General features: G+C 47.4%; 32 protein-coding genes and 1 pseudogene. 16 read left to right on the top strand and 17 right to left on the bottom strand.

The features are described from left to right. From FVR03_RS24400 to FVR03_RS12160, 4 genes and pseudogenes are all read left to right on the top strand, one after another. Nucleotides 1–1,120 (top strand): annotated as a pseudogene (locus FVR03_RS24400) (hypothetical protein); the annotation flags it as partial. 32 nt (nt 1,121–1,152) lie between these two features. Continuing rightward, on the top strand, nt 1,153–3,093 hold the full coding sequence (locus tag FVR03_RS12170) for a c-type cytochrome (protein WP_147922029.1): 1,941 nt from the start codon (nt 1,153–1,155) through the stop codon (nt 3,091–3,093). Nucleotides 3,094–3,689: 596 nt separating this feature from the next. Next, nucleotides 3,690–4,460: a 3-keto-disaccharide hydrolase gene (locus FVR03_RS12165; RefSeq protein ID WP_147922023.1), complete on the top strand. Its 771-nt coding sequence runs from the start codon at nt 3,690–3,692 to the stop codon at nt 4,458–4,460. A 217-nt stretch (nt 4,461–4,677) separates the two neighbouring features. Next, nucleotides 4,678–5,151: a Dps family protein gene (locus tag FVR03_RS12160; RefSeq protein WP_147922022.1), complete on the top strand. Its 474-nt coding sequence runs from the start codon at nt 4,678–4,680 to the stop codon at nt 5,149–5,151. A 185-nt stretch (nt 5,152–5,336) separates the two neighbouring features. Here the strand turns inward: FVR03_RS12160 and FVR03_RS12155 are convergent, their stop codons facing one another. Next, a complete protein-coding gene (locus FVR03_RS12155) occupies nt 5,337–7,088 on the bottom strand; it encodes a M14 family metallopeptidase (RefSeq protein WP_147922021.1) in 1,752 nt (583 codons plus the stop codon). A 275-nt stretch (nt 7,089–7,363) separates the two neighbouring features. Next, nucleotides 7,364–7,804: a DoxX family protein gene (locus FVR03_RS12150; RefSeq protein WP_147922020.1), complete on the bottom strand. Its 441-nt coding sequence runs from the start codon at nt 7,802–7,804 to the stop codon at nt 7,364–7,366. A 706-nt stretch (nt 7,805–8,510) separates the two neighbouring features. Between FVR03_RS12150 and surE the strand changes: the two genes are divergently transcribed. The 3 genes from surE to FVR03_RS12135 all read left to right on the top strand — a co-directional run bounded on the left by surE (nt 8,511) and on the right by FVR03_RS12135 (nt 14,711). Further along, nucleotides 8,511–9,287 (top strand): 5'/3'-nucleotidase SurE, encoded by a 777-nt coding sequence (surE, locus tag FVR03_RS12145; RefSeq protein ID WP_147922019.1) that lies wholly within the window; start codon nt 8,511–8,513, stop codon nt 9,285–9,287. Between the two features lie 918 nt (nt 9,288–10,205). Then, the gene (locus tag FVR03_RS12140) at nt 10,206–13,193 is read left to right on the top strand and encodes a SusC/RagA family TonB-linked outer membrane protein (protein WP_147922018.1); all 2,988 of its coding nucleotides are present in this window, start codon (nt 10,206–10,208) and stop codon (nt 13,191–13,193) included. 12 nt (nt 13,194–13,205) lie between these two features. Then, entirely contained in the window at nt 13,206–14,711 is a 1,506-nt protein-coding gene (locus tag FVR03_RS12135; protein ID WP_147922017.1) for a RagB/SusD family nutrient uptake outer membrane protein, read from the top strand. 343 nt (nt 14,712–15,054) lie between these two features. On the opposite strand, the gene FVR03_RS12130 is transcribed toward FVR03_RS12135, so the two are convergent. The 4 genes from FVR03_RS12130 to FVR03_RS12115 form a co-directional block, all read right to left on the bottom strand. Then, nucleotides 15,055–16,416, bottom strand: a complete 1,362-nt coding sequence (locus FVR03_RS12130) for a RagB/SusD family nutrient uptake outer membrane protein (protein ID WP_147922016.1) — start codon at nt 16,414–16,416, stop codon at nt 15,055–15,057. Between the two features lie 20 nt (nt 16,417–16,436). Beyond that, nucleotides 16,437–19,460: a SusC/RagA family TonB-linked outer membrane protein gene (locus FVR03_RS12125; protein WP_147922015.1), complete on the bottom strand. Its 3,024-nt coding sequence runs from the start codon at nt 19,458–19,460 to the stop codon at nt 16,437–16,439. A gap of 737 nt (nt 19,461–20,197) precedes the next feature. Then, a complete protein-coding gene (locus FVR03_RS12120; RefSeq protein ID WP_255474194.1) occupies nt 20,198–20,776 on the bottom strand; it encodes a histidine phosphatase family protein in 579 nt (192 codons plus the stop codon). Between the two features lie 657 nt (nt 20,777–21,433). Next, nucleotides 21,434–22,021 carry a GNAT family N-acetyltransferase gene (locus FVR03_RS12115; protein ID WP_147922014.1) on the bottom strand — a complete coding sequence of 196 codons (588 nt, stop codon included), beginning with the start codon at nt 22,019–22,021 and terminating at the stop codon, nt 21,434–21,436. 661 nt (nt 22,022–22,682) lie between these two features. Here FVR03_RS12115 and FVR03_RS24735 point away from each other — a divergent pair. The 5 genes from FVR03_RS24735 (at nt 22,683) to FVR03_RS12095 (ending at nt 26,858) form a co-directional block, all read left to right on the top strand. Beyond that, complete coding sequence (locus FVR03_RS24735; protein WP_255474193.1) at nt 22,683–22,850, top strand: GDP-mannose 4,6-dehydratase; 168 nt, start codon at nt 22,683–22,685, stop codon at nt 22,848–22,850. Beyond that, nucleotides 22,831–23,463, top strand: coding sequence for an NAD-dependent epimerase/dehydratase family protein (locus FVR03_RS12110; protein WP_222707219.1), 633 nt, complete (start codon nt 22,831–22,833; stop codon nt 23,461–23,463). The genes FVR03_RS24735 and FVR03_RS12110 overlap by 20 nt, the downstream gene beginning before the upstream one ends. Before the next feature lie 44 nt (nt 23,464–23,507). Beyond that, on the top strand, nt 23,508–24,614 hold the full coding sequence (locus FVR03_RS12105) for a glycosyltransferase family 4 protein (RefSeq protein ID WP_255474192.1): 1,107 nt from the start codon (nt 23,508–23,510) through the stop codon (nt 24,612–24,614). 974 nt (nt 24,615–25,588) lie between these two features. Beyond that, nucleotides 25,589–26,158: an NUDIX hydrolase gene (locus tag FVR03_RS12100; RefSeq protein ID WP_147922013.1), complete on the top strand. Its 570-nt coding sequence runs from the start codon at nt 25,589–25,591 to the stop codon at nt 26,156–26,158. Between the two features lie 244 nt (nt 26,159–26,402). Next, on the top strand, nt 26,403–26,858 hold the full coding sequence (locus FVR03_RS12095; RefSeq protein WP_147922012.1) for a MarR family winged helix-turn-helix transcriptional regulator: 456 nt from the start codon (nt 26,403–26,405) through the stop codon (nt 26,856–26,858). Nucleotides 26,859–26,885: 27 nt separating this feature from the next. Here FVR03_RS12095 and FVR03_RS12090 read toward each other — a convergent pair whose 3' ends face one another. After that, nucleotides 26,886–27,866, bottom strand: a complete 981-nt coding sequence (locus FVR03_RS12090; RefSeq protein ID WP_147922011.1) for an SUMF1/EgtB/PvdO family nonheme iron enzyme — start codon at nt 27,864–27,866, stop codon at nt 26,886–26,888. Nucleotides 27,867–28,660: 794 nt separating this feature from the next. Here FVR03_RS12090 and FVR03_RS12085 point away from each other — a divergent pair. From FVR03_RS12085 to FVR03_RS12075, 3 genes are all read left to right on the top strand, one after another. After that, nucleotides 28,661–29,476: a tellurite resistance TerB family protein gene (locus tag FVR03_RS12085; RefSeq protein ID WP_147922010.1), complete on the top strand. Its 816-nt coding sequence runs from the start codon at nt 28,661–28,663 to the stop codon at nt 29,474–29,476. 142 nt (nt 29,477–29,618) lie between these two features. Then, the gene (locus FVR03_RS12080) at nt 29,619–30,473 is read left to right on the top strand and encodes an aminotransferase class IV (RefSeq protein WP_147922009.1); all 855 of its coding nucleotides are present in this window, start codon (nt 29,619–29,621) and stop codon (nt 30,471–30,473) included. Between the two features lie 133 nt (nt 30,474–30,606). Next, nucleotides 30,607–31,350: a Mut7-C RNAse domain-containing protein gene (locus FVR03_RS12075; protein ID WP_147922008.1), complete on the top strand. Its 744-nt coding sequence runs from the start codon at nt 30,607–30,609 to the stop codon at nt 31,348–31,350. A 48-nt stretch (nt 31,351–31,398) separates the two neighbouring features. Here the strand turns inward: FVR03_RS12075 and FVR03_RS12070 are convergent, their stop codons facing one another. The 5 genes from FVR03_RS12070 to FVR03_RS12050 all read right to left on the bottom strand — a co-directional run bounded on the left by FVR03_RS12070 (nt 31,399) and on the right by FVR03_RS12050 (nt 40,739). Beyond that, nucleotides 31,399–32,163 carry an oxygenase MpaB family protein gene (locus FVR03_RS12070; RefSeq protein ID WP_147922007.1) on the bottom strand — a complete coding sequence of 255 codons (765 nt, stop codon included), beginning with the start codon at nt 32,161–32,163 and terminating at the stop codon, nt 31,399–31,401. A gap of 225 nt (nt 32,164–32,388) precedes the next feature. Beyond that, nucleotides 32,389–33,456 carry a pectate lyase gene (pelA, locus tag FVR03_RS12065; protein ID WP_147922006.1) on the bottom strand — a complete coding sequence of 356 codons (1,068 nt, stop codon included), beginning with the start codon at nt 33,454–33,456 and terminating at the stop codon, nt 32,389–32,391. Between the two features lie 420 nt (nt 33,457–33,876). Next, nucleotides 33,877–34,362, bottom strand: coding sequence for an ankyrin repeat domain-containing protein (locus FVR03_RS12060; protein WP_147922005.1), 486 nt, complete (start codon nt 34,360–34,362; stop codon nt 33,877–33,879). 341 nt (nt 34,363–34,703) lie between these two features. Further along, on the bottom strand, nt 34,704–38,603 hold the full coding sequence (locus tag FVR03_RS12055; protein WP_147922004.1) for a hypothetical protein: 3,900 nt from the start codon (nt 38,601–38,603) through the stop codon (nt 34,704–34,706). A gap of 204 nt (nt 38,604–38,807) precedes the next feature. Then, nucleotides 38,808–40,739: a M13 family metallopeptidase gene (locus FVR03_RS12050; RefSeq protein ID WP_222707220.1), complete on the bottom strand. Its 1,932-nt coding sequence runs from the start codon at nt 40,737–40,739 to the stop codon at nt 38,808–38,810. 1,306 nt (nt 40,740–42,045) lie between these two features. On the opposite strand from FVR03_RS12050, the gene FVR03_RS12045 reads away from it, so the two are divergent. After that, on the top strand, nt 42,046–42,267 hold the full coding sequence (locus FVR03_RS12045; RefSeq protein ID WP_147922002.1) for a hypothetical protein: 222 nt from the start codon (nt 42,046–42,048) through the stop codon (nt 42,265–42,267). A 624-nt stretch (nt 42,268–42,891) separates the two neighbouring features. Here FVR03_RS12045 and pbpC read toward each other — a convergent pair. The 5 genes from pbpC to FVR03_RS12020 all read right to left on the bottom strand — a co-directional run bounded on the left by pbpC (nt 42,892) and on the right by FVR03_RS12020 (nt 49,167). Beyond that, nucleotides 42,892–45,249, bottom strand: coding sequence for a penicillin-binding protein 1C (gene pbpC, locus FVR03_RS12040; RefSeq protein ID WP_255474191.1), 2,358 nt, complete (start codon nt 45,247–45,249; stop codon nt 42,892–42,894). Between the two features lie 634 nt (nt 45,250–45,883). Beyond that, nucleotides 45,884–46,726 carry an anti-sigma factor gene (locus FVR03_RS12035; RefSeq protein ID WP_147922001.1) on the bottom strand — a complete coding sequence of 281 codons (843 nt, stop codon included), beginning with the start codon at nt 46,724–46,726 and terminating at the stop codon, nt 45,884–45,886. Next, the gene (locus tag FVR03_RS12030) at nt 46,719–47,273 is read right to left on the bottom strand and encodes an RNA polymerase sigma factor (RefSeq protein ID WP_255474190.1); all 555 of its coding nucleotides are present in this window, start codon (nt 47,271–47,273) and stop codon (nt 46,719–46,721) included. Before FVR03_RS12030 ends, FVR03_RS12035 begins: the two co-directional genes overlap by 8 nt. 367 nt (nt 47,274–47,640) lie before the next feature. Next, entirely contained in the window at nt 47,641–48,441 is an 801-nt protein-coding gene (locus FVR03_RS12025; protein ID WP_147922000.1) for a ferritin-like domain-containing protein, read from the bottom strand. A gap of 12 nt (nt 48,442–48,453) precedes the next feature. Then, nucleotides 48,454–49,167 (bottom strand): ferritin-like domain-containing protein, encoded by a 714-nt coding sequence (locus FVR03_RS12020; RefSeq protein ID WP_255474189.1) that lies wholly within the window; start codon nt 49,165–49,167, stop codon nt 48,454–48,456. Between the last annotated feature and the right edge of the window lie 417 nt (nt 49,168–49,584).

The raw sequence follows: 49,584 nt of genomic DNA, 5'->3' as shown, positions 1-49,584 counted from the left end.
TATAACGATTACAGAATTTAAGAAGCCACGTCCGGAACTGCACGAAATAGCTTATAAAATCTATAAAGGCCGGTACAACGGAAAGGAAGATTACAGTAAGTTGCCACCAGAGGCAGAAGGTGCTTCCGGTACGCTCACTGCTAACCTAAACTACAATTCGAACCAGTTTCTTGTTAGCTACAAAGGCATTTTAGATGTAAAAGAGGCAGGAGATTACAGTTTCAGTATAAACGTGCCTGGTGGCTCTGGCGCCCTTAAGGTAAACGATCAGCAGGTAATTCCGATGAGGGAGGGAAGAGGCAGGGGCAATACGACCTTACCGCAAGCAAAGGTACCCTTCGAAGTGCTTTATACAAAGTACATGGATTGGGCCACACCAGCCCTGGAAGTTAAAGTAGCCGGCCCTGGCCTGCGGGAGTTCCTGCTCAGCAACCCGGAGGCAAGTCTGGCAAACGTAACCGATCCTATTCTGGTGGCTGCCGAGGAAAAACCTGTGTTACGCAGTTTTATGGATATGCCTGGCAACCATCGTGTAACGCATGCCGTGTCGGTGGGGAGTCCTACACAGTTGCATTATACCTACGACCTGGACCATGGCTCCCTCGTTCAGCTCTGGCGTGGTGGTTTTATAGATGCAACGCCTATGTGGCACGACCGGGGCGATGGCTCGTCACGGCCGCTAGGCTCTGTTATGTATTTCGGCGGAAAACCAACTCTTAGTTTAGGCCGGCTAACCAACAGCCAGGCAGCCTGGGTAACCGATACCACCGGAAGTTCTTATCGCCCGAAAGGGTATAAACTCAGCGCTGATGATCAGCCTACTTTTTTGTACCAGGCCTATGGTGTGGCAGTGCAGGATGCTTTCAGGGTACTGGAGAAGGGGCAGGGCATCCGGCGCGAAATAGCGTTGCAACCTGCAACTGCCGGGTTGTTTCTGCGCGTAGCCGGAGCAGCTAAGATAGAAGACCTTGGCAAAGGCCTCTACCTGATAGATGACAAATCTTACTATATCAGGCTGGAGGACACGGGCGGAGCAAAGCCGATAGTACGCACCATAGCAGGCCAGCAGGAACTACTGCTTCCTGTTCAGCAAAAGGTAGTTTACTCTATATTATATTAAAGTTAGGCACGATGTCGATAAATAAGAACAAAATGTTGAAGCAACTGCTGCGCCAGGTTGTTTTTTCTGTGGTACTTACTGTTGGGTTTTGCTGGTCCGCAGCAGCGCAGGAGTCGCCAAAGGAGGAGGATTTTTATAAAATAATGAAAATCAGTTCGCCGGAAGGTACTTTGCTGGAAGTAGGAGGACTAACCGTTTTACCTAATGGCGACCTGGGGGTTTCTACCAGGAGAGGCGATATTTTTATTGTGGAAAACCCGACCAGCGCCCGTCCGCATTTCAGGAAGTTTGCGTCTGGTTTGCACGAGGTGCTGGGGCTGGCCTATAAAAATGGCTCGCTGTATTGCGCCCAACGCGGCGAACTTACAAAAATGACCGATACCGACCACGATGGTAAGGCAGATCTTTTCGAGACGGTGTTTGCCTGGCCTTTATCCGGAAACTACCACGAGTATAGCTTTGGGCCTAAACTAGCCCCAGACGGATCCTTTTTCGTGTCTACCAATTTAGGGTTCGGCGAGGCCTGGTGGCATGCTATCAGTATGGTGCCGTGGCGTGGCTGGCTGCTGCGCATAACCGATGATGGTGAAATGGAACCCTGGGCCACTGGCCTCCGGTCGCCTGCAGGCCTGGGTATGCTGGACGGCGAAGTTTTCTACTCCGAGAACCAGGGCGACTGGGTTGGCTCCGGAGGAATCTGGCATCTGAAGAAAGGTGTGTTTACAGCGCATCCGGCTGGCCTAAGGTGGAGCAGCCAGGCCAACTCTCCTATAAAAATGACAATCGAGCAGGTGCACGCCAAAGTAGACCCACGGCTAGATGTTGACGAAAATGGCAAATCGGCAAAGCCTGAGAACAGACAGAACGAAGACTTCAGGACCATGTTCGATTTGATGAAGGAGTTCCCGGAAATGCGCCTGCCTGCTGTCTGGTTGCCACATGGCATCATGGGCATATCAAACTCAGAGCTGCTTAAAATTCCGGAAGGCTATTTAGGGCCATTCGGTGGTCAGGTACTGATAGGCGACCAGGGCCAGAGTAAAATTATGCGGGTGATGCTGGAAAAAGTGAAAGGCGAATACCAGGGGGCTGTCATCGATTTCAGGAGTGGTTTCCAGTCGGGGGTGCTGCGCATGGAGTGGGCAAAAGATAAGTCGCTTTTTGTAGGCGAAACGAACCGTGGCTGGGGCTCTGCCGGCGAGGCAAACGAAGGGCTGCAGCGGCTTGTCTGGAACAACCGTGTGCCGTTTGAGATGCGCACCATCAAGGCGATGCCTGATGGGTTCGAAATCGAATTTACACTGCCTGTAGATAAGAAAACCGCTGAGGATTTGGCTTCTTATAGCGTTAAAAGCTTTATTTACAAATACCAGGCAGTTTACGGGAGCCCTCCGGTTAACGAGGAAAAATGTGCCATAAAAGGTGTAAAGGTTTCTGAAGATAGACTAAAGGTGCGGCTGGTAGTTGATAATTTACGGGAATCGTACATCCATACCATTACGTTGGCTGGTGTGCGGGCACACGAAAGTTACAATGAGCTCGTGCACCCAACGGCCTATTACACCCTAAACCATATACCCGATGGCCAGAAGCTGGCTTTACAGGAGGTAAGTACACGTAACTCTTCTAAAGTTGTGGCCAGTAAGCCTGCTGCTCCTGCCAAAGCCAGCAATGCCCTGGCACAAGCTAAGGCAAAACCAGTTGCGAACGCCAAAAAACCGGTGTTTGAAGATATTGAGCCCTTACTTGTAAAAAACACCTGTACCGCTTGTCATGCTCCTGCCAAAAAGCAGGTTGGACCTTCGTTTGCCGAAATTGCCAGGCGCAACTATACAAACAAGCAGATTGTGGAGCTTATTCATAATCCGAAGCCGGAGAATTGGCCCACTTATGCAACACCCATGCCGCCAATGCCACAAGTGGCTACCAGCGAAGCCCTTAAAATTGCCGAGTGGATAAACTCCTTAAAGTAACCGAGAAGGTTTCTGAGTTAAGGAGCTTCGCTAAATTAGAAATGTTGAAAAAGGTACTTCAATGGTCCGTTTAGAAGTATTTTCATCCGTTTTTCATTAGGAGTTGCAGATTTGTTCTGACAGCTTTACTAACTGATGTTACACAATTGCGGTTAAATGAGACTACCTTCCAAAAATTAAAACTATTTGTTGTTCAGGAGGCGCTTTTGCTATAGGTTGAGTTCAACCGGCTGGCAACGGCGTTACACTGTAAGGCCGTTGCCAGCCGGTTGCTTTAAACTCCAACTATGAAATAATATGGATTAACAGCCATAACAGCGAACAGAAAGGCCTTGTTCGTTCTGCAGCCACGGCATTACAGTGTAACGCCGCTACCAGGCTAACGCCGCTCCTACTGCGTAACATCAGTTACTAAGTGAGACGATATAAGATTAATAATTTGATGTTTGGAAAAATCAAATTATTAATTCCGATAAGTAATGACGCTGTTCTTATGCAAGTAATTTTGTTCTCCTACTTATCATGAGGAAATTAAACGAAAGATCCTTTTTAATTGCCCTTTATCAGACTTGGATTCAAGAGAAATATAAATATCTATGGAAGAAAAAAACGTATTTGTACGATATCTGAACTGGCCAGTGTTGGCTGTCGCGCTTTTTGCCTATACCACTGCACAAGCTCAGCAAGTGCCTGTTCCGCCTAAAATGGTACCCGAAATGACGGAGTTCTGGGAGCCTGAGCCACGCGTGGTTACGCCCGGAATGGGAATGGCACCGCCTTCCGATGCCCTTATACTTTTTGATGGAAAAAGTTTAAGCCAATGGAAAGCCAAAGGTGGAGGTGGAGACGCGGGCTGGCAGGTAAAAGATGGTAGTTTTACGGTGGGTAAAGGCGATATTACCACCAAACAAGAATTCGGAGATTTTCAGTTGCACATAGAGTGGAGCGCACCCGATAAAGTAGAAGGAACGAGCCAGGGCAGAGGCAACAGCGGTATTTTTCTGCAGGACCGTTACGAGGTGCAGGTGCTAGACTCTTATAACAACAGAACGTACTCCAACGGCCAGGCAGGTAGTATTTACAAGCAGCACCGCCCGCTGGTGAACGCCATGCGCAAACCCACCGAATGGAATATATACGACATTATTTACACCGCTCCACGGTTTAAAGATGATGGCACTCTTTTTACGCCGGCCCGTGTAACAGTTTTGCATAATGGTGTGCTGGTACAAAACAACGTAGAAATAAAAGGCCCAACTGAATATATAGGCTTGCCAGAATACAAGGCCCATGGCAAGGCACCTATTAGCTTGCAAGACCACGGAAACCCGGTTGCCTACCGCAACATCTGGATCAGGGAATTATAGAGGGAGCGGCGCCTCTAAGTTTAAAAGAGTTTTACAGCCTTATTTTTATTTTAAGGAAACAATATTTGTTATTGACGTACAGAGAAAGTGACACCACAAATACCCTTTGGCTGTTACAGGTAAACCCAAAATTACCTATGACCGATGTCATTGGGTGAGAAGTGATGGCGTTTTACCTTTAAGACTTTACTAACTAAACCTATATTGTTAAAAAACTATGGCAAGTAAAAATTTAATAGGAATCGATGCGGTGCAGGCACAGCAATTAGCTGATAAACTGAACTTGTTGTTATCGAATTACCAGTTGTTTTACATCAATACCAGGGGGTTTCACTGGAACATATCTGGTAACAAATTTTTTGAGCTGCATGCCAAATTCGAAGAACTCTACGACGATGCCATCCTGAAAATAGATGAGATTGCAGAACGAATTCTGACGCTGGAGCATAAGCCGTTCCATACCTTTACCACGTATCTGGCGCACGCTTCTATAAAAGAAGTATCGGATGTATCGGATGGTGATACAGCAGTGCGGGAAGTTTTAAATGGCTTTACCGTACTCCTGGAAATTGAGCGCGAATTGCTGGCCCTGTCTGGCGAGGCAAACGACGAAGGAACAAATGCCCTTATGAGCGACTACATCCGGGAGCAGGAGAAGCTGGTTTGGATGTACTCCGCTTACCTGGCGTAGGAGCGTTGCTTAATTCAAAATTAGAATTATGATGGCGCGAGCGTCTTCGCTCGTGACGACTTCTCCGCGGCCTCTGGCCGCTTTATAGTTCCTTTGCAGGGAGCATACAATTCCAGAAAAAAGTTTGGAAGAGCATTCTTATACATAAAACAGCGCGAGCCACCTTTAAGTGGCTCGCGCTGTTTTTATAGTGGCAGTTTCAGGGGCTGCATGAGCCTGGCCACTGGGTAAAGGTTATGCGTGTATTCATAGTGTGGCGAATTATGATAAACAAACTCTAACTGGGCGCGGGCATTTTTCGCAAATTCGGCATCCTGCTGCTTTTTAGTCTCCAGTTCCTGGCGCAGCTGCGGGTTTTGCTGCAGAATCTCCGCCGCCAGGTCTTCAAACACATACGACGAGAAGTACTCTTTCTGCATGAGCACGGCATCAAAATAATTCCAGTTAAAAAAAGAGTCGGTTGCCTGCGGCTCCAGCGTCTCGACCAGGTAGCGGTTTGTTTCCTGGTTCAGGTACACTACATAATCGCCTTTCATGAATTGGCGTGGCATGGAGCGCGTTTCCAGTTGCACGCCGGAGTGCAGGTAGTGGCCCTCGTAGGGGCGCTGACTCGTTTTATAGTCAGCAATATAATAATTGTCGACCGTAATGGTGGTGTCTTTTTGAAGCCGTTTCAGTTGCACCTGCTCTGTTTTTAGATGTTCTATTACCTGCTGCCAGGCCTGCGGAATGATATAGGCTACCGGTTTTTGCACCTTGGTAGTGGCGCTAAAAGTGTTGTAGTACGGAATGGTGGTGGCGTATGGTGCAGAACGATCGTAGTACAGACGCTGCTGGCCGGTAACCTCGCTTGGTTTGTATTTGGCGACATACCCTAAAAACGGAATTTTTTCAACGTTGCTGGTGTCGAGCTGCCACTGTAACGGGAATTCCTGCTGTACCAGTGCCGCCTGTTTAGCTTTGGCCCGGGCTGCAGCAATTTTATCGGAGTCGCGGTTTATGGTGCTGATCATGTGCTGCATGAGTTGGTAGGTTGCCTTTACGCGCTGCTCGAAGGGCTTGAGCATATGCGTTTCGGGCATAAACCCGATGGTGTGGTAGAGGGCAGCATAGCCGGTAGAGTAGCGCGGCGATTCCAGAAAGGCCACTGTTCCTGACTCTGGCGTGTCGCCTCTCAGGTCCATGTAAGGCACCATCGGGAAGTTGTCTTTTTTCATGCCCTGGTACAACGTTGGCAACATGGTTTGCTGCAGGTAGCTGGCCAGGTGTGGGTTCAGTTTGTTGTGCTGCGTCGGGATGAGCGTCATCACGTGCTGGTAATCGGCTCCGTTGGAGGTGTGGTTATCCATAAACACATCAGGGTCCCAGTCGCGGAAAATATGGTGGAACAGCACCGCATTCCGGGAGTCTGTTTTAATGAAGTCGCGGTTTAGGTCGTAGTTGCGGGCATTGCCCCGGAAACCATAGCTCTCGGGGCCGTTCTGGTTGGTGCGGGTGTGGCTGTTGCGGTTAAGTGCACCACCAATATTATAAACCGGTATTATGGCCAGTACCACCTTGTCGAGTTGCTGGCGCAGTTTTTTTTGCTGCAGGTAGTCGCGGGCCAGCAGCATGGTAGCATCTATGCCTTCGGGCTCGCCAGGGTGTATGCCGTTCTGGATTAGCAGCACCCGCTTGTTTTTCTTTTTCAGCGAAGCAATGTCAAAGTCTTTATCAGCAGAAACGATGACCAGGTGCAGCAGCCTGCCGGAGTCGGTGTAGCCATAAGGCACCATCTTGACCTCCTCGTATGCCTGGTCGAGCCGCCTGTACCAGTCAATTGCCTCCTGGTAGGTGGCGGTTTGGTTGCCATTCCCTTTTTCGAACGGCGTTTTTAGGTCGAGCGTATCGGGAGAGGAACTGAGTAATAAGTTGGAAAGTAGTAAGATAAGAAACATGGTAGATGTAGGTGAAGGTAGAGGTGGCACCAGGTTTTGGCTGTGGCTCCTTAGTTTAGGACAGGTAAGACCTTGAAGCAAATTATGCTAATGAAAACAGCCTTCCGAAGCTTTTTAGACTTAAAACGGCTCAGGCTTTTACATGTGGCAGGTGCTGGAGGTTTTGATGAAATTTTGAATGAGTGAATTATACTTCAATTTAAAAGAATCTGGCATCTAATATCTAGTGTCTAAAATCTACCTGAAATTTGCGGGAGGAGGCACGGCTTCGGGCGCTAAAAAACGCTTCGGTCTTTTCTGGTGGGAAGAATGGTTTCGTCGAGGCTGTATTTGCCGGGGCCGATAAAGTAAAGGGAAGAAAACAGGATGGCTGCTTCCAGGGCATGCGAGTAACCTCCAAAACCGTCGCCGGCAGCTATGTGACGTATGGTGGCTATAACCATTGTAATGGCTAACAAAATGCAAGTGGGGCGGTGCAGCAGACCCAGCATCAGAAAGGCGCCTCCAATGGTTTCGGCAGCACTGGCCATAAAACCCCAGAAGGTAGGTAAAAAACCGATGCCAATCAGTTCCATGTTCTTCCCGATCTGCTCCCACATGTCGGGGCCACCGGCCATTTTAGGCCAGCCGTGCAAAATAAACATAAACCCTATGCCAAGCCGGAGTAGTAATAAACCGGTATCAGTATGATTGTATTGCGCGCGTAGAAAACTCATGAAAGCAATAATAACTATAATAACTGTATATCACAAAAGGCTGATTAACGAATATCTTCTTAACGCTAAACCCAGCCTCCAGATTATCTGGTGCCCCTTACTAGAAGTACAAAGGTGCAGTTGCGAGGGTATCAGCACAATGGTAACGCCACCCAGAGCTATTGCTATTGTAGGTTCTGCTTCTGTAGTGCCTTCAACAGGAATAGTATAAAAGTAATATGCCCTCCACCTGTGCCACTGCCTCAAATAGGTCGGCTACTACAACTGCTGCAAGAACCCTTGGCGGTATTTCCTCTAAAAAGCTTCTGAAGGCCATTTTCATCTGAATAATTTGTTTTGAATAGGTTGACGACAAGCAGCTTTATAACTCTGTTTCTCTTTGCTGGCTGTTTTACTAATTGGCAAGCTTATCCGGAGATTTGAATTAAGAACTTTCGGTATGAGCAGGCAGCAAGGGCTGGTGAGTTGCGTTGTTGGTTGTGCGCCATTTGCTTTTTACTACAGCTGCCTTTGGTTTAAAAGTGTTATATTTAAATTAAACCTTGTTGAGCAGCAACAGGTTGTTGTATATTAGCGCTACTTTAAACAGCAGTGAGGCCACAAATTGAGAAGAAGTGGCAGCTACAGAAATGCAGAAATCCTGGCCAGGTTCACTTTACCTGCAATGCTTTTTTGTTGGCTACTCACACAAAATAAAAGAACAGAGATGTCTAAACCATTAATATTAGTATCTAACGACGATGGCATTACGGCTCCGGGCATACGGATGCTGGTAGAGGTTGCCCTTAAAATTGGGGAGGTTGTAGTGGTGGCGCCAGATAGTCCGCAGTCGGGAATGGGCCACGCCATTACTATTGGCAACACCCTGCGCCTCGATAAATCCATTGCCCTCCTTGACTTGAACGTGGAAGCCTACGAGTGCTCCGGTACCCCGGCCGACTGCGTTAAATTAGCCAAATTTTATGTGCTTAAAGACCGCCGGCCCGATCTGGTGGTAAGTGGCATTAACCATGGCTCCAACTCCAGCATTAGTGTGCTGTATTCGGGTACCATGTCGGCTGCCATAGAGGCCGCTATAGAAGGTTTTCCGGCTATTGGCTTTTCGTTGTGCGACTATGGGCACGATGCTGATTTTTCGCATGCGGCCGAGTCGGTGGAGCAGATTATTAGAGGAGCCCTTCAGCATAAAATTCCGGAGAACACTGCCCTGAACGTGAACATTCCGAAAAAAAGCGACGAAAAAATAAAAGGTATTAAAATATGCCGGCAGGCGCATGCTAAATGGCAGGAGGAGTTCGACGAAAGACTTGATCCGAATAACCGCCGCTACTTCTGGATGACAGGTAACTTTGTGAACTTTGATAAAGGAGAAGATACTGACGAGTGGGCGCTGGTGAACAACTACGTATCGGTGGTGCCATGCCAGTTCGATTTAACGGCACACCATGCCATAGCCCGATTAAATAACGAGTGGTCTTTTTAAACCAGATCCGGAGAGTAAATTTTGCAGGTAGAGCCTCAAGTAAAAAAAGGGCAGTAGTGCTTTTATGAACCTCCAGAAATAACAGAAAGCTGTTTGCCCAGCGGAACAAGTAGCAGCCACCGGGGTACTAGGAATTACCCTGATGGCTGTTGCCTATAACTTTCATTTTATTTTCCTAGTCCTGAACAAGCATGATCGGTTACAGGAATAACAGATGTTTCGCAGCTAACTTTGTTTTTTTGAAGCGAAGCCTGTAGCGTAAAAAACCGCTTTAAAGCATTAACCGGAAATTTTAAGGTTGCCTGTTTAAACTACTATCAAGTTTATGAAAATAGGATTTATATAGGTGAGCTACAAAGACGGTTTCTATAAGTAAATTATAGTTATAAATGGAAGAATTATTCTTTTAATTTACTTCCGAAATAAGGCTAAGCTCAAATTTTTATCTGAAAAACCAACCAGAGCTATTGAAATGCAGTATTCTTGCCGCATATTTGCATTACTTAATAGGACTGTAGCTGTAAACTCAAACTTGATAAATATATTTTTAATTTGTATTTAAATAATTGCTATTGATTAAACACTTTTACACCAATATTTTGTAATTGAACGAATAGTTGCCGCTTTATGGTTTTGCCTCTTGGCAGGCAGTGGTAGCAGGGCGAACTCTGGTAATTATATGCCGGAACTAGCCTTAGTAAATAATTTACATACGTTGCCAGTACATTATATTACCCTTTTGCGTATTGCTGTTGCACCCAAACCTACTAAACCAGTGCCATTGGCGGTAGTAGTTTTTTGCACTCGATTCAGGCCTGATCAGCCGGTCAGCACTTTTCAGTTTCCTGCTCCCTTCTTCCCTCGTTACACCTGCATCATCCTGCTTTATCAACTTCATTATTTTTAAGACTAACTAGAATGAGAAAAGTTTTACTGGTACATCTTGTTCTGATTCTGTGCCTGCTACAACAGGCAATTGCTCAGGACAGAACAGTTACAGGTACAGTTAAAGAAGCGGTAACAGGTAATGCTTTGCCTGGTGTAACCGTTCTTTTGAAAGGCACAGCCAACGGCACCAATACCAACCAAAACGGTCAGTATGCCTTAACAATTCCTGCTGGCCAGGCATCTGAAGAGCTGGCTCTTGTTGTCAGCCTGATCGGGATGGTGAGCCAGGAGATTGCAATAAATGGGCGGTCGACTATCGATGTAACCCTGGAAGCCGATACCAGGCAGCTATCGGAAGTGGTGGTAACCGGCTACAGCACCCAGAACAGACGCGAAGTAACAGGATCTGTCGCCACGGTGGCAGGCCGTGAAGTGGCTTTAACACCTATCGGCTCCTTTGAGCAGGCTTTGCAAGGCCGGGCACCAGGTATGCTCGTACAGGCCAACTCGGGCCAGCCGGGAGCAGCTGCCAGTGTGCTGATAAGAGGCAGAGGGTCTGTGTTTGGAGGTACCCAGCCACTTTTTATTGTAGATGGCATTGAGGTCTCCGCTACCGATTTCTCCACCCTTAACCCTGCCGATTTCGAGACTTATACCGTGCTGAAAGATGCCATTTCTACCTCGCAGTATGGTTCGAGAGGTGCGAATGGTGTGGTGGTTATCACTACCAGAAAAGGAGCTGCCGGACCAACACAACTTAACTACAGTGTGCAGTATGGGTTTTCGACTTTACCGGAAAACAGGCTCAGGCTGATGAACTCGAGTGAGAAACTGGCCTACGAACTGGCAAACGGTAATCCGTATAACTGGTCTGCAGCCGATGTTGAACGTCTATCAGCTATCGATACCGATTGGACAGAGGTTTTATTTAGAACAGCCGTTACCAAAAATCATAGCCTGAGTGCCTCCGGCGGAAACGACAAAACAACTTACCTGCTTTCGGGCTCCATCTTCGACCAGGAGGGTACTGTACGTAAAACCGGCCTGAACCGCTATACGGGTAGGGCTAATGTAGAAAGTAAGGCAGGTGGCTTTGTCTTCGGCCTGAACTCCACTTTCGGCTACTCTGAGTTCGCAAACACGTATGAGGCCACAACTTCTATTAACGTACCGCTCAATGCCATTCGCTGGACGAACTCTTACGAAACACCTTACGATGAAGATGGTAACTACACCCAGACCCGCGCCGGGCAGCCTAATGCTCTGGAACTAATAAACGAAAACACGGCTCTACGGCAGCAACTGAAAGGCCTCGGAAATGTGTATGTAGCTTACGATGTGCCAGCTTTGCCAGGACTTACACTCAGAACCAACTGGGGTGGTGACTATACCTCCAACGAGTCGGCTGTTTTTCTGGACCCTATGACAGGGCCTGGCAGAAGCGTGCCCGGCGGCAAAGGGCAACTTACCAGGGGCTATAACCGCTTCTTCAGGGTAACAGGTACCACCTCCGCCTCCTACACCCACCATTTCGGTGCCGACCATACCCTTAACGTTGCTTTGTTCAACGAGATAGTAAAAGGAAGTGGCCGGGGGTTCGGCTTTACGGGCTATGGCCTGGGAGGGCCTTTCGAAAATGAGGCAGGTATTACGCCAGGTACAGCTACCAATGGCTTTATACCTGCTGTAAATGGCGAAGGCACTAAACACGCCCTTCTTTCTTATTTCAGCATGCTGCATTACGGCTTCAGAAACAAGTATTACCTGAGCCTGACAGGCCGCAGAGACGGATCGTCGCGCTTCGGACTGAATAACCAGTGGGCCAACTATGGATCGGTAGGATTGAGCTGGATTGTGTCGGAAGAAGCCTTTATGGAGTCGATGACCAACGTGATTAATGAGCTGAAGTTTAAGATAAGCTATGGCTCTGCTGGTAACCAGGCCGGTATTGGCGATTTTCAGTCAAGAGAACTCTACAACCAGGCCGTTTATAATGGTGTAAACGGACTTCAGCAGGCGCAACTTGCAAATCCGGACCTGAAGTGGGAGCGAAGAAGCACCTTTAACACAGGTTTTGAACTAGCCACCCTGCAGGGTCGCTTACGCGCTACCGTAGAGTATTATTATGCCCGCACCACCGACCTCTTCCTGAACCGGCAGCTTTCGAGAACAACCGGCTACAGCTCGCTTGTTTCGAACATCGGCTCTTTAGAGAACAGCGGCCTGGAGTATGCGCTTGAAGGGGAACTGATTCGGTCGAATGACTTTACGTGGACTGCTAACCTGAACTTTACTTATAATCAGAACAAAATAAAGAAACTGGTAGGCAGTGGCGATAACGACATTGTGAACGGTGTCTACATAAATAGAGAGGGGGAGGCCTTAAACTCGTTTTACGTAGTGCGCTACGCAGGCGTTAACCCCGACAATGGCAATGCGCAGTACCTGAACCTGAACGACGAAATTACCGAAACGTATAGCCCGGCAGACCGCGTTCTGGTTGGCTCTGCCGAGGTTCCGTTCTTCGGAGGCTTTGGTACTGCCCTGAAGTACAAAGGCTTTGAAGTGAACACACATTTTAGTTTTGTGCAGGGAAACAAAATATACAACGAAGACCGGACCAACGTAGAGAATCCTGCTTTTGTAGGAGATAACCTGGCGGCAGTGCTGCTAAACGAGTGGCGTGAACCGGGCCAGATAACCAGCATACCACGCTCTAGCCAGGCCCTGCGCTCCAGTACCACCCGCTTTATTGAAAACGGTGATTTCCTGAGATGGCGAAACCTGATGGTATCGTACACGCTGCCTCAGAACCTGCTGCAAGCTGCCCGTATTAGAACTGTTACTGTTTTTGCGCAAGGCCAGAACCTGGCCACCTGGACTAAATTCCTTGGTTTCGACCCTGAAATTTCGACTCCTGAATTAACCGGGGCAAGATCGCGGGTGCCGGGGCAGCTGGCAGGAGCGCAGTATCCTGCTCTTCGCACCATTATGTTTGGCTTATCGGTTGGTCTGTAAATTAGAATTAAGATGAAATTACATACAGTAGCAGTGGGTTTGAGTTTAGGTTGTGTACTTGCCTTTTCAGCCTGTAAAGATATAATTGAGATTGAGCCGGATTTACAAAGGGCCGGCTCGCCACAAGGCTTTTCTTCTTTAGATGAGCATGAGTTCGCATTAACGGGAGCATACGCGCTATTCAGGGCGCCAGCCTATTATGGCAATGGCAGCCACACCACCGGTTCGTGGGCCTCGCTGCCCGATATGATGGCCGATGACCTGGTGCAGACTACGGAGGACTTTGGTAACTGGGGCACCCAGGCCAACTGGACCTATGCCACCGATGAAGCCGATATCGAAATGGCCTGGGTAGCAGCTTATTCCGTTATCGGGCAGGCCAACCTGACCTTACGGAACATCGACCAGTTTGCTGCCACAGATGCGAAGCGGGTTAACCGGATACAAGGCCAGGCGCTTGCAATCAGGGCCATGGCGCACTTCGACCTGCTCCGGTTCTGGGGCGAAAGCTTAGACCGTAATTCAGCGGCTAAAGGCGTGCCCTATAAAACAACGGTAGCAGTTGAAGACCTGCCAGCGCGCCTGACTGTAAAAGAAACCTACGACAACATTTTAAAAGATTTAGAAGCCGCAGAAGCGCTTCTCAGCGATGTAGACAAGGTTCTTAACACGCCAACAAACAGGGCTTACCTCGACCAGGTGGCCACGCAAGCTTTGCTGGCGCGTGTAAACCTGTATACGAAAGAGTACGAAGCTGCCGAACGTTATGCTACTTCCGTTATTACGGCCTTACCTTTAGCAGATCAGGCTGCGTTTCCGGGCATCTGGAAAGATACCTACCCGGCCAATTCAGAAGTAATCTGGAAAGTGACGTATAGCCCGGGAGAGGGGAATGTGGGTCTTGGTATCCATATTGGTAGTGTTAACCGAAACCTGTTCAGGCCGGCAACGCACTTGGAGGGGCTGTTTAACCAGGCAAACGATGTTAGGTTTGCTGCCTACTTCGGGAGCAGAGCCACAGGTAATAATACGCCCATTTACGCAGGTAATAGTACACCAGCCTCTGGCGGACCCATAGCCCGTAGAATTGTAACCAAGTTTATTGGCCGCGCAAACGTAGTCGATAACCTCCTGGACTGGAAGGTGCTCAGAACAGGCGAAATGTACCTGATTCGTGCTGAAGCCAGAGCTACACAAGGAGGTACTAAACTGGTAACCGCACTCGCTGATTTGAATGCTTTACGAGCTGCCCGCATCAGAAATTATGAGCCAGTTGTTATAGTTGGAGAACAAGCATTGTTAAATGCCATTGCTCTGGAACGCCGCAAAGAACTCTTCGCTGAAGGCCACCGCTGGTTCGATTTAAAGCGCACAAGCCGCACCATTACCCGAACCGATAAGGAAGTACTCTCTGCCAACACTTCCCTTGCTCCAGCCGCCCGCGAGTGGGCCTGGCCAATTCCGCAAGGCGAAATAGATGCCAACCACAACATCGAACAGACAACAGGCTACAACTAACACCCTTGGCCTTCCAATGACCTTAAAGCCTTTGGAAGGCCATTTTCATTAGAATAATTGGTTGTTTGTTGTTGAATTGTTAAATTGTTGATTTGAGAATTGGGAGGTATAAAACAGTCCTTACTTCTTCTCAACTTTTCACTCTTAACTCCCAACAATTCTTGTATTCAGAAAAAGCCGACGGAAAGGCATTTTCATTTGAATAATTGGCTAATAATAGGGAAGGAATGAGGAGTAAAGAAACTTATAACAATTAATTACAGACTATTTATTGCCTGCTATCAACAAAAAAGAGGCTGCCCTAATAGGGCAGCCTCTTTTTTGTTCGGTATCTAAACCTGTATTACAGGTTTGGGTTAGCATTTTTCTCTCTAAGCGGAATAGGAAGCACCAGGTTCGGAGAGTCGTAAGGGAGTTGGCCTACAGACTGCTGCAGACGCTTGGCATCGTGCAGGGCAAAGCCTTCAAAAGCAAGTTCTCTTTTTCTTTCCTGTAGAATCTGCTCCAGCGTTACATTGTTCAGCTGGCTCGCCTTAGCTCTGCTTCGAACAGCATTAATATCGGCAAGAGGAGTAGTGCCAACAGTGGTACCATTCCGGAAGTTAACTTCGGCCCTGATCAGGTGCATCTCCGGAAGTCTTACAACTGCAATGTTAGCATAATGATCTCTGAATTTGCCGTTTCTCAGAATACCACGACCATCTGCATAAAAAGCATCACGACGCTCGTCAGCTGCTTCATAATTGTTCAGGAAGGCAGCATTAATGGTTACATCACCACGGCCTACGCCATTGTCGTTCGCATAAAAAGTTGTTAAACCATCGTTAGCAGTACCGGCGTTGCTTTGGTTGTTCTGCTGAATCGCAAAAATGTACTCCGGCACGTTTGCGCTGTTGTTAAAGGCATCTATGTAGGTAGGAGTCAACGTAAAACGCTCCGATGCTATAACACGATCAGCTTCAGTGGCTGCACTTGCCCAGTTGGCAGTACCACCCTGCTGCAGATAAACTCTTGCTAAAAACGCGCTGGCCGTATAAGTAGTGGCCCTGGTACCGTTAGCCTCAGGCAACAAGCTTTTAGCCTGGTTAAGGTCTTCGAACACCTGCTCATAAACAGCTGCCACAGATGCTCTGCTCACCAGGCTGGCTTCTGTAATGCTTGTTGTAGGCGTTAACACCAACGGTACAGCCGGGTTGTTGGCTGGGTTGCCAGCCTGCCACGGAAGACCGTAAAAACGAACCAGCTCAAAGTATAGAATTCCTCTGATGAATAGTGCTTCACCTAAGATTCTGTTTCTGTCGGCCTCAACTTGCACAACATCTACGTTTTCGATGATGTTGTTCACCATGTTGATGGCTTGGTATGCTCTCACCCAGGTTCTTTCTGCCTCTGTGTTGGTGTCGTCAGCGTTCTTACCGAAAAGCTGACGGTAGCCTAAGAATGTACCTGTCCAGGTTAAGTCGCCGGAAGCTGCCAGTAACTCGCTTGCCAGGTTAATGTTAGTGCCGTACAACTGGCCACCCTGCATCCGCTCATACGCTCCGATCAGGGCTGTTTGTACACCTTGTGGAGTCGATAAGGCTACATCGGCCCCGATGGATTGCTGTGGCAGAATTTCAAGTTGTTTGTCGCAGGCGGAAAAGGCAATTAAGCTGCCCAACGCCAGGACACTTACTTTTTTACTTATATTAAATATATCTTTCATATTGCTCTTCTTTAAAGAAATTAGAAACCAAAGTTTACACCAACAGCAAACGTCTTGGCTTGCGGAATGGTGTAAAAGTCTGTACCTGCACCTACGTTAGCTCTTTGTGAAGTAACGCTTGTACCTTGTGTGTTAACCTCGGGGTCCCAGCCTGGGTAATTGGTAATGGTGAAGAAGTTCTGGGCTGTAACGTAAACACGTACACTGGTTAAATAAGCTTTAGAAACTACGTTCTGAGGAATAGTATACCCTAACGTCAGGTTTTTGCCTCTCAGGTAAGAACCATCGTACAACCATCTGGAGGAAGTGCCGGTGCCGTTACCGTCGTAGAATCTGGCTTCCGGAACACTGGTAATGTCGCCTGGTTGTCTCCATCTGTTTAACTGGTCAGCAGTCTGGTTATCCAGGTAGTCCATGTTGGCAGACTGGAAACGCCCTGCATTGTTGTAGATGTCGTTGCCGTAAACAAACTGCAACAGCACGCTCAGGTCGAAACCTTTGTAAGAGAATTCGTTAACGAAACCACCAGTAAATTTAGGGTTCGGGTTACCTACTACCTGCTGCTGCGCTGCTCCAAAATTAGTTGTAGTTTCGTCGCTATCGGCATTCAGGTAATAAAGGGCATCGCCGGTAGCAGGATCAACACCAGCATACTTTCTGGTAAAGAACACACCAATAGGCTGGCCTTCTACGGCACGGTTAATAGCACCAGATGTAATTACCTGGCCCTGCAGGTCAGTAATTTCGTTGCGGTTTCTGGAGTAGTTAATAGAAGATGACCAGGTAAGAGCACCAGTCAGGTTTTGGGTTGTTAAGCTAAACTCCCAGCCTCTGTTCTCTAATTTACCAACATTTTGGGTAATAGTGGTAAAGCCGGTTGTGGCTGGCACCTGCACGTTCAGTAAAAGGTCGGTGGTGTGTTTGGTGTAATAATCTACCGTACCAGAAATACGGTTGTTAAATAAACCGAAGCTGATACCGGCATCAAACTGGCGGGTTGTTTCCCATTTCAGATTAGGGTTAGCCACCGAAATAGGGTAAATGCCCGATACGCCCGCATACGATAAACCGCTATATAAGCCTTGCGAATCGAAGTTGCCGATTTCCTGGTTACCAGTTAAGCCAATGCTTGATTTAACTTTTAAGAAGTTCAGGAAGTTAACGTTCTCCAGGAAGGCTTCATCCGAAAGAATCCAGCCTAAACCCAATGCCGGGAACACGCCATATTTATTGTCGGTACCGAACCTGGAAGAACCGTCAACACGTGCACTTAGCGATACCAGGTATCTGTTGTACAGCTTGTAGTTGGCTCTGGCGAAATAAGATACCAACGAGTAACCTGTTCCTGTAGAGGAACCGAAAGATATTTCGGAGGCACTGGCAATTTTCTTAAAGTCGTCGTTCGGGAAACCTTCGCCTTGAACCGAGCTGGTGTTGGTAGTGGCATTCTGGTAGCTCATACCCAACGTAGCATCCAGGTTATGGATTTCGTTGAAGGTCTTGCTGTAGTTAAAGTAATTGTTAGTAGTATAGTTTACTACGTTTACGCTGCGGTAAGTACCAAAACCACCTCTCGAAGAGCCTGTTTGTGTCTGGTTTCCCTGGTAGGCTTCCTCAAATTGGTTCAGCAGGTCAAGGCCAAATTCACTTCTGAAAGTAAAAGTAGGCGTAAAGTTCAGCTGGCCATATACTTTGCTCAGGTTACGGTATACTGTAGCATTGTCGAAGGCATCGCGGGCTTCAATAAGGCCATTGTAGTAAATGGTATTGGTGTTAAGCTCACCTGTTTCGGGGTCTAAAACCGGCTGAACAGGAGTTAGGGCTACAATTTGAAGCGGGCTGGCAAAAGCGTTGTCATTGGCCACACGTCTGTTCTCGGAGCGGGCAAGGCTGAAGTTGGCACCCACACTTAACAGGCTGTTTGCCTTGTGGTCGAGGTTAACACGGGCGCTGTATCTGTTAAAGTTGTTCCCGATCAAGATACCATCCTGGTCGCTGAAAGAGCCACCTACATAAAAGGTCGTTTTGTCGGTACCGCCGCTGGCAGAGAAGTTTGCCTCCTGGTACCCACCTTTTCTGAATACTTGATCCTGCCAGTCAGAATCGGCCGGATTCCTCCATTCAGGAAGCCAGTCATCCAGTGCATCTTCCACATCAGCGTAATCACCGTCTTCAATCCATGCAGCTATAGAGCCTGATCTTTCAAAAGACTCGCGGAGTAGATCTACATACTGCTGGCCATTCAGGAACTTCACTTTGTTAGTAGCCTGGCTTACACCAGTAGCGTAGCTCAGGTTAAACCTTGTTCTGCCGGTACGACCGCTCTTGGTTGTAATCAGAACAACGCCGTTAGATCCCCTGGAACCATAAATGGCAGCCGAAGAGGCATCTTTCAGAATGTCGATCGATTCGATGTCGTTCGGGTCAATGTCGGCAAGTGGGTTAGTTGGTTCGTTTGTGCTGATACCCTGGTTATCGGTCGTAATTGGAATACCGTCTACCACATAGAGTGGCTGGTTGTTAGCCGTTACAGAAGCCGAGCCTCTTACTCGTACTCTGATGCCCTGGCCAACTTTACCGCTACCAGATTCTATGTGTACACCGGCTACACGACCCTGAATAGCAGACTCAAGGCTCACTACCGGAATGTTCTCTAGTTCTTTACCGCCAACGCTGGCAATAGAGCCCGTTACATCTCTACGTTCCTGGGTACCATAACCAGTTACCACCACTTCTGATAACTGGTTCGCATCGGTTCTTAACTGTACATTAATTGTAGAGCGGCCATTTACAGGAACTTCCTGTGCTGCCATACCTAACGACCTGAAAACTAGTGTTGCGTTTGTACCGGCATTAATAGTGTAGTCACCATCAATATCAGTAGAAACACCGATTGTAGTGCCTTGTACCAGAACAGTAACGCCTGGTATTGGGCTTCCGTCAGTAGCTGATGTTACTTTTCCTGAAACAGACTGCGCCTGAGCCGCAAGACTGCCTAAGAAAAAGAAAACCCCAACTAAACTTAGTAGTAGTTTTTGCTTCATCTTTAAATGATTAGATAGGTTATAATGAATAGGAAATTAATAAAAATCCGGTGTTAACCGATGGGTAATTTACAAGTATAATAAATTATTATTAAGTTTTCAGAGCCTACTATTATATTGTAACTGAAAATAATTTGATTTGTATGTTGCTGTTTTGCAAGCGTTTGTTAGTTTTCTGGCAGATCTAAATACAAAAAAACATATAAGATACTCTTACTAATCTGGTGGTATTGTAAGTAATTAGTTATAACACAGAATAAACAGAATCATATAGCTAAAAATTAATTCTTTAGAATGTGAAAATAATATTCTCTTAGAAATATGTTCTGAAGGTGTAGACCAGGCCGCTCATAAATCTGTACCAGGTATTAAAAAAATGCTGACAGTAGGTGAGCAGTTATAAATCAGGCACGGACTGAAATCAATTTCTTCTGTTCAGAATCGTATTACCAGTTGCATTCTCAGCTGGCCCTGCCACTTCTGCACTGGGTCAGTGAAATTGCTTTGTTTGACAGGTACAACTCACTGTTCGCTGAAGCAGTGCCTATTCCTGTGTCTGTTCTTATGAGACTTTCCACTGGTACAAGGTTTTGTTAGTCTCCCTCCGGTTCAACTAAATTAAAGCACTGGAGAGAGCACCTGGCCAAAGTCAATTATTCAAATAAAAAAGGCCTCCCAAAGGCAAAATCAGATTTTTTACTCAAGGGTCGCTATCCTGCATTAGCCCTTCTGGTACATTACCGCTCCATAATATTAACAGCCAGAAAGCCGCTTCCTCCTTTTTCCTGTAGCCTCCAGCCCATGCGGCGCAATTCGCGCATAATAAAGTTGTTTAAGAGCCCATGCGCCACTACTATGGCTGCCTTGTTTTCTTCAGCCTCCTGGGCTAAAACAGTCGCACACTGTTTCGCTCTTTTCCGGGCCTGTTTAAATGTTTCGATGCCACGGCTGTTGAAGCCCATAAACCACAGCACACGGGCCACAGCAAGCCAGAAAGTTACCGGTAACCGGAGCCAGGGCAAAGCAAATACTTTTCTCTCGAACTCCCTGAACTCGGGCATCACAACAAGTGCGGCTTCGTCGCCGAAAATAGCTTTGGCCGTGAGCTGGGAGCGTATAAGGGTGCTGCAGAAAATTTTTTTGTAGGCACCGGCTGGCAGGGCATGGTGCTCAAATACAAATTCTTCTACATGGGCCGCGTCATAATCAGAAATAAATTGGCTGGCCGCCCTGAAATTGTATAAGCCCCGCTTTTCCACCATCGGCCTGGCATGCCTGATTAATACGATCTGCTGTGTAGATGGGCTGGTTTTCAAACTGATGTTTTTTCTTGAGCTATATAGACTGCGACTTCACTTATGGGAGTCAGAAATTGCATTGCCTTGTAAAACAAGGCACACGTAGCACGATTCACGATAAAGGTGTAACAAATTCCGATAAGGTGTGTCGCAGTCTATACGACCTGCGGGTGATATAAAGTTTTAATTCAATTTTACTTAGAACCTCAACCGGGTTACTACCTGGTACAATCCAGCCTTACAAACTTAGGGTTTGGTGGTTTTTGTGTGTAAGGAATGATTAAAAAAGGCAAGCTTTATAACCAGGAAGCCAATAGGTACCCATTCTGGGTAGGAGAGTAGCTGCAGGCACGCTTGGCTTGTACCTGCCTCTGTTGGTATAGCAGCCGCTCAATTATTTAAATGAAATGGCTCTTCAAAAAGATTTGATGCTATATAAAACCTAAGGGTAGCGCCCTATAGCTATAAGTACCCTTGGCACTATTCTTTAGAAAAACCTTTGGAAGGCTGATTTCATTAGAATAATTCTTGTTTTTAATTGAGTCCTTCTGAGCTTGTACTTAATCTTTTCGGAATTATAAAACGCTTCTCTACACCAGCAGATTTCAGCAGCAAGTGCTTGTGTCGCAGGTTTTTATAACGGTAAATACGGCAACCTTAGCTATAGTAAACCAATTAAGGGAGCAAATCAGCAAAAACAGTGGCTTTTCGGATTGGCCACTCCTGGCGTAGCATGCTATAATAAACGGTGTCGCGCCTGTGTCCATCGTGCATCAGGGTATGGCTCCGGAGAACACCTTCTTCTGTGGTTCCCAGTTTGAGCATAGCCTTCCGCGATCGGGTGTTACGTACATCTGTTTTCAGTTCCACCCGCTCATACTGTAGTTCCTCGAAAGCGTAAGAGAGCAGCAGAAACTTACAGTGCCTGTTCAGGCCGGTACCCCAAAAGTCGGAGCCTAGCCAGGTCCAGCCAATTTCAAGGCGCTTGTCGCGGTCCGAAATATTACCGAAAGCTGTGCTGCCTGCCAATTGGCCGCTAACCTTATCCACAATGGCAAACATGTAGCGCTGCTGTTTCTCCCTTGCCAGTAGGGCCTCCTGCAGCCATTGTTCTACCTCGTTAGGTGTGCTTATGCGGGTTACGGTGTAGCGCCAGATGCTGGCATCCAGAGCCACCTTTGCTAATTCGGTCATATCCGAAAGCTGCAGAGGGCGAAGCAAGGCATGTTCATTTTGAAGTGTTATAGCAGTCGTAAAGTCCATGAGGTTGGTTTTTATAGAGACCCGAATTTAGCAACTGGTGTTTAATCAAAAAAGAAAACCTGGCTGCAGTTGCAGTCTTACCTAAGTTAAGGCTGCAATGTTATAGGTCACTAAGAGGCATGAGTCCTAATAGATCCAAACTGGCTCGATACAATGTTTGAACTAGGCCTAATGTAGCACATCGACGCGGTAGGAATACCTGGTTTCCCTGATCTGTTCGACCAGTTATGGGATGGCTGGAACGATAACATTGCAGCCGTGCGGGAAGTTATGAACCGCTATAACTCTACTGCAAAACTCTGGATTACAGAAGCAGGCTTCTCTACCTGGCAGCACGACGAGTACAAGCAACTGCAGGAGTTTAAGAAAGAACTGTAAACCGATGTGGACTGTGTGTACTGGTGCAGCATGCGTGACCTGAACCTGAGTAACAGTAGGAGGTTTTCATGTAGATGAGCGTGAGTATTACTTTGGCCTAAAACGGACAGACGGCACCAAACTGGCCAAGGGCCTACTGGGCCAAGAGAAGCGGGTGCTGGTATTCGATAACCTGTCGCGCGAGGGCGTAGAGCTTAACCTGTAGTGGCTGCACAACACCTACGGCGATAAACTGGATGTATACGTAGGCGATATACGCGACCTGCAAACTGTAAGAAAAGTAGTGCAGCATGCCGAAGCCATTTACCATTTTGCAGCCCAGGTAGCTGTTACCACTTCTGTAGACCTGCCCATTAACGATTTTTATATCAATGCGAAAGGCATTATAAACTTGTTAGAGGCCATCAGAGCGCAAGATAACACCGCCTTTGGTGTTTACGTCTACAAATAAAGTGTACGGCAGCCTCGAAGATCTGAAGTTTGTACAGAACGAAACTCGTTACAATCCATTAGGTGAGAACATACTGGCGCACGGCATCAGCGAGAAAAGGCATCTCGACTTCCACAGCCCCTACGATTGCTCCAAAGGTGCCGCCCACCAGTTCGTCATAGACTACGCCCGCACCTATAACCTGCCAGCTGTGGTCTTCCGGATGAGCTGCATTTACAGTCCGCATCAGTACGGAAACGAGGACCAGGGCTGGCTAGCACACTTTGCCATTAGAGCCATGGAAGATAAGCCGATTAATATTTATGGCGAAGTAAAGCAGGTGCGCGATATCCTGTTTGTAGAAGACCTGGTGGATGCGTTCCTGCTGGCGCAGCAGCATATGCCCGAAATTATAGTCCAGGCTTTCAATATCGGTGGGGGCGTACACAATACGGTAAGCCTGCTGGAACTGCTGCAACTCATAGGCGAATACAAAGGCGAAGAGGTGCCGCTCTTTTTCGGCGACTGGCGGCCAGGAGACCAGCATTATTATGTATCCGATACGCGAAAGTTTCGTAAAGCTACCCGCTGGCAAAAGGCGATGGTTTTGACGAGGAGGCGGAACAGTTTATGAAGGTAGCAAAAGTATTAGACAAAATTTACAGAAGATAACAGCATATGGAAGTACAACACCCATCCAAAATTTTAATGACGGCAGATACCATGGGCGGTGTCTGGACCTATGCCATAGAATTAAGTAAAGCCCTTAGTTCTTTTGGCGTTCATGTAGATTTGGCTACTATGGGCGCTCCCTTAAACGAGGAGCAGCACCAGGAAGTAAGCGAAATCAGAAACCTGACCGTGCACGAAAGCAACTTCAAGCTCGAGTGGATGGACAACCCCTGGGAAGACCTGGCCAAAGCAGGGGAGTGGCTGCTACAACTGAACGAGGAAATTAAGCCAGACCTTATTCACCTGAACAACATGGCCCACGGAAACCTGAGCTGGGGGAAGCCGGTGGTAGTGGTAGTGCATTCGTGTGTGCTCTCGTGGTGGAGAGCCGTTAAGGGGGAAGAGGCCCCAAAGGAATGGGAAACATACCTCGAAACCGTTAAAGCCGGCCTGCACGCAGCCGATATGGTGGTAGCGCCCACGCAATCTATGCTGCACCAGGCCGAAGAGCTGTACGGGCCATTTAAGCAGCGCACCGTCATCTACAACGGCCGCGGTCAGCAACTCTTCCAGTATGCCAGTAAAGAGCCTTTTGTGTTCAGCATGGGCCGCGTATGGGACGAAGCCAAAAACATAGGTATGCTAGCTCATATCGCCTCCGATCTGCAATGGCCGGTGTACATTGCCGGTGATGACAAACACCCGATTACCGGAGAAACCATTGAGCTGGAGAATGTTCATTTTCTGGGGCAGTTGTCGCCAAAAGAAGTGACGCAGTGGCTCGCCAGAGCTTCTGTTTATGCTTTGCCAGCTAAATACGAGCCTTTTGGTTTAACTATTCTGGAGGCTGCCATGTCGGGTTGTGCCTTGGTTATTGGCAAAACCGATAGCCTGGTCGAAATATGGGGAAACGCCGCAAAATACGTTAACCCGCAAAGTGCCGACGATCTGCGCGATACGATTAACCACCTGATTGAGGATGAGTTTACCAGAAACATCATGTCGTGCCGCTCCATGAAGCGCTCCTACGGCTACGCTTCCGAGCACATGGCCCAGGACTACAGCAACATTTACCGCCAGCTACTCCGGTTTAAACTGCCAGAGATAGCTTAGGGGCTTCGCCAAATTATAAATTCAAAATCAGAAATGATGACAAATATGCTGTAATGGCCCTTATAGAAGCATTTTTATCCGTTTTTTTTAGGAGTTGCTGATTTGTTCTGACAGCTTTACTTAGTGCCGCAAGTGCTGTTGTGCTGTAGTAGCACTTAAATTATTCTAATGAAAACAGCCTTCCAAAACGTTTTCCTCTATTTCGGAGTCAAGGGTAGTGACTGTTTTCTTTCACTGATGTACAATGTTGAAGAAGTTTTTCTGGTGTGCAGGTGAAACAGGCTGGGAAGACCCTTGGCGAGATTCTGATGATTTCCTTTCGGAAGGCTGTTTTCATTAGAATAATTCATTTGTGTAGCGGCTGCCTCTTGTTATTAACTGATGGTACGCACTAAGGATATTCTGATAAGTTTTATACTTCCAGCTTAACTAATCTAATTACTTTGCTGGCCCTGTACCAGTAGTTCAGAGCACAAATCCCAGTTCTTGGGTTGAGCGCCTTTGCAGGTTTCCGATGCCGGAGGCAGCCTGAGCGCGAGCGAAGGCAGGAAAGATGCAGCAGCGCGATGCCCAAGAACGAGGCCCCGTTGTCATAGGGCCCCTTCCCCAGCCGCGAGCGCTAAGACTTTTCCTATAGAACAAAATAGATTGAGGGCACCGGATGAAGCTGTTACCAAATGTAGTAGAACCAAATTAAAGATTCCAAATACCAGAAGGTGCGTAACATCAGTTATTAATTACGGCAAGCAGCAACAGAGCTAGCACATTTGCCAGGTGCACAGTTTGGAAATAGACTGTTTGAGCGTTCAGTGAGTGGGGGAAGGGCCCCTCGGTTTCTATCTTCTTGAAACTTTACTTATTTTGCTAACTGCCCAATACGCCGGCAACACCGCAACGGCATAACAAGTTACCAGGCATGGGAGTAACAGCTGGCTCAAGAACATACTAATTTTTTACTTACTATTTATAATACAATGTCCACTAAAATAGAAGCCTGGAAAACCCTGAAATCTGAAATGGTTTTTGAGCACAGATGGTATAAACTGCGCCGCGACCATGTAGAGCTGCCGAACGGGCTTGAACTCGACGATTATTTTGTAAGTGTCCGGCCAAATGTGGTGGTAACTTTTCCGCTTACAGCCGATAACAAAGTTATATTTGTTCGGCAGTATAAGCATGCGGCCGGTGAAATCCTGATTGAGTTACCTGCCGGCGTAATTGACGAAGGAGAAGACGTTCCCATGGAGGCAGCCAAACGGGAACTGCTTGAGGAAACAGGGTATGCCTCCGAAAATGCCGAACTTTTGCTGGAAGTAATTGACAATCCGACCAAAGACACAAACAAAATCTACTATTTTTTACAGCGCAATGTGGTAAAAGTGGCAGAGCAGAACCTCGATGTTTCAGAAAACATTGAAGTACTCACTATACCGTTAGAGGAGGTAGAGGCAAAAATTATGGCTGGCGAAATAAAAGTATCCGGCACGGTGGCCTTGTGTATGCTGGCGCTCCGTAAGCTCGATAAAGAAAAGCAAAGGATTTAGAATGGTATAGTTTGAGATTGCTCTTATAAGGAGTAGGGAAAAGGTATACCCGTAAATTTTGGCAGTGCATCTTCAGGAGCTGTAGCAGAAGAGGCCAGCCTTTGTTAAATCAAATTAACAAACGTTCGTTAAAACCGTACAAAATTTTGCGGGCAGGCTGGGTGTGCTTTTTACACGATATGCTGCAGATTTCTGCTCCTTTTCACTATCATCAAACCTTTATTTCCTGGGTCTGCATACACATATGAAGCTGGAAGACGAAATAGGAATGCATACATTCAGAAGCCCTTTCCAGAAAGCTTATCTGAATATACTTTTCACAGGCAATTGGCTCGAAGCGCGGGTAGAAAGCTTGATCAAACCTTTTGGCATTTCGCCGGAGCAATACAATGTTCTCCGGATTTTGAGGGGCCAGCAGGGCAAACCTATTAACCTGTTCGAGGTGCAGGAGCGTATGCTGAGCCGTATGTCGAACGCGACCCGGCTGGTGGAGAAGCTGCGCCTGAAAGAACTTGTAACACGGGAGGTTTGTGTGCATAACCGCCGGAAAGTTGAAATCAGTATTACCCCAAAAGGGCTCCGCCTGCTCGATAAACTCGACCCACTGGTGGAGGAGCAGGAGAAATTACTGTTCGAGCACATCGAAGCTACTGATGTAGAATCGCTTAGCCAGGTGCTGGACAAATTAAGAGGCGATTGAATTAACTACCACGCCTGCTATTCCTTTCTAGTTGAGCCTGTCGGGGCTGGCCAGCAATTTGGCGGTTTCGTCGCTTACACGCTCTTTTGTTACTTCACAAATTCCTCTCAAGCCAAGCCACACTTTTGGCTGATCATATTTCTGGGTTTGTTTAATAGTGGCATACTGCATCAGGTGTGCCCAACTGCCTCCCTTGGCGATGCCTTTAATAGAGGTCATTTCAGCCACATTGCCAACCGCATCATAAATTTGAAGCTTGTTGGGCCTGTTAGCTGTCAACGGCCGGTGGTTGTCGAAAAAGATTGGCGTGTGGTGCGGCTGGAAAAAACCATACCGGAACCCCTTTCCAAAGCTGTTGATGCAATTAAAATTAGGATACGGGTTATACCGGAGATGGTATTTTAGCTCCTTTCGAAGTTCAGGGCGCGCATATCCGAGGCTATCGATTATCTGATGATTCGGATTTACAGAGGTGAAAAAGTTTTTTACCTTAAGTCCATAGGGGTAAGTTTCAGGATCAAGACCACCGGCAGCAGCTTTTTCCCATTCTTCTACGCTGGGCAGGCGCCAGGTAAATATTACCTTGTAGCGCTCTTTTACATTTCGTTGGGTAAGGGAGCGGTTATTGTATTTATTGTAGCTTTCGGTGGAAACAACAGAGCGCCAACTGCTAAATGCGACTGCCTGCTCATAAGTTATGCCCACCACCGGGTAATACCGGAACCTGATGGAGCGGAGGTAGTTTTTTTTCAGGTTGCCGGTGTTGTCCACGCTATCCCAGAGGCTGGTATCTGGCAGCGCCTGCAGGTAGGCTTCCCTGGTTGAGTCGCGCTTCAGAGCATGCAGGTACCCGTTCCAATGCATGTTGGTTATTTCGGCTCTGTCTACAAACAGGTTTTTCTCCAGGTAAACGGTGCCTGGCGGAGTGGGCAGAGCTGTTTTAGGCATGTCGGTGGAGGCAGCGGCAGGAAAAAGCAAAAAAAGCGTATAAATTAATTCCTGTATCATATAGTAGCAACCAATAACGAGCCAACAAAATTGCCTTTAAGCCGGTAAAACTAGTACCTAAGTTAAAAAATATAGAATACTATTGCTACATGAAGAATAGTTTACCGGCCTTAAAGTCTCCATCTTCACCTTTCGTAATTCTGAAGGGCACAGCCATCTGCTACCGGCATTAAATATTTTATGTACCATTAATTCCATTTCAGGATGTTTTGCCAAATAAAGGAACCTGTTTCGAAATTAGCTTCTGAATTATTCAAATAAAAACAGCCTCCAGAAGGTTTTGCATCCGAATTTTGCCAAGGGTTTACCCGACATATTTAAGACGAAGGTATTTAGTTGGAGTTAAAAAATAATAAAACTGCTGAAGTTTAGCAGATGCCTTGCCTCGAAAGGTGGTGCATTACGATTTTTGATCAGTGTAAAAAATAGCTGCAGGTTCAAGCATATACCAGAGAAATAATACCGTGCTTAGTTAGCCTTATGCTATTGGTAGTGTGCCGACAACTGAAATGGGTTACTTTTTGCGTCACCACGCAAATTATTCGAATGAAAATACCCTTCCAAAGCCAAAAAAGAGAATTAGTGTTAACCCCTCTTATTCTTTTGTTGCTGCAGCTTAACCTGCTGTTGCCAGGAACGTTAGAAGAAAGTGATATCAAACATACTTTTCAATTCCGTTAAAATGGAAAATTTATAGATTGGGTTTCGGGAAGTTTTGTCGCAGTTTATACTTTGGCAGATGTCCGCGGAATCAATCTACCTACAACTAATTAGCAGCAGATAACGAAAGCAACATGGAACAGGGTCAGACAACTTTACTTAAAGACTACTCTCAGGAAGAGAAAGCAGCTTATTTCGGTGCCTTGGCGACCATGGCCTCCGCAGATGGCAAAACCACCGAAGAGGAACTGGAGTTTTTGCAAATGATGGGCGAAGCAGCCGAGTTGCCACCCAATGTACAGCAGGAAGTCGTGCAGATTGCACAGAATCCTACCATTATAGATCTGAGACAATGTTTGGATGTGCTGAAGAAAAGCCAGTTACGCTTTTCGTTTATCACCGATCTTATAAGCTTTGCCAAATCAGATGGCTTGTACTCGGCCGATGAGCAGAAGCGGATCGAGCAAATGGCCGCTTACCTCGAGATAAACCAAAAACAGTTCAGCGTGCTCGATCAGTTTGTAAACAAAGCCGATGAGGCAAAGGCGCGGGGAGAAGACCCTACCTCTTCCTCGTTTCTAAACAAAAGTGGCTTTGGCGACATGTTTAAGAACGCTGGCATTTCGCCCGGAATGGTGCAAGGCATGTTAGGCATACTGGCACCCATGGTTATTGCTGGCATGATGAGCGGAGGCCGCAGGCGGGGAGGCATGATGGGCGGTGGCTTGTTAGGCAGCCTGCTTGGTGGAGGCATGATGGGAGGCGGAATGATGGGTGGCGGCAGAGGAGCCGGAGGCATGGTTGGCGCAGGCGGGCTTGGTTCTATTTTGTCGGTGCTTGGTGGTTTAAACGGCAGGCGTGGCTATGGCAACATGGGTGGCGGCGGCTTGGGTGGTTTACTCGGTGGTATATTGGGCGGTGGCCGGAGAGGCGGTGGCACAGGCTGGTAGTTCGTAAAGTCTGCCATATCTGACTCATAAAGGTGCTTCTTCGAAATTAAAACTAAAATTATTCTGGCACATTCGCCACTTTCTGAGCCTGTTGCAGCTTTGCTGTAACAGGCTCTTTTCAACAGATAAAGTATATAATAGAATGGTAGCAGATAAAAAGGTCTATGCCTTTATTCACCATGAATTTGTTCCGTTAACTGAGGCCTACCTGCACATCAGCGATCTGGCCATACAACGCGGCTACGGTATTTTCGATTACTTCTGGATACAGCGCGGGCAGCCGCTCTTTTTTGAAGATTACCTGGACCGCTTCTATCAGTCAGCTGGTTTAATGCAGTTGCCGGTGCCACTGGAGCGGAGAGCTCTCCGCGAAAAAGCGCTGGAGCTCATCCGGCTCAACAACTTTCCACTTTCCGGCATGAAGCTGCTTCTTACCGGCGGTTACTCCGAAAGCGGTTATGAACCCGGCACTCCAAACCTGGTGCTAATAGAGCAGGCAGTAGCGTATCCTGAACAAGAGAACGTGGAAAAGGGTATTAAAATCATAACGCATGAGTACCAGCGCGAACTACCAGCCGCTAAAACCATAAACTACAACATGGGCATCAGGCTTATAGGTCAGATCAAGGAAAAAGGAGCGCAGGATGTGCTGTATCATCAAAACGGAATTGTAACAGAGTTTCCGCGCAGTAACTTCTTTATTGTGAAGCAGGACAATACCATTGCAACGCCTGCACGGGAGGTGCTAAAGGGAATAACCCGAAAAAATGTGCTCGACCTGGCAGCAGCAACCTATGCCACTGAAGAAGGCAATATAACTTTTGAGGACGTGCAACAGGCAAAGGAGGCATTTCAGACCAGCACCACAAAACGCATTGTACCAATTGTGCAAATAAATGATACCCTTATCGGTACCGGAAAACCGGGTTCTGTTACCCTGGCTTTGCTGCAGCAACTGGAAGCCCTGGAGCAGCAGTATATCGATCAGACTAAGTAGGTCTTTACTGCGCCGTATTAAAAATTTCATATTGCCAAGGTAGTGCCAAATATCGGGTTAGGGCAATAAGAATTTTCCAGCACATCAGGTTTAGAAGTTTTCCGCTTTTGTAAAAAGCAAGTTCAGGTAGAGTATGGAAAAAGCAGCCAGTTTTTATTTTCACGGATCTCTTAACGACTTTTTGCCTACTTGTTCTAAAAACAAGCCAGTGCCGTATGGCTTTTCAGGAGCACCTGCCGTGAAAGATGCCATTGAGGCTATTGGCGTGCCGCATCCGGAGGTAAATGGTATTTTGGTTAATGGTGAACCCGTTGATTTCAGTTACCGGCTGCAGCCTGCCGATCGTGTTGAGGTTTATCCGGCTGGGACAGTAAAGCAGTGGCTGGAGCATGATGCAGTGCAGGCCCCTTTACCGGTTACTCCAGCATTTATTCTGGACGTTCACCTGGGGAAGCTATCTAAAAGTTTACGTTTACTGGGCTTCGACACGCTCTACCAAAACGACTATACTGACGGTGCCATTGCACAACTGGCCAGCGAGCAACATCGGATTGTGCTCACCCGCGATGTCGGGTTGCTTAAATACAAAAGCATAAAGTGGGGGTACTGGCTGCGGTCGCAGCACCTGGAGGAGCAATTAACAGAGGTACTATCGTATTTTCGGTTAGCGTCAAAATTCAACGCTTTTAGCCGCTGCCTCATTTGCAATAGCCCCATTGCACCTGTTCCGAAGGCAACGGTGCTGACACAGCTTCCACCCAAAACAATGCTCTGTTTCGATGAGTTTTATCAATGCCCTACCTGCCAGCGTGTTTATTGGAAGGGTTCACACTATGAGCGCATGCAGGAATTTATAGAAAGGCTAAAACAAGATTAAACCTAGATATTGAAAAATTAAAGCTTTGCTAGGTGCAGGTAGCTTATATTAAGCTGGTTGACGATCGAGATTGCGTATCTGGTTTTTGTAGGCACCAGGCAATATAATAGCTTTCAGTAACCAGTCTAACTGTAATTTTCGGCTGAGTTTGTAGACAACTAAAACTGGTGCGAGAAGGGGAACTGAATTAAAACCAAGCAGCTTTTTTACCTGTTGCGGTACAACCATTTTCTGACCTTCCAGCAGGAGCAGGTACCGAACAAAACCCAGGTGCTTGCGGTACTGACGGTATAAGTCGGTGGTGTAATGGCTCTTTTGCAGGTCTTGTTGCAGGTGCACCTTCCGCATTACCTGCCACTGCTCAAAAGTAACTGGTAGCTCTTTCAGGCCCATGCGTTGGCCAACTCTGTTGAAAACCTCAAAAACTTCTGTTTTCTCCTCTAAACTCAGATTTCGTTGCAGCACTTCATAGGCCCTGATAGAGTAGTCGATTAGCATAAAGAGCACATCCCGGTAAGCCCAGTCTGGGATCGTCTGCCCTCGTTTTGCCTCTACACCGGCATGTATTTTTGCCATTTGATCGATGGTTGTCAGTGCAGCGTCTTCCTCAGAAAACACGATTTGGCGTGCATAAGCCACTGTAGAGAAAAGCCTGCCAAGCGGATCGGCTGGCAACCTGCCAGTAAAATAAAGCCAGTCTACTGCTTTGTTTAAGGCAAATTCAGCAGCAGAACCGGCAAAAATAAACAGTATTGTGTCTCCGTTTCCCCAGATCTTTCGGACAATAGAATTTTCGCGGACAAAATTGCTCATAGGTGTATAACACAAGCGGTCGCTATAATGTCCCGAAACGGCTTAAAATTTGGGTTGGATTAGTAGCCATGCGTGAGGAGGCGCTAGGAAAATTTAAACGAACGATTTGATGCAGCTTTAAATACCTTTATCTAAAACATATTGCTTAGACCCTTGGCAAAAAAATGATAGAAAACCTTCTGAAGGCTGTTTTCATTTGAATAATTTAACCTTAGAGTAGCGAAATTATTTTTTCCTCCATTTCTGTAGCCACTCCGGGTACTCTTTGGCAAACGATTCGGCTGGCCAGGTGCCGTACCAGGCATAGCCAATCCGCCGCTCATTTTCTATTTCGGCCAGGCTGTTTTTCTTAACACCGTCGCGCCCAGAAAAAAATGGTTTGTTTGTGTCGAAGTCGTAGAAGCGGGCCCATATTTCAGCGCCTTTTTCAGCTACGAATACCACATCGCGGCCGGATGCTTCTGCCGGTGCATCCATTCTTTTTCGGGTGTAGTCTTTTATTTTTACTTCATCGAACCAGGCCTTAGCTCCTGTTACGGCAGCTATAATTTCTGGAGTAGGATTCTCAACACCCATCAGGAACCGCACAATTTCGACACTCTCTGATAAGGCAATACCTGGAAGTTCGTAGGAGCGGGCTGTGGCAGGTTTCAGGGTTTTATGATCGTATTGCGCAGCCCAGGCTGTTAACTTTCCGTTTCGTTTTTGCTGCGTTTTCAGAATACAGGCTATACCACGTTCTTCTGCCTTTCCGGCTTGCTCCTTGTACTCAGAAAAGGCAGCCATAGCGCCGTTGCCTCGGTTTACGTCGCGCATCACCTTGAGCACATTCACCATGGCATGGTCGTTAAAGGTAACCTGCTGCCGGTAGTGGCTGGTGTCGGGGTAAAACTGAGGCCAGCCTCCGTTTGGGTACTGAGCCCGGAGCAGGTACTCTAGCCCTTTTTTAGCAGCGGTAAGGTAGCGACTGTTTTCAGTCTCTTTGTAGGCTTTAGCTAAGTGCCAGATCTCTTTGGAGGTAGCATTATTATCTATGGTAGCATCTTTGGAGGTAAAACCAGCCTTTAATGCATTTTTTTGTGCTGAAGTGAGTGTAACAGTATAGTTCACTGCTTTGTTATTAACAGCCTTTGGCCACCCACCCGATTCGCGCTGGTAGAGCAGCATGTTTTCTGCTACTGCATCGGTTTTTGCGGTGCCTTGCTGGTAATTTAAAGCAGTTGCATTACCGGTGCTTACGGTCCACAAATGCAGGCCCGCCCAGAGCAGTAGAAAAAAGAAAGTCCGGTTCATTTTCATTAGCAAATAACAAATTCAGTTAAAGGCTTAAGATAGCTTTAATGTACTGCTATGGCAACCTGAAATGCTCTTTTTTTTATAAAAATAAAACAAACATTTGTAAATTTATTTTTTGCTGTTTTGCTGCCAAGCAATAAATTATTGCCTCTTTTGCACGTTATTGGCTGCTCACCTGAATAAACTAAATAAGGCAACTGCTTGCTTACCAAATAAGCACCAGCACACAAAAAACATCGATTACCGGCAACGCCAAGCTGATCTCTGCTTTTTTGCCACAGGCCGTACCTTAAAACGCCTACCTGTAACAGCGCTGGCGAAGAGCTGACTGGCCAGTGCTGTTACAGGTTTTAAAGAGCAGGTTGCAGGAGCTGACTTGTTTCTGCAGCTATTTTTTTACAGCGATCAGCAGCTGGCTTATTTCAGGAGTTCCAGGGCTTCGGTGTTGCCTTGCTGCATTGCCAGGTCCAGGGCAGTTAAACCTCTAACATCGCGGATGGCGGTATCTGCGCCATAAGACAGCACCAGTTTCACAAGCTCGTTTCTTCCGAAAAGAGTGGCGAACATGAGGGCGGTACCACCATTCCCGTTTTGCAGGTTCAGGTCAGCGCCATGTTCAATAAGTAATTTTGCAATTTCGGGATAGCCTTTAAAGCAAACTCCCATCAGGGCGGTATTTCCACTTAAATCCTGCACGTTCGGGTCTGCTTTTGCCTCGAGCAGTAGTTTGGTTGCCTCCGGATGCCCATCGTAGCTGGCTAATATTAGCGGCGTAAAACCCTTCGCATTCTGAATGTTCAAGTCAGTTCCCTCTTCAATCTGTTGCTGCAGGTAGGCAACATCTCCTTTACGTGCTGCATCAAAAAGTAAGTCTTCGGGTTTTGTAGAGTAAAAGGTGTTCATGTAGCTCTTTATTAAATGTACGAAACGTGTTTAGCAAAGCATACGGAAACAAGCATGGTTGTGGCTATGAAAATGCCTATTACCCTTGGCGCAATTGAAGCCAAAATGCTTTGGAAGGGTATTTTTATTTGAATAATTGCTACTTGTTAAATGGCTTAATTCTTATTGGTTAAATGGTTAATCTACTGTTCGATTTAAATTTTCCGGAATTTAGGAAGCTTTGCACTGCTGTTGCGCTGCTTCGCTGCTAAACTCTTTTCAGATAGCGGCTACTGGTCTCTCAGACGCTTGCGCCAGCATGACTTTTAATTTCTAATTTTTAATTTGGAGGAGCAGTAGCCTCAGTCGCTAATAAAAATACCGATAACTTTTTCTACAAATGGAGTCGTAAGGTTAGAGGTTATGCCATCGATCATGGCTTTGCTCATGTGGTTAAAAACCGATTTCTGGTAATCGCGTGGAGCTTCTATGGGGCCTTTGCGTGGTTCCCGCCTGCCAGCAGGGTTGTTCGATTTAATAACTAAATTGTTAATAAGCCAGGAACCAGCATTCAGGAAAAAGCCAGGATTATCTTTATCGTCTTTTTTGAGCAGCTGAATTTTCAGGTCTTCGTACAGAAAATCGATGTTGCCTGTTGCCTCATGCTCGGTAGAGGTAACAGAGAAAGCAGCACCTGTCACCTGGCCATCTGTTACCCGCACTCCCATTATATTTTCCAGCAGCGGATTAAAATCTTTGAAATTCATCTGCTCCAACGTGCCATCGTAGGTGTAAAGGTCTTCGTGGTGATCGAGGTGAAATTTAAACGTAACCTCAAGCTTGCCAGCATCCATAAAATTGGTGGAACCATAGGCAGTGGTCACGTTATTGGCTGCAATACGTTCGTCATCGTTTGTCACGTTAAGTATCTCCAGCTTCAGGTCATTAAACACCACATAGCCTTCCTCCAGAGACTGAGGTGCAATTTCGGCATACGATAGCTTGGTGCGCTCCAGCAATACCGTGTCTACGGCCAGGTACTGATCTACCTGGCGCAGCATTTTTTGCAAAGTATAGGGCCTGCGGTTCGGGTCCTGGGTCAGGCGGTTGTCACGGTAAATGTTGGCTTCCACATCTTGTATCAGCAGTTTTTTTACCATAATATCCTGGTAATTATACAGTGCGTTCAGGTTAATGCCGAGCACTTTTACAGTTGGTACTGTTACGTCAAAACGATCGTCGGAGTAATCAAGCTTTTCGGTAAACGCCTCCTTATCGAACAGAGGAATCAGCCGGAGGCTATCGATGTAAATAGCCTGGTCGTTTAAAGAGGTTCTGATTTCTTTTACCTGTAACTGGTACAAACTATCGGGTAAGAAAACAGCATAGTCGCGTATAAGCAGGCCAATATCTTCTACATAAAACATATCTAGCGGGTCGCTGGCCTGCAGGTTAACCAACCTGAACTGCTCCAGCGCAAGAGATACGTGTTCCACCGTCTGGCTACGCAGCAGCGTGTCCTGCAATATGTTAAACCTGAAGGTGCCATCGGTGATGTTGATGTTCCGCACTCTGAAGGCATCTACCATTTTGTTCAGGCGATCGGTAGCCGCTTCAGCCTCCGCAGCATCGGTTTCGGTGGCGGCAATGTGCTGGTCTTGTAAGATGCCCACTTCCGGTTCGTTCAGCCTGATTTCGGACATGGTGTACCGGCCTGTTTCGTAGGCGCGAATAAGGTCGAGGCCTGTTATTTTAAAGTGCTCCGCCGAAAGATCGAATAGATTCCGGTTAGCCAATTCCCTGTTTTCCTGCTTCAGCCTTTTGTGTACCTCTTTATCAGAAACAAGGTTTATAGAGCGGGCCACCAGTTCCTGGCTTTGGCTGGAGTACTGCATGCTGCCCAGTTTTAAGGTATATAGGCTGTCGGGGGAACGGTAGGTGTAATCGCTGGCCGACAGCAGCAGCTCCTTTAGAGGCAGTCGGTCGTCTATGGCATCTACAATAGCAGGTGTCAGGTAGAGGCCTTTTATAGCGGCAGAGGCGTGTTCGAGTACCTGTGTGCGGGTTACCTCGTTTTGCTGGTTGCGGTACGTAAAGGTGCCATCGTCGAGGCGTAGGCTGTTAACCGATATTTCATTCAGAACCCCGAACAGAAAATTGGTGTCGTCTTGGGCTGTTTCTGTGGGTGGCGGTGTGGCTATGGTGTTGTTCTGCAAAATGGTCAGTTCGGGCTGGCTCAGTATCAGTTGGTCTATTTGCAGGTTGCCGGTGTTATAAGCGCGCACTATGTCGAGGCCGGTTATATGCAGCTGCCTGGCCTCCACATCGAACAGGCGGGTCTGCGCTTTGCCGATAGTACGCAGTTGGTTGTTTTGTTCCTGGTCGGAGCGGACTTCTAAAATTCGGGCCGTGAGCTCCTGACGGCGGGTTGAGTACCGGAGGCTGGCGAGCTTAAACGTGTGCGGATTATCAGGCAGTTGAAACGTATAATCTGTGGCCGCCACTACGATGTCGTTTATCGGTATTTCCTGGTCAGTATTAAAAATATAAGCAGAGTCAATTTTAAAGCCTGAAGCTACCACAGAGGCATGCTCCAGTCGCTGCGACGGCTTCATGCGCTTATCTTTGGTATGAAGACTAAACGTGGCATTCTGCAGGCTAAGCTCGCCCAATTGCAGTTCAGTTATAAAGGCGGCCATCTGGTGGTAATTTTCCTGAAGCAGCTTTTTCGGATCTTCGGTTTCTATCTCCAGGTCATCTATCAGGTGTATGTCCGGGCTTTCGAGCCGGATGCTGCCAATGGCGAGTTTCTTTGTTTTAAAGGCTTTTATAAGATCTATGCGGGAAATGAGCAGCTTTGGCGATGTCAGGTTATACAGCACCGGTTGCGCCTGGCCACTTTTTTTAAGTTTATCGTTTTTTCTCCAGTCGGCGGCAACATGCAGGTTGGTCGCTTTTATGGCATTTTGGCTGGTGGTTAGCTGCAGGTTTTGCGCCTGAAGTATGTAAGGGCTCTGCGGATGCTGAAAGCAGTAGTTTTTGGCAGTTACCGCTACGTCGTCAGCAAAAAAGTTTTGACGGGGCGAGAAAACTGTGGCCGAATCTACCTGAATGTTTTGTATAGCCAGTGTTATAGCGTCGAGCTGATGGGTGGTGTACACCTCGTTCTGCTGCTCGCGTATTTCCAGCCGGGCCTCTGTTATTTTAAACTCATCTAAGGTGAACTGCCGGAGAAAAGGGGAAACCTCCTGGTACAACCCTGCCAGATCCAGCGAATCGGAAGAGGGTTGTACACCCAGGTTTTGCAGCAAGGCGGCAGTAGCTTGCTCCAGGTGCACCTGTTTTACCTGCAGTTGTCTGGTACGATAAGCCTCTACGGCATCGAAACCGGTAATTGCCAGGAGCGGCAGCTGCAGATCGAGTAGTGTAGGGTATGCTTTGCCTGCAGGCAGGCTAAGGTTTCTGGTGTTATCGGAGCGAACGCGTGTATTCTTCAGCGTAAACTCACCTTGCGCAGACGAGTAATCTAAAGCGCCAAAGGTTAAAAAATAAACGCTATCCGGCGACTGGTATTCAAAATCTCTTATTTGCAGCTGCACATCATCGGCTTTAAACATGCGGGCAAAATCCGGCTGATCAAGCGAGTCGAGTTGCAGGTCTTTTACCCGCAGGGTAATGTTGTTTACCTGGTGCTGCACTACATTAGGGTTAGGCAGATTCACATGCCTCACAGTTGCCCCCGGAATATGTATTTTACCGATACGCACTGTTTGTAGCATGTCAGCCAACTCGTTATCAGAGGCTTTTTCGATCGTGTCTGGGGGTATGGTTTCGTCGTAGAGCAGCGTTACCTCCGGATGATGGAGCAGAATAGTGCCTATTTTAAGTTGCTTTGCGAGGAGCAGATGCAGCAACCTGATACCGGTTACCTTTAAGCTGGGTGTCTGGACCTGTACAAGTACCTGTTGGGCATCTCCTGCCAGCTTCAGCTGCCGGTGCCGGGCAGTATCGGGGCCGAACTGCAGTTCCTCTACAGTAAGCGAGCCGGCCAGCAGGTTTAGTTGTAGTTTCGTGAAGTCGATGGCATACAGGCCATCGGTGTTTTCAACTACCTGTTTTTTTACAAAACGCTCTACATAAGGTTCCAGTAAGGTTAATAACAGAACAGACACCACCAGCACCAACACCACCACGCTGCCGAATAGTATTCCTGAAATTTTAAGAATTTTTCTGCCCAGGCTGGTGCGAGCTGGTTTTGACATGGATTTAAGTTCGGGTGTAAAACAATGGGCATTCAGGAAGCCTGATTTTGAGTTTGTTTACGGGCAAGTACAATGTTTTGACTAAAAGAAATTGAATAAAACAGCCCCGGATGCATAAAAAAGCCGCTCAAACCCATAGGTAGGAGCGGCTTTTAGTACTGTACTGGTAGTTATCGCTGCGGCTGTTGTTAGCGCGCCTAGAGCTTACCAGATTCTGATACGGTCTTCCGGTTTTTTGTAGAGCTTGTCTCCCGGTTTCACATTAAAGGCTTCGTACCAGGCATCCATGTTTACAGGTGCACCAATGGTTCTGTATTCACCTGGTGAGTGCGTATCTGTCAGAATCATTTGGGCAGCTGTTTCAGGAAGCACATTGCCTCTCCAAACCTGCGCCCACGACAGGAAGAAACGCTGATCTGGTGTAAAGCCATCGATCTTTTTCTTCGATTTGCCTTGCTTGGTCATTTTAAAGGCTTCGTAAGCAGAAGCAAGGCCACCCAGGTCGCCGATGTTCTCGCCTAGTGTCAGTTTTCCGTTTACATGAATGGTGTCTAACACGGTGTAGGCATCATACTGCTCCTGCAGGGCTTTGGCTTTCTCCTGGAATTTGGCGCGGTCTTCGGCTGTCCACCAGTTGCGCAATGTGCCGTCTTTGTCGTACTGGCTGCCAGAGTCGTCGAAGCCATGCGAAATTTCGTGACCGATAACGGCTCCGATACCGCCATAGTTTACAGCGTCATCAGCATTCGGGTCGAAGAACGGGAACTGCAGAATACCAGCCGGGAACACGATCTCGTTCATTACCGGGCTGTAATAGGCATTAACTGTAGGAGGAGTCATGCCCCACTTGGTTCTGTCTACGGGTTTGCCAAGCTGGTTTACCATATCGGTGTAGCCCCATTGGCCGGCGTTGCGCACGTTCTGGAAAAAGGTACCACGGTTAATAGACAGGCCATCGTAGGTTTTCCATTTGGTCGGGTAACCAACTTTAGGCGTAAAGGCATGCAGCTTGGCAAGTGCTTTCTCCTTGGTTTCAGGGCTCATCCAATCCAGTTTATTTATCCTGATTTCGTAAGCTTTAATCAGGTTGGCGATCAACTCATCCATGCGGGCTTTTGCCTCTGGTTTAAAGTGCTTCTGCACATACAGTTGCCCCAGCAGTTCACCAATCGTGTTGTCGGTGAGCGACGACATGCGCTGCCAGCGTGGCGTCTGTACTTTCTGGCCCGTTAGTACCTGCGAGTAAGCAAAGTTGGCGGCTGCGAAGTCGGAGCTCAGGTAGGGTGCCGCAGATTTGAGCACGTTCCATTGCAGGTATGTTTTCCAGTCGGCAACCGGAGTGGCAGTAAGCTGTGTGTTAAGCGCCTGAAAAAAGGCAGGAGAGTTCACCAGAATGGTATCCTGGCCGGTAACTTTCATTTTTGGCAGCAGCTGGCTCCAGTTCAGGTTAGGTGTTTGCTTGCTCAGGTCGGCAACCGAAAACTTGTTATAGGTTTTGTACGGGTCGCGCATCTCTACACGTGCCATCTGCGCCTCTGCCAGTTTCTGCTCTATGCTGAACACCGTTTCCGCATGTTGCTGTGCTGTGGCTTCCGGAACTCCTGTGAGGGTAAACAGGGTGGTGATGTAATTTTTTAAAGCTTCCTGGCTTTTAAGAGAGCGGGCATCATTTTTCAGGTAGTAATCGCGGTCAGGCAAAGTAGTGCCGCCCTGGCTCAGCTGTGGCACCATGTTCTCCACGTTTTTGCGGTCCTGGCCAACATAAAACCCAAACATAGGGGCACTGGCACCGGTGGTGCGCAGGTAGGCAACCTCCTGCAGCACGCCATTCAGATCGGTAATTTTGCTAATGCGCTCCAGGTCAGGCTTAATTGGGGTGTAGCCTAACTTATCGATGGCGGCACTATCCATGGCGGCGGCATAAAAATCGCCAACGCGCTTTTCAACAGATCCTGCGGGTGCGCTGGTGTTGGCAGCAGACTCAGCCAGGATAGTTTTTACGGCGTTAATGTTGAAATCGCGCAGCAGGTTAAAGCTTCCCCAACGGGTTTCTTTGGCAGGAACCGGGTTGCTCCTAATCCAGGCGCCGCTGGCGTAGGTGTAAAAGTCATCTCCTGGCTTCACGCTGGTATCCATGTTCGCCTTGTCGATGAAGGGTGTTTTCTTACTGTTTTTGGCACCAGACTGGGCCGTTGCCTCTAAAGAGCAAATAGTAGCAGCTCCGAGCAGAAAAAGGGTCACGTTTCGTTTCACGTTTACCTTACCCGCTTTAGCAGAAAGTAGATGCATAGATGTAGGTTTAATTTAGGTTTCTGAAAAAAGTAAAATTTAAAAAGACATTGCATGAACGCAGGCAATGCCGGTATCATAAAATTACTACTTATGTTTTAAAACAAACTAGAATTTACTGGCTAACTGCTGTTATAAACCGACTTAGAAGTGTAAACAGTTAAAAGTCAAATTTTTACAGATGGATGTTTTTTATGATTATTTGCTCCCTATTTACAATGAATATGGCCGCGAAAGTTCCCTTTTTTGTTAAGGAGATGTTTGAACATCGAATTTAGGGCATCGTTACAAAATGGGTGTATGGTACAGGCCAGGGTAAGGAGGGTGCGTATTATGCGTACCTCGTGCGGTAGAAGACACCAACTTTCCGACCATACGACTTGCCGGATCAATTTAATTTATGGTCATGCTTGCATCTGAATTATTTACTGATGTTACGCAGATAGATTATAAAAGGGATTTTAATTTTGGCTCTAACTTATTTAGCTGCTGCTTGATCCGGTGCCCTCAAGCAATATGGTTTCATAGTAAAAGTCTTAGCGCTCAAGGCCGCGGGGCCTCGTTTTTGGCCATCACCGCTGTGTTCCCTCCTTGCTCCGCTAAAGCTCCGCATGCCGCTAAGGCGGCACCGGATCTCACAAGGCGGCTCAAGCCAAAAACTGGAATTATTTTAATAAGTAAGGCTGTGGCGGGAGGCATCATACATTTTAAAACCCATTTAACATGTATCATTAAGCGCTGATCCAATGTAAGATTTTTAAAATAGGTAGCTTGTTGACATTTCTCACGTGCTGAATGCGTAACATCTGAATTATTTAAATGAAAATAGCCTCCAGAAGGTTTTTCATCAGAATTCTGCCAAGGGTATGTTTAGGGTTTTTTATGTGGCTGCACTTTTACCTGGTTACAAGAATACTGTATAAGCTAGAGGCTGCAACTAAACCTCTCAAAGTTCAATAATAGATTTGTTAAACTTCAGATGAAGGAAAATATTGGTGGCCTGTTACATTAAGTTTTGTAATCCTGATTTCAGGAGCTGTTTAGATTACTTTCCGGAAAGTAGCGAATATTATAAACATTAGAAGCCGATTTCGTTTATAGTAGTAGAGCAGGTGCACAACCTGCCAATCAGAAACAGAAAAAGATCAGACCTATGAAATCAGAAGAAAGCAAACCAGCCTCAGAGGTTGAAAAAGAAGGCGAAAACGTTACAGCCGGCCCCGGTAAGGAGAACGCAGCAGGAAACCCTGAGAAGGCAGCCGAAGAAAGCTCAGACTACCCGGGCAGCGACAAAGCCGACCTGGATGAAGTAAATAAAAAGGAAAGAATGACCGGCTACAACGAGCTGCCGGAACAAGAGAAAGTAGGGGAGTAAGCTCCATCAGCATAAAAAAAGGCAACTGTAGAGTTGCCTTTTTTTATGCTGACAGTTGGAAGCCCGAAATACAAATGGTAATCTAGGTTAGATGTACAACCTGATAAACAATGCTATTAAATACTGTGCTTCCCAGACTGGCAGGTCCTTATTTATATTGCCGCTAACCAAGATAACAGAGATTTTTCTGCTAACTGTTCAGGACAATGGCTTAGGCATAACCACCGATAAACGCGAATAAGTTTTTGAGCTGTTTAAACGGATGCAAGAACTTTTTCCCTACGGCTGCTACAGCGCCAGCAAGTTTGCCAGGTGCACCAAATGAAAATAGAAAAAACTAGCTGCTGCTGTCACAGCTAAACGAGCTACTATACGAACTTAGACTAAACACTAGAAGTCGCCATTGCTGATGGATCTCATCTACAAGATCCCAAAGGGATGACAGTGTGATTAGAACTGAACCAGAAATGAAATAGTGTTGATATAATTTAAAACAACCATTGAACAATCAGCAGTCAAAAATTAAATGTTTCTAATGAAATCAGCCTTCCAAAGGAAAACCATGCTGTTGGGGCTCAAGGGTGCGTTGCAGCATGCGAGCTTGGATAACCGGTCGTGCTGTTTCTAGCCTCCAATAAAGCGAATGGTGATGTGGCTGTCGGTGTTGCGGCCCTGGTCGTCGGTGCAGGAAATTTTAAAGTGGCCAGCTTTTTCAGGTTCAAAGAAAATCTTTTCGGTGGGTGATGCGGCTTTCAGAAATTTGTTGTTGATGTACCAGTACACCTGCTTTACTTCGTTGTGGGTGTTAGCGTGCAGCATGAGCTGCTGGTGCTCGTTGCGTTCTAAAATGTATTCCATTTCGGCGGTAGGTGAGGTAATAACGGGTGCAAACTCCTGGAAAATGCGGCTGCAGGCCGGGTTGTGCAGTGGCAGCTGCTGGTAGGGTATGTGCTCCGAATCGAAAAAGGTAAGAATCTCGGGGGCATAATTCGGGTACCATTTCTCTTCAAAACCCGCGTTGGGCTGGCAGCTGGTGCAGTAGGCCATCTTACCGTCGGCCGACACAGCCACACGTTTCAGGTGGGTACATTTGGCTACTGCTGAGATGCCCGGAATATACGTATCGGTGGTGTGGCTGGTGCAGAAACTGTTAACTGGTTTGCCGCTCTCTACGCACACGCTCCGGTAGCTAAGGCCTTTGGGTGCCGTAAACCAGGTTTCGGGGCTGTCGTAGTCGATGGTGTTAAACAGGTCGAAGAGCAGGGGAGTGGCAGAATCGGTGCCATTGAGCTCGGGCACGCCTTCGCCCGAAAAATTGCCAACCCACACGCCAATCGTATATTTTTTGTTATAGCCAATGCTCCAGGCATCTTTGCGGCCATAGGAGGTACCCGTTTTCCAGGCTATTTTTGGGAGGCGGGCGCTGTTGTGGGCATTGTGCGGCAGGTCGGGGCGCTTGAGCTGCGTCAGGATCTGGTTTACCATGTAGGCAGCCGCCGGCGATACCAGTGGTGTTTGTGCAGCACTCGTATCGGACTGGAGCCAGCGAATTGGGGTGTGCCTGCCCTGGTTGGCAAAGGTTGAAAACAGGTTCGTCAGCTCCTCCAGCTTCACACCGCAACCTCCTAAAATCAGCGACAAGCCCAGCTGGCTGCTCTCCTTCCTGATCTGCGAAAAGCCAGCCTGTGAGAGCTTCCGGATAAAGCGGTGCACCTCCAGCTCATCCAGCACCTTTACGGCCGGCACATTAAGCGAGGTAGCCAGGGCTTGTTCTATGGTAATGTTGCCGCTATAGTTGCCAAAGTAGTTTTCGGGCCGGTAACCGGCATAGTCTATCGGCACATCGTTTATAACTGTTTTAGGCGTAATCAGGCCGACGTCGAAGGCGGTGGCATAGAGGTAAGGCTTCAGGGTGCTGCCTGGGGAACGGATGGCCCGAACACCGTCTACTTGTCCGCCGTGAGCTGCATCGGTAAAATCGGCAGAGCCCAGGTAGGCTTCTACAGCATGTGTCTGGTTATTTAAAACAAGTACCGAAGCATTGTGTATGTTTTTGTGCCGCAGCTGCTGCAGGTAGTTATAGGCCAGCTTCTCCACCTTTTCCTGCGCCTGCCGGTTAAGGGTGGTGTTAATAATGGCCTGGTGCCGGTACTGCCGGTGCATGCGATAGGCAAAATGCGGTGCCACCCGTGGTGCCTCCTGCCGGGTAGCCTCCAGCGGCTCTGCCAGCGCATCCTCAATTTCTCTCTCCGGAAATGCCTGTTCCTGGCGGTAATACTCCAGCCATTTATTCCGGAAGGCCACAATCCGCTGGTTCTGCACCCCAATACGCAACGAGGATGGTTTGTTCGGTATCACGGCCAGCGTTACTGCCTGTGCCAGGCTCAACTGTTTCGGCGACTGATGAAAGTAGAGTACCGAAGCCGCTTTAACTCCTTCTATGTTACCGCCAAAAGGCACCAGGTTGAAATACAATAGCAAAATTTCGTCTTTGCTGTAGTGCCATTCCAGCTGCAGCGCCCTATACAGTTCGGTAAGTTTATGCCAGTATGTTCGCTCTTTAGGGTACAGGAGCCTTGCCACCTGCATGGTAATGGTAGAGGCCCCTGATGTGGTTTTGCCGCGAATGGTGTTGTTAAGAAACGCCCTTACCAGCGCCACAGGGTTTAGGCCAGGGTGGTAGTAAAAATACCTGTCTTCTTTCAGGAGTACTGCCTTTTTCAGAACCGGGTTTACCTCCTCTTGTTCCAGCTGCATACGCCATTTATCGTCGGGGCTCAGAAAAGCGTTAATCACGCTGCCATCTGAAGCGGTGATAACCGGCGAATAAGCAAGTTGCACTTGTAGCGGGAAAAGGAAATTCAGTAAAGCAAAACTAAGGGAACAGCCAAGCAGCAGCAGCAGCAAAACCAAGGCTACCTTCGCTCGCCTGCCAGGCAAGTGAGGCTTCCGGAAAGGCTTTCGTAATGTTAGTAGCTGCACCTTTAGTTAGTTAAGAGTTAAAAGTTAAAAGTTATGAGTTATGAGTTTTAGGATGTGGAGGACTGTATTTGCCTATTTCCAGTTGAAAAACATGTTTTAACTTAATAACTGATGTTACGCATACTGAGTATTGTCCCCCTTTGAAGGGGGTTGGGGGATGACTTACACATGTGATCAATTATTTTCAAATTGCAGAAGCATCAAGTTCATTGCCCACGTTTTTGCTAGTAAGCTTAACATCCCCCTAGCCCCTTCAAAGGGGGACTTTTTTCTTCTGTAGTATAATAGTGCGTAACATCAGTTAATAATTATCCTAATGAAAAGGGCCTTCCGAAGGTTTTTTTGAGGAAATAGGAGCAAGGGTGATTTAGGAAATTGGGTTGATGTGCAGAAGGTGTTCAGTTTATTCTGATAACGCACATCATATACTGGATAGTTTATGACCAATACCTCTACTATAAAGATTAAAGAACGAAACAGAGACTACCTGACATAAAAAGTGCGTAGTCGGAAACTACGCACAGCAAAAAAAAGACTAAAGGAAAAATCTACAGATCTTCACATCCCTAAATCTACAAATCCTTTTATTTCCAAATCTTTAAATCGAACAATCAGTAAAAAACAACCAACTTCCTCAGGACTCTACTTTACCCATAACCATGAGTTGCTCCAGCGTTGGGTTTACGCTGCCGCCTGTAGGTTCGAGGGTAACGGCAAAGGCTTGTGCCGACGAGATGGCTTTCATCTGCTGCAGGTTCAGGGAGCGGTTTGTCTCCGAGAAAACACCTGCATCTACAGGGGTACCATTGTCCAGGGCCCAGAGCTGGTATTGTTTGCCGGCAGGTGCTGCTGGCAGGCGCATCTGGTCTATAAATACCTGGCTGTTTTCAGGGTTCCAGTAGAGCGTCATGTTTGCATCCGGGTGGGCATCAACGCCAGCTAGTTTAATTTGCTTGTAGTCGGGGTTCCGGAAAACAGAAAGTGCAATCTCCTGCTGCTCTAGCCGGAGCGATGCCGTTTCTACGTTTTGTGCTAACAGGCGCTCCGAGGCAATTACCTGCCCCAACCGCGACTCTGCATCCTGCCACTTGTTGTAGAAGTGCATGCTCAGTAACCCGGAAATCAGGAAAAGCGCAATGCTGGCTGCAAACATCCACTTATAAGGTGAACTCTCGCGCTCGGGGTAAAGAGGTATGGCCTGTTGTTCCACCTGCTCAGGTGCAGGCGAAAAAGGTAGCGAGGCAGTGTCTTTCTGCGCCCTTACCTGCGCCATAATGTTTTGCTTAAGTGCTGCTCTTGGAGCTCTTGCATATTGGCTGGCGTAGGTTTCCATGGTGGCGCAGGCTTCATCCAGGGCTGCGCGCACTTCAGCAGAGGCGGCAGCACGTGCCTCTACCTCCTCACGCTCTGTTGGCGTAAGTCCACCGGCTGCATAAAGCTCCAGCACACCAGATGCTATGTATTCTTCGTTATGCACGCCCTTTAAAAAATTTTGATAAATATTTAACAGCACTTCGTGCCCTTGTTTTTACCGTGCCAAGCGGTATCTGGAAGTTTTCTGCTATTTCGCTTTGTGTAAGACCTTCAAAATACATCAGGTCTATGATCTGTTTCTGTTCCGGCTGCAGCTTTTCTACCAACTCCCGTATGCCAATATGATCCGGATTCATGGCTTCGGTCGTAAATCCTGGCCGCGAGTCGGTTGGCAACTGCTCCGATGTATGACTTACGCGGTAGGCTTTAGACCGGATTTTATCGATGGCCAGGTTTCTGCAAATATTAATCATCCAGGTAAAAAGACGTCCTTTTTCTGCATCATAACTTGCAAACGAATTCCAGATTTTCAGAAAAGACTCCTGTAACACATCTTCTGCTATTTCTTCAACTTTCACAATCTGTACAATTACGCCAAAAAGGGTGGCACTGTACATGTCGTATAGTACCTCCATGGCCGCTTCGTCCTGCGAACGGAGTCGTTCTATCAGGGCTTCTTCACTTAGCTTTTTTTTGGACCGGTTGATCAATGAAACATTTGTTTTAACAGATGTGCCTTTTGCAAGGACTCCTAAAGTTATAGATATTTTTATTAATGTATACACTATAACTTATCAGGCGGTAGAAGGTTGTTCAGATTAGGAGTGTTACGAAAGTTTTTTTGAGACAGTAGGCAGGTTTCTGGCAAAGCGTAGAAATTGTAAGACAAAAAAAGAGCCACCTGAGGCAGCTCTTTTTTAGGGGAAATTTATTAACTCATTTTTATTATAGGAGACACTTGTAAAGCAAAAGGCGCAGTGCCTTTTAGTTGCCTTATAGTATGTAACAAGTATCTGGCTGTTTTGTTTATAGAGTTGTGGTTTCGCTGTGCTGCAAACCAGGAAGCAGCTTCGGTCGCTATTCGAACAACGACACAATAGTGGCCACCTGCTCTTTGGTTAGCGGCTCGTCGAAGGCTCCCGTGGCAATGGCTGCTGTGTAGCCACCTCCAAGCGTTTTAACATCGGTTACGCTGCCTTGCATTACATTATTTTCGCCGGCATACACGGGTTGTGCGCCTGCCGGTACGGTGCTGTTTTCGTGGTTTCCTTCTATCCAGCCTTTGTTACCGCGCATGCGCCTGATGTGGGCGGCGTGGCGTGCCTCAACTGAGTGTATCTGCAGGGCAGCCTGCAGCACGGTGTCGTTGCTCATGACGTTGGCAGCCTGGCCTTTGTAAGCCCGGACACCAGTGTCTTCGAAGGCCTGTGCCAGCGTCAGGAAGGTTTGGTAGTTTGTGTTCCAGTCGGCGAAGTTCTTGCCAAAGTTAAAGGTCGGCTCCGCTATGGGGGTGCCGTTAAGTTGCTGAATGGTTGCGATAAGCAGTGTTACGTGCGCCGCCTCGTGCCCTTGAATTTTCTGGATGGCGGCCCGGGCAGCAGGTTCCGTGATAAGGCCATTGGCAGCCAGGCCCTGCGTGTAGAAGTTCCGCTCGAGGTACTCCAGCTTCAGGGCAAAGTTAAGTACATCTACAATGCCGTTGGTGCTTTGGCCGTAAGCTTTGTTAAAAACAGAAGCCAGTGCCAGTGGTATAGCAGAGAGCGCGGCTTTTTTGCCGAAGCTGCCCATGTTCTTAAAAACATCCCGGCGCGAGTCGATGCGGGCATACACTTCTGAGTCGAGTTGTTCTATGTCTTTTATTATCTTGAATATGTTCATGGCCTGGAGCTGTTATTTTGGTAAATTGTTTGCAGATATTTTGGTTTTAATAAACGGAGCGGCTGCCTGTAGTACATCAGCGGGCATCATGGCCGGGTCCAGGCCCATAGTGTCGGCAGTATCGGAGAAGGTGCCGTTAGAGATCAGGTCGCGGATAATAGCGGCATGGCGCGCCTCTACCGAAACAATTTTACCAGCCATCGTCAGGAAACCGGCATTGTCGAGTAATTTGCCGGCACCATTGTAAGCGGCTACACCCAGGTCTTCGAAGGTTTTAGCGGTATTGAGTACGCTGTTTTTATCTGTAAAATTAATGGCTTCGAAATTAACCTCCAGGTTTGGAATGGCCTTGCTGCCTAGTTCTGCTTTCAGGAAATCGCGGTGAATCATTTCGTGGCCTTTCAGGTCCTGCATAATCTGCTGCTCGGTAGCGTTAAACAACCCCAGCGATTTTGCCACGACTTCGGTATAAAAGGCTGCTTCGAGTTGTTCCAGGGCGTAAGCGTAGTTCAGGATGCCCGTGTCGCCCGAGCCCAGGTCAACTGCGCCCGGGTCCATCATGGTGTTGTCATCGTCATCGTCGCAGGAGGTAGTGGTTAGAAGTAAAGTGGCTGCTGCTGCAGAGGCTCCTGCATATCTGAAGAACACGCGCCGTTGCATCGGGGTAACAAGTGCTTTTGCAACTTCTATTTCTTGCTGCTCAGGCTTTTTTACAGGTTTTTCCATAATTTTCGAGTTTATGATGTAAAGAATATACCACTGCAGCTTCACATCTTGCTGCCTGCAGTTCAGCGAGACCTACGGGCTTGCTGGCAGCCTTGGATTTAGGCAGTTGTAAATAAACTTCAAAAACAGGAAAAGCTCTGGCAGGCAACCAATTAATGGAGAGAAGTTGCAGCAGAATATTATTAACTGATGTTACGCACTAAGGATACTCAATTAAATTTTATACTCTCAACTCAACAAATTACTTTGCTGGCCCTGTACCAGTAGTCCAGAGCACAAATCCCCGTTCTTGGGTTGAGCGCCTTTGCAGGTTTCCGGTGCCGCAGGCAGCCTGAGCGCGAGCGAGTCTAAAAGGGGCCCCTGCACCCCTGGCAGGAAAGATGCAGCAGCGCGATGCCCGAGAACGGGGCCTCGCTA

The organism is Pontibacter qinzhouensis (genome assembly GCF_008017455.1).
GTDB classification, from domain to species: domain Bacteria; phylum Bacteroidota; class Bacteroidia; order Cytophagales; family Hymenobacteraceae; genus Pontibacter; species Pontibacter qinzhouensis.
This window is presented reverse-complemented; position numbering and strand designations above follow the sequence as displayed.

Coding starts and splice junctions, on each gene's coding strand:
- FVR03_RS12170 (WP_147922029.1), top strand. CDS start 1,153: ATGTTGAAGCAACTGCTGCGCCAGGTTGTTTTTTCTGTGGTACTTACT.
- FVR03_RS12165 (WP_147922023.1), top strand. CDS start 3,690: ATGGAAGAAAAAAACGTATTTGTACGATATCTGAACTGGCCAGTGTTG.
- FVR03_RS12160 (WP_147922022.1), top strand. CDS start 4,678: ATGGCAAGTAAAAATTTAATAGGAATCGATGCGGTGCAGGCACAGCAA.
- FVR03_RS12155 (WP_147922021.1), bottom strand. CDS start 7,088: ATGTTTCTTATCTTACTACTTTCCAACTTATTACTCAGTTCCTCTCCC.
- FVR03_RS12150 (WP_147922020.1), bottom strand. CDS start 7,804: ATGAGTTTTCTACGCGCGCAATACAATCATACTGATACCGGTTTATTA.
- surE (WP_147922019.1), top strand. CDS start 8,511: ATGTCTAAACCATTAATATTAGTATCTAACGACGATGGCATTACGGCT.
- FVR03_RS12140 (WP_147922018.1), top strand. CDS start 10,206: ATGAGAAAAGTTTTACTGGTACATCTTGTTCTGATTCTGTGCCTGCTA.
- FVR03_RS12135 (WP_147922017.1), top strand. CDS start 13,206: ATGAAATTACATACAGTAGCAGTGGGTTTGAGTTTAGGTTGTGTACTT.
- FVR03_RS12130 (WP_147922016.1), bottom strand. CDS start 16,416: ATGAAAGATATATTTAATATAAGTAAAAAAGTAAGTGTCCTGGCGTTG.
- FVR03_RS12125 (WP_147922015.1), bottom strand. CDS start 19,460: ATGAAGCAAAAACTACTACTAAGTTTAGTTGGGGTTTTCTTTTTCTTA.
- FVR03_RS12115 (WP_147922014.1), bottom strand. CDS start 22,021: ATGGACTTTACGACTGCTATAACACTTCAAAATGAACATGCCTTGCTT.
- FVR03_RS12105 (WP_255474192.1), top strand. CDS start 23,508: ATGGAAGTACAACACCCATCCAAAATTTTAATGACGGCAGATACCATG.
- FVR03_RS12100 (WP_147922013.1), top strand. CDS start 25,589: ATGTCCACTAAAATAGAAGCCTGGAAAACCCTGAAATCTGAAATGGTT.
- FVR03_RS12095 (WP_147922012.1), top strand. CDS start 26,403: ATGAAGCTGGAAGACGAAATAGGAATGCATACATTCAGAAGCCCTTTC.
- FVR03_RS12090 (WP_147922011.1), bottom strand. CDS start 27,866: ATGATACAGGAATTAATTTATACGCTTTTTTTGCTTTTTCCTGCCGCT.
- FVR03_RS12085 (WP_147922010.1), top strand. CDS start 28,661: ATGGAACAGGGTCAGACAACTTTACTTAAAGACTACTCTCAGGAAGAG.
- FVR03_RS12080 (WP_147922009.1), top strand. CDS start 29,619: ATGGTAGCAGATAAAAAGGTCTATGCCTTTATTCACCATGAATTTGTT.
- FVR03_RS12075 (WP_147922008.1), top strand. CDS start 30,607: ATGGAAAAAGCAGCCAGTTTTTATTTTCACGGATCTCTTAACGACTTT.
- FVR03_RS12070 (WP_147922007.1), bottom strand. CDS start 32,163: ATGAGCAATTTTGTCCGCGAAAATTCTATTGTCCGAAAGATCTGGGGA.
- pelA (WP_147922006.1), bottom strand. CDS start 33,456: ATGAACCGGACTTTCTTTTTTCTACTGCTCTGGGCGGGCCTGCATTTG.
- FVR03_RS12060 (WP_147922005.1), bottom strand. CDS start 34,362: ATGAACACCTTTTACTCTACAAAACCCGAAGACTTACTTTTTGATGCA.
- FVR03_RS12055 (WP_147922004.1), bottom strand. CDS start 38,603: ATGTCAAAACCAGCTCGCACCAGCCTGGGCAGAAAAATTCTTAAAATT.
- FVR03_RS12050 (WP_222707220.1), bottom strand. CDS start 40,739: ATGGATACCAGCGTGAAGCCAGGAGATGACTTTTACACCTACGCCAGC.
- FVR03_RS12045 (WP_147922002.1), top strand. CDS start 42,046: ATGAAATCAGAAGAAAGCAAACCAGCCTCAGAGGTTGAAAAAGAAGGC.
- FVR03_RS12025 (WP_147922000.1), bottom strand. CDS start 48,441: ATGAACATATTCAAGATAATAAAAGACATAGAACAACTCGACTCAGAA.
- FVR03_RS12020 (WP_255474189.1), bottom strand. CDS start 49,167: ATGGAAAAACCTGTAAAAAAGCCTGAGCAGCAAGAAATAGAAGTTGCA.